Origin of the sequence: Kribbella sp. NPDC048915 (assembly GCF_040649595.1) — a bacterium.
Classification (GTDB): domain Bacteria; phylum Actinomycetota; class Actinomycetes; order Propionibacteriales; family Kribbellaceae; genus Kribbella.
The window spans coordinates 1-46,778 of sequence record NZ_JBEZFT010000055.1 but is presented as its reverse complement, the minus strand read 5'-3'; the positions used below and the strand labels follow the sequence as shown (position 1 = coordinate 46,778).

39 protein-coding genes are annotated in these 46,778 nt (G+C 69.0%); 12 read left to right on the top strand and 27 right to left on the bottom strand.

Translation table 11 applies throughout. The annotated features are described in order from the left end of the window. Positions 1-584: 584 nt before the first annotated feature. The 12 genes from AB0B82_RS24505 to AB0B82_RS24450 all read right to left on the bottom strand — a co-directional run bounded on the left by AB0B82_RS24505 (position 585) and on the right by AB0B82_RS24450 (position 15,326). Positions 585-1,502, bottom strand: a complete 918-nt coding sequence (locus AB0B82_RS24505; RefSeq protein ID WP_360172820.1) for an aminoglycoside phosphotransferase family protein — start codon at positions 1,500-1,502, stop codon at positions 585-587. A gap of 69 nt (positions 1,503-1,571) precedes the next feature. Beyond that, a complete protein-coding gene (locus AB0B82_RS24500) occupies positions 1,572-2,351 on the bottom strand; it encodes an ABC transporter ATP-binding protein (RefSeq protein WP_360172814.1) in 780 nt (259 codons plus the stop codon). Further along, complete coding sequence (locus AB0B82_RS24495) at positions 2,344-3,321, bottom strand: ABC transporter ATP-binding protein (protein ID WP_360172811.1); 978 nt, start codon at positions 3,319-3,321, stop codon at positions 2,344-2,346. Before AB0B82_RS24495 ends, AB0B82_RS24500 begins: the two co-directional genes overlap by 8 nt. Continuing rightward, complete coding sequence (locus AB0B82_RS24490) at positions 3,318-4,271, bottom strand: ABC transporter permease (RefSeq protein ID WP_360172809.1); 954 nt, start codon at positions 4,269-4,271, stop codon at positions 3,318-3,320. Before AB0B82_RS24490 ends, AB0B82_RS24495 begins: the two co-directional genes overlap by 4 nt. Next, the gene (locus tag AB0B82_RS24485; protein WP_360172806.1) at positions 4,258-5,235 is read right to left on the bottom strand and encodes an ABC transporter permease; all 978 of its coding nucleotides are present in this window, start codon (positions 5,233-5,235) and stop codon (positions 4,258-4,260) included. Before AB0B82_RS24485 ends, AB0B82_RS24490 begins: the two co-directional genes overlap by 14 nt. Position 5,236: 1 nt before the next feature. Beyond that, the gene (locus AB0B82_RS24480; protein WP_360172803.1) at positions 5,237-7,036 is read right to left on the bottom strand and encodes a peptide ABC transporter substrate-binding protein; all 1,800 of its coding nucleotides are present in this window, start codon (positions 7,034-7,036) and stop codon (positions 5,237-5,239) included. A 133-nt stretch (positions 7,037-7,169) separates the two neighbouring features. Beyond that, a complete protein-coding gene (gene aceB / locus AB0B82_RS24475) occupies positions 7,170-8,735 on the bottom strand; it encodes a malate synthase A (protein WP_360172800.1) in 1,566 nt (521 codons plus the stop codon). A 10-nt stretch (positions 8,736-8,745) separates the two neighbouring features. Further along, a complete protein-coding gene (locus AB0B82_RS24470) occupies positions 8,746-10,791 on the bottom strand; it encodes an alpha-amylase family protein (protein WP_360172797.1) in 2,046 nt (681 codons plus the stop codon). After that, entirely contained in the window at positions 10,788-12,251 is a 1,464-nt protein-coding gene (locus AB0B82_RS24465; RefSeq protein ID WP_360172794.1) for a hypothetical protein, read from the bottom strand. The genes AB0B82_RS24470 and AB0B82_RS24465 overlap by 4 nt, the downstream gene beginning before the upstream one ends. Then, positions 12,248-13,063 carry a carbohydrate ABC transporter permease gene (locus tag AB0B82_RS24460; protein ID WP_360172791.1) on the bottom strand — a complete coding sequence of 272 codons (816 nt, stop codon included), beginning with the start codon at positions 13,061-13,063 and terminating at the stop codon, positions 12,248-12,250. Before AB0B82_RS24460 ends, AB0B82_RS24465 begins: the two co-directional genes overlap by 4 nt. After that, a complete protein-coding gene (locus AB0B82_RS24455; RefSeq protein WP_360172788.1) occupies positions 13,060-13,992 on the bottom strand; it encodes a sugar ABC transporter permease in 933 nt (310 codons plus the stop codon). The genes AB0B82_RS24460 and AB0B82_RS24455 overlap by 4 nt, the downstream gene beginning before the upstream one ends. Before the next feature lie 5 nt (positions 13,993-13,997). Then, a complete protein-coding gene (locus AB0B82_RS24450) occupies positions 13,998-15,326 on the bottom strand; it encodes a sugar ABC transporter substrate-binding protein (RefSeq protein ID WP_360172785.1) in 1,329 nt (442 codons plus the stop codon). Between the two features lie 140 nt (positions 15,327-15,466). Here AB0B82_RS24450 and AB0B82_RS24445 point away from each other — a divergent pair, with 140 nt between their 5' ends. After that, positions 15,467-16,474 (top strand): LacI family DNA-binding transcriptional regulator, encoded by a 1,008-nt coding sequence (locus AB0B82_RS24445; RefSeq protein WP_360172782.1) that lies wholly within the window; start codon positions 15,467-15,469, stop codon positions 16,472-16,474. A gap of 32 nt (positions 16,475-16,506) precedes the next feature. Here AB0B82_RS24445 and AB0B82_RS24440 read toward each other — a convergent pair whose 3' ends face one another. From AB0B82_RS24440 to AB0B82_RS24430, 3 genes are all read right to left on the bottom strand, one after another. Next, on the bottom strand, positions 16,507-17,367 hold the full coding sequence (locus AB0B82_RS24440) for an LLM class F420-dependent oxidoreductase (protein ID WP_360172779.1): 861 nt from the start codon (positions 17,365-17,367) through the stop codon (positions 16,507-16,509). Further along, entirely contained in the window at positions 17,364-17,921 is a 558-nt protein-coding gene (locus AB0B82_RS24435) for a TetR/AcrR family transcriptional regulator (protein ID WP_360172776.1), read from the bottom strand. Before AB0B82_RS24435 ends, AB0B82_RS24440 begins: the two co-directional genes overlap by 4 nt. Before the next feature lie 88 nt (positions 17,922-18,009). Continuing rightward, on the bottom strand, positions 18,010-20,919 hold the full coding sequence (locus tag AB0B82_RS24430) for a S8 family serine peptidase (protein WP_360172774.1): 2,910 nt from the start codon (positions 20,917-20,919) through the stop codon (positions 18,010-18,012). 149 nt (positions 20,920-21,068) lie between these two features. Between AB0B82_RS24430 and AB0B82_RS24425 the strand changes: the two genes are divergently transcribed. The 6 genes from AB0B82_RS24425 to AB0B82_RS24400 all read left to right on the top strand — a co-directional run bounded on the left by AB0B82_RS24425 (position 21,069) and on the right by AB0B82_RS24400 (position 27,568). Then, positions 21,069-23,639 (top strand): LuxR C-terminal-related transcriptional regulator, encoded by a 2,571-nt coding sequence (locus tag AB0B82_RS24425; protein ID WP_360172771.1) that lies wholly within the window; start codon positions 21,069-21,071, stop codon positions 23,637-23,639. Between the two features lie 111 nt (positions 23,640-23,750). Next, a complete protein-coding gene (locus AB0B82_RS24420; protein ID WP_360172768.1) occupies positions 23,751-24,452 on the top strand; it encodes a hypothetical protein in 702 nt (233 codons plus the stop codon). Positions 24,453-24,519: 67 nt separating this feature from the next. Then, positions 24,520-24,741, top strand: coding sequence for a hypothetical protein (locus AB0B82_RS24415; RefSeq protein WP_360172765.1), 222 nt, complete (start codon positions 24,520-24,522; stop codon positions 24,739-24,741). 10 nt (positions 24,742-24,751) lie between these two features. Beyond that, on the top strand, positions 24,752-25,156 hold the full coding sequence (locus AB0B82_RS24410) for a hypothetical protein (protein ID WP_360172762.1): 405 nt from the start codon (positions 24,752-24,754) through the stop codon (positions 25,154-25,156). Between the two features lie 218 nt (positions 25,157-25,374). Then, entirely contained in the window at positions 25,375-26,427 is a 1,053-nt protein-coding gene (locus AB0B82_RS24405) for a glycosyltransferase family 2 protein (protein ID WP_360172759.1), read from the top strand. Next, positions 26,411-27,568 carry a hypothetical protein gene (locus AB0B82_RS24400; protein WP_360172817.1) on the top strand — a complete coding sequence of 386 codons (1,158 nt, stop codon included), beginning with the start codon at positions 26,411-26,413 and terminating at the stop codon, positions 27,566-27,568. The genes AB0B82_RS24405 and AB0B82_RS24400 overlap by 17 nt, the downstream gene beginning before the upstream one ends. A 40-nt stretch (positions 27,569-27,608) precedes the next feature. Here the strand turns inward: AB0B82_RS24400 and AB0B82_RS24395 are convergent, their stop codons facing one another. Then, positions 27,609-28,178 (bottom strand): TIGR03086 family metal-binding protein, encoded by a 570-nt coding sequence (locus AB0B82_RS24395; protein WP_360172756.1) that lies wholly within the window; start codon positions 28,176-28,178, stop codon positions 27,609-27,611. 83 nt (positions 28,179-28,261) lie between these two features. Between AB0B82_RS24395 and AB0B82_RS24390 the strand changes: the two genes are divergently transcribed. Both AB0B82_RS24390 and AB0B82_RS24385 read left to right on the top strand, forming a co-directional pair. Then, complete coding sequence (locus tag AB0B82_RS24390) at positions 28,262-29,212, top strand: aldo/keto reductase (RefSeq protein WP_360172753.1); 951 nt, start codon at positions 28,262-28,264, stop codon at positions 29,210-29,212. Beyond that, the gene (locus AB0B82_RS24385) at positions 29,209-29,553 is read left to right on the top strand and encodes a YciI family protein (protein WP_360172750.1); all 345 of its coding nucleotides are present in this window, start codon (positions 29,209-29,211) and stop codon (positions 29,551-29,553) included. The genes AB0B82_RS24390 and AB0B82_RS24385 overlap by 4 nt, the downstream gene beginning before the upstream one ends. Positions 29,554-29,565: 12 nt before the next feature. Here the strand turns inward: AB0B82_RS24385 and AB0B82_RS24380 are convergent, their stop codons facing one another. From AB0B82_RS24380 to AB0B82_RS24350, 7 genes are all read right to left on the bottom strand, one after another. Further along, entirely contained in the window at positions 29,566-30,711 is a 1,146-nt protein-coding gene (locus AB0B82_RS24380) for a VWA domain-containing protein (RefSeq protein ID WP_360172747.1), read from the bottom strand. Then, positions 30,708-32,876 (bottom strand): DUF5682 family protein, encoded by a 2,169-nt coding sequence (locus AB0B82_RS24375; RefSeq protein WP_360172744.1) that lies wholly within the window; start codon positions 32,874-32,876, stop codon positions 30,708-30,710. Before AB0B82_RS24375 ends, AB0B82_RS24380 begins: the two co-directional genes overlap by 4 nt. Then, positions 32,873-33,952, bottom strand: a complete 1,080-nt coding sequence (locus tag AB0B82_RS24370) for an AAA family ATPase (protein ID WP_360172741.1) — start codon at positions 33,950-33,952, stop codon at positions 32,873-32,875. The genes AB0B82_RS24375 and AB0B82_RS24370 overlap by 4 nt, the downstream gene beginning before the upstream one ends. Further along, complete coding sequence (locus AB0B82_RS24365) at positions 33,949-35,352, bottom strand: DUF5691 domain-containing protein (protein WP_360172738.1); 1,404 nt, start codon at positions 35,350-35,352, stop codon at positions 33,949-33,951. The genes AB0B82_RS24370 and AB0B82_RS24365 overlap by 4 nt, the downstream gene beginning before the upstream one ends. After that, positions 35,349-36,632, bottom strand: a complete 1,284-nt coding sequence (locus tag AB0B82_RS24360) for an SWIM zinc finger family protein (protein WP_360172735.1) — start codon at positions 36,630-36,632, stop codon at positions 35,349-35,351. Before AB0B82_RS24360 ends, AB0B82_RS24365 begins: the two co-directional genes overlap by 4 nt. 82 nt (positions 36,633-36,714) lie before the next feature. Beyond that, positions 36,715-38,985, bottom strand: coding sequence for an MFS transporter (locus AB0B82_RS24355; protein WP_360172732.1), 2,271 nt, complete (start codon positions 38,983-38,985; stop codon positions 36,715-36,717). A gap of 300 nt (positions 38,986-39,285) precedes the next feature. Then, the gene (locus AB0B82_RS24350) at positions 39,286-40,137 is read right to left on the bottom strand and encodes a LysR family transcriptional regulator (protein WP_360172729.1); all 852 of its coding nucleotides are present in this window, start codon (positions 40,135-40,137) and stop codon (positions 39,286-39,288) included. Between the two features lie 89 nt (positions 40,138-40,226). Here AB0B82_RS24350 and AB0B82_RS24345 point away from each other — a divergent pair, with 89 nt between their 5' ends. After that, entirely contained in the window at positions 40,227-41,153 is a 927-nt protein-coding gene (locus AB0B82_RS24345; RefSeq protein WP_360172726.1) for a TIGR03564 family F420-dependent LLM class oxidoreductase, read from the top strand. 153 nt (positions 41,154-41,306) lie between these two features. Here the strand turns inward: AB0B82_RS24345 and AB0B82_RS24340 are convergent, their stop codons facing one another. The 3 genes from AB0B82_RS24340 to AB0B82_RS24330 form a co-directional block, all read right to left on the bottom strand. Then, entirely contained in the window at positions 41,307-42,212 is a 906-nt protein-coding gene (locus AB0B82_RS24340) for an SDR family oxidoreductase (protein ID WP_360172723.1), read from the bottom strand. Beyond that, entirely contained in the window at positions 42,209-42,955 is a 747-nt protein-coding gene (locus AB0B82_RS24335; RefSeq protein WP_360172720.1) for an SDR family oxidoreductase, read from the bottom strand. Before AB0B82_RS24335 ends, AB0B82_RS24340 begins: the two co-directional genes overlap by 4 nt. A gap of 101 nt (positions 42,956-43,056) precedes the next feature. Continuing rightward, a complete protein-coding gene (locus AB0B82_RS24330; RefSeq protein WP_360172717.1) occupies positions 43,057-43,983 on the bottom strand; it encodes a LysR family transcriptional regulator in 927 nt (308 codons plus the stop codon). On the opposite strand from AB0B82_RS24330, the gene AB0B82_RS24325 reads away from it, so the two are divergent. Then, positions 43,942-45,108 (top strand): serine hydrolase domain-containing protein, encoded by a 1,167-nt coding sequence (locus AB0B82_RS24325; RefSeq protein WP_360172714.1) that lies wholly within the window; start codon positions 43,942-43,944, stop codon positions 45,106-45,108. The genes AB0B82_RS24330 and AB0B82_RS24325 overlap by 42 nt on opposite strands. 29 nt (positions 45,109-45,137) lie before the next feature. Here the strand turns inward: AB0B82_RS24325 and AB0B82_RS24320 are convergent, their stop codons facing one another. Continuing rightward, positions 45,138-45,314 (bottom strand): hypothetical protein, encoded by a 177-nt coding sequence (locus AB0B82_RS24320; RefSeq protein ID WP_360172711.1) that lies wholly within the window; start codon positions 45,312-45,314, stop codon positions 45,138-45,140. A 112-nt stretch (positions 45,315-45,426) separates the two neighbouring features. Here AB0B82_RS24320 and AB0B82_RS24315 point away from each other — a divergent pair, with 112 nt between their 5' ends. Beyond that, complete coding sequence (locus tag AB0B82_RS24315; protein WP_360172708.1) at positions 45,427-45,999, top strand: DNA polymerase ligase N-terminal domain-containing protein; 573 nt, start codon at positions 45,427-45,429, stop codon at positions 45,997-45,999. The last annotated feature ends 779 nt before the right edge of the window (positions 46,000-46,778 follow it).

Genomic DNA, 46,778 nt, shown 5'->3' with positions numbered 1-46,778 from the left:
CGCGGTGGGTTCACCCATCGTGTTGTGGGTTCCTGACCCGTGTGAAGGGTACGGAACCCACAACACCGTGGGTGAACCCACCGTGCGGCGGAGACCCGCAACCCCTACGACCACACCGCATCATCAGGCCACCACGCCACGCCACGCCCCGCCGCACCTCCCCACGCCACGCCACGCCGTACCGTCACCGGTGCCGAACAACGTCGGCAGGATCACCGCCGGCTGATCCGCGGCGCCGCGTACGAGTGGATAACCCCGCGCGTTGGGGGTTATCCACTCGTACGAGGTCGGCTGCGCCGCTCGTCGTCCGAGCCAAAGACGGGGGCTTGAACAGGTTGTGGTGGGTGTCGACTGGCTATTGCTTGTCCAAGGTCCCAGGCGAGTGTCCAAGGTCCCAGGCGGGTGTCCAAGCTCCCAGGCGGGTGTCCAAGCTCCCAGGCGAGTGACCAAGGTCCCAGGCGGGTGACCAAGGTCCCAGGCGGGTGTGCGAGGTCCCCGGTCGGGCTCAGGGGGCCTCGGCTGCGGGGACGCGCGCGGTTGCACAGCGCGGGCGCCGACTCGGTCACTCAGCCCCCACGGATCAGTCACAGTAGCCGGTTAGCTAGCTGGGTGGCGCAGGTGGTGGCTAGTTGGTTCAGGGCGGTTGTTCGGCGGGGGAAGCTGCGGAGGTTGTTGCTGATGGCGTCTTCCAGGGCGGCCGGCATCCAGCGGGCAGGTGCGGTGTTGCCTAGGGAGACGTCGATTTGGTCGGTCAGGACTTGAAGGTGGTTGCGCAGGACGCTGAGGAAGAGGTCGGTGCCCGGCCAGGTGAGGTTGCCGCCTGAGGCTGTGTAGGTGGCGAGGATTCGGGTCACTCGGTCTGGGTTGCCGGCGGCGAAGATGTACGCGGTGCGGGCGGCTTCGAGGGCGGTGCTGTCGGTACGGACGCTGTCCCAGTCCACGAGCACTGGTCCGGAGGGCGACATGATGACGTTGTGAGGCTTGAAGTCGCCATGTGTTGTTACCAGATCCGGCACGGACTCACGGATTGCGCTGATACGTGAGGTCACCGCGAGGATCGTCGGCAGGCATTGCTCGAGCAGCGCAGCCCAACCCCGGTCCCGCCTACCAGCCGCAAGCAGCCAACCTTCCCAAACCTCAGCAGAGCGGACACAACCACGCCACCACGAAGGCAAGGCACCGGGGCGGAGAGGCGGTAGCTGGTGGACCTGGAGCATTGTTTGGGCGAGCCAGGCGGAGACGTCTACAGCCGGTCCAGCGGGGACCCAGTGGTGGGCTCGGAACAGGCGGCCCTCGATTTGTGTCAGCCACCCGAGCAGTGGACGGAGCGGTGTGACAGGCCTAGGCATAGGCACGCCGGCGCGGAGGGCCGAGCGCTCGAATGCCATGGCTCGAGCCAACTGACCCAGATCGCCAGCGGACGGAAGGTAGCCCTTGACGAAGTAGCTGCCCGCCGAGGTGTCCAAACGCCAAGCGTCACTGTCGCCTCGCCGGAGGTGCACCAGCGCGCCCGGCGCCCCAAAGCCGAAGGCAGCGGCTAAGTCCGCCGCTCGGGGCGCGTACACCGCACCTCAGGTCTCGCCGCGGATGGGCAGGACGGCAGAAAGCAGCTGCTGCGTGTAGCCGTCCTGAGGTGCGCGGAACAGGTCTGACGTTGCCCCTTCCTCAACCAGTTCGCCCTTGTTCATCACCGCCACCCGGTCAGCGAGGCGCTCCACAACGGCGAGGTTGTGGGAGATGAACAGCAGCGACAGTCCGAGCCGAGCACGCAGATCCGTGAAGAGTTCCAGGATCTGTGCCTGGATCGAAACGTCCAAAGACGACGTAGGCTCGTCACACACCAGCAGATCAGGCGACAACGCCAATGCGCGCGCAATGGCGATCCGCTGCTGCTGTCCACCGGAGAACTGTCGTGGATACAACTCGGCATGCCGAGTGTTGATCCCCACCAACTCCAGCAACTCCAGCGCCTTGATACGCCGCGAGTCCTTGTCGCCCCGCGAATGCAACCGCAGCGGCTCCATCACGTTGCCGATAGCACTGAAGTGCGGAAGCAACGACCCGTAAGGATTCTGAAACACCATCTGCATCCGAGGCCGCAGCAATCGCAGCTCACCGGCAGGCAGCCGAGCGAGATCCTTGCCGTCGAACTCGACCCGCCCGGACGTCGGAGCCTGCAGGCCCATCATCAACCGAGCCATCGTGGACTTGCCGCTACCGCTCTCACCGACGAGCCCCAGCGTCTCACCACGATGCACGGTCAACGAGACATCGGAAACAGCACGGACCTCACCGGCACGCGTCCGGAAAACCTTGGTCACGGACTCGGCCCGAACCAGTTCGTCAGGCATCGACAGTCACCTTCCAGCACGCGGCGTCCCGGCCAGGACCGATCGTCAGCACGTCTTGTTCGGTAGCGCACCGAGGCAGCTCGGCCTGCGCACACCGCGGATGGAACGGACACCCCTCAGGCCGCCGCGACAAATCTGGCGGACTGCCAGGAATCGGCCGCAACGGCAGGTCACGCCCACCAACCTCGACACCGGACCCCAGCAACCCAACGCTGTACGGATGCCGAGGATCGTCCAGCAGCCGATCCATCGGAGCGCGCTCCACGACGCGCCCGGCGTACATCACCACCGCGTCGTCGCAGAAGTAGCGGGCGACACCGAGATCGTGGGTGATCATGATGACCCCGGTGCCGCGGTTCTTCAGCTCGGCCAGCAGGTCGAGGATCTGCCGCTGGACGGTGACGTCGACCGCGGTGGTCGGTTCGTCGGCGATCAGCAGCGCCGGCTCGGTCACCATCGCCATCGCGATCATCGCGCGCTGCCGCATCCCACCGGACAGCTGGAAGGGATAGGTCCGGATCCGCTTCTCCGGGTCCGGAATACCGACATCGCCCAGCGCCCGGATCGCCCGCTTGCGCGCCTCGGCCTTCGTGCACAGACCGTGCCACAAGAGATGCTCGGTCAGCTGGCGCTCCAGCGTCAGCGTCGGGTTCATCGCTTCCATCGCGCTCTGGAACACCATCGCGATGTCGCGCCCGCGGATCTTGCGCAGTTCCTTGTCGCCGATCGCGAGCAAGTCGCGCCCGCCGAACAGCGCCTGCCCGTCGGTGATCTGCGCGGTCCGCGGCAGGATGCCCATCACGCTGCGCATCGTGACGCTCTTCCCGCTACCACTTTCGCCGACGATCGCCAGCGCCTGCCCGCGCCGTACGTCGAACGAGACGCCGTCGACCGCGGTCAGCGGTTCGGCACCGTCGCGGCGGAACGTCGTCCGCAGGCCGCGGACCGACAGCAGGGCCTCGTCGCTCATCGCTGCTCCCCACTCGGGTCGAAGGCATCCCGTACGCCGTCACCGATCCACGTGAACGCGAGCAGCGTCAGCGCGAACAGCACCGCCGGCGCGATCAGCAGATGCGGCGCCGCGAGCAGGTACCGGCTGCCCTCGCTGATCATCGCGCCCCACGACGGCGTCGGCGGTTGGACGCCGAGTCCGAGCAGCGCGAGCCCTGCCTCAGCGGCGATCGCGGCCGGGATCGCGAAGCTGGTTGTGACCAGGATCGGGCCGATCGCGTTCGGCAGGATGTACCGGATCGCGATCGTGGTGCCCTTCGCGCCCATCGACCTGGCCGCTTCGACGTACTCGCGTTCCTTCAAGGTCATCACCTGCGCACGCACCAAGCGCGCCTGTGTCACCCAGGACGCGATACCGATCGCGACCACCAGCGCAAAGATGCTCCGCCCGAGCACCGTCACCATCACGACCGCGAACAGGTAGCTCGGGAACGCGTACATCACGTCGGTGAAAGCCATCAGCAACTGCTCGACCCGCCCACCGAGGTACCCGGCGAGCAACCCGATCGCCAGCGCCAGCGCGAGCGCCGTCAGCTCCGCACCGAAAGCCACCGTCAGCGCGGTCTGCAGACCGTAGATCAACCGGCTGAGGATGTCCCGCCCCAGCAGGTCGGTGCCGAGCAGATGACCTTCGGCGCCCGGACCGGCCAGCTTGTGCTGGATGTCGGTCTCCTCATAGCCGTACGGCGCGATCAACGGCGCGGCGAGTGCGGTGACGATCAGCAGCGCGCAGAAGATCAGACTGCCGAACGCCAACCGGTGCTTGCGGAACCGCGACCAGGCCCGCGCCCACGGCCCGCGCGCGGTCGTCCCACGCTCGATCGGCCCCGGTTCACCTACCGCGCCGACAACCGCCGCGTCACTCGCAGCCGCACCGCCCGCGGCTTCGACACCCTCAGTGGCCGTCATCGGACCCACCTCCCACAGTCCGGATCCGGGGGTCGAGGAGACCGTAGATCAGGTCCACGACCAGGTTGGTCACCATCAGGATCAGCGCGAAGAACAACGCCGTACCCATCAGCAGCGGCATGTCCCGGCTGGCGGCCGCGTTCGCGAAGTACAGACCGAGTCCGGGGATCCGCAGCAGCGCCTCGACGAACACCGTGCCGGTCATCAGCGCCGCGAGCAGCGGACCGGCGACCGTGACGAGCGGGATCAGCGAGTTGCGCAGCGCGTGCCGGACGATGACCGTACGGCGTGGTCCGCCCTTCGCGAGCGCCGCGGTCACGTACTCCTCGCGCAGCGTCTCGAGCATGCTGGACCGCACGTACCGCGCCAGCACCGCGGCCGGGCCGAGACTGAGCGCGAGCACGGGCAGGATGAGGTCCTCCGGACCGTTCCACCCGCCCGACGGCAACAACTTCAACGTCGCGGAGAACAGCAAGATCATGAACGCCGCCGTCAGGTAACTGGGCAACGCATGTCCCAGCGTGACCGCGAACATCGTCGCGTGGTCGGTCTTCGTGTTCTGCCGCAACGCCGCGAACACCCCGACCGGTACGGCGATCAGCAACGCGAGCAGTACCGCCAGTACCGCCAGCGTGGCCGACACCGGGAATGCCTCGGCGATGATGTCTTGCACGCTCCGGCTGGCGTACTTGTACGACGGCCCGAAGTCCCAGACCACAGCACCCTTCATGAAGATCAGGTACTGCTTCCAGACCGGGACGTCGGCGCCGTACCGGGTCTCGAGCTCGCCGACCATGGACTCGGTGCCGACGCCGCCGAAGTTGGTGGCGCCGCTGTTCACCCGCTGCAGGTCGGCGAAGTTGCCGGGCGCCAACTGCAGCAGGGTGAACGTCAGGATCGACACCGCGACCATGGACAGGACCAGCCGGACCGCCCGCTTGCCGATGTAGACGGCGAGCCCCACGTCAGCTCTCCACGCTCAGCGGCTTGAGGTAAAAGTAGTCCGGATACGCCCGCAACTGCAGGCCCTGCACCTTCGGCTTCACCGCGTGGAACAGGCTCAGCCAGAGCACCGGTATGTAGAGGTACTGGTCCTCACGCAGCTTCGCCGCCTGCTTGTAGAGGTCGGTCCGCTTCGCGTCGTCCGGCTCCGCGGAGGCCTGATCCGCGAGCCTGCCGATCTCCAGCGCGGGCTTCGTCGCGTGCTGGGCGAGAATCCCGTCGAGCTGCTTGGTCTTGTCGGCCGGGGAGAGCTTCTTGTCCTCCTGCACCGCCTGGTACCTCGCCCATTGGTCGCTCGGCAGGCTGATCTCCTGCACGTTCTTCGGCGACCAGAGCGAGCCGACCATCGTCGGCCAGGTCGGCAGACCGGCGAACGTACCGTAGTAGTAGCCGATGTAGTTGCCCTTCTGGACCTGCCAGCGCCGCTCGGTGTACACGCCGGCCTCGACGTGGTCGACGCTGGCCTTGATGCCGAGGTTCTTGGTCCAGTTGTCCACCATCGCGTCGGCGAGCGTGGTGTCCGGTACGCCGATCAGGATCCGCACCGGGGGCAGGCCCTGCCCGTTCGGGTACCCGGCCTCGGCGAGCAACCGCTTCGCCTCGGCGACGTCCTCCTTGATCCCGATGCTCTCGTCCCAGCCCGCGGTCCGGCTGGTCACCAGCGAGACACCCGGCTGCACGCCCGGCTGGATGCTGGCGAGCGTCTTGCGGTCGAGGGCGAGCGACAACGCCTTCCGGACCCGGACGTCCTCCATCCCCGGGTGCTGGCTGCGCAGCTTCGCGAGGTACAGGATGCTGTAGTTCTCGGTCTGCTGCAGTTCCTTCGCGAGGTTCGGGTCCTTCTGGAAGCGGATGACGTCGGGTCCGCTGAGCTGCACCAGATCGGTCTCGCCGTTCTCGTACGCGACGGTCGCGGTGGCGGCCGCGCTCGGCTCCACCAGGTTGACCTGGATCCGCCCGAGCTGCACCTTGTCGCGGTCCCAGTACTTCTCGTTCGGCACCAGGATCAGCCGCGAGTTCGCCACCCACTCGGTCACCGTGTACGGACCGTTGGAGACGAAGTTCGGCGGGTTCTGCCACTCCTTCGGCTTGCTCTCGACCAGGTCCATCGGCAGCGGCAGCATCGCCGGGTGGGTGAGGGCGAGCAGGAAGTCCGGGTTCGGGTTCGCCAGCGTCAGCACCAGCTCGTGCTCGCCGGTCACCTGCACACCGACCTGGGACCAGTCCGTGAGAACGCCGGCGAGAAACTCCTTGGCGCCCTTGATCCCGGTCGATGCCTGGTAGCTGTTCGCACCCAGCGTCGTCCCGCCGGCCGAGGTCGCGGCCGGCGTGAACAGCCGCTTGTAGGTGCGCTCGAAGTCCTGCGCGACAACCGGCTTGCCGTCGGACCAGTGCGCGTCGTCGCGCAACGTGAACGTGTAGGTCAGCTGGTCGTCGGAGGTCTTCCACTCCTTGGCGACGCCCGGCAGGACGCCGTCACCCTTCTCGTTCTGGACCACCAGTCCCTCGGAGATGCCGCGGCTGAGGATCCACATCCCGTTGGTGATCACCTGCGGGTCGAGCACCTCGACCGGCACGAAGTCGATCTTCAGCGTCGCCTTGCCGTCGGCGCCCGCACCGTCCTCGCCGTTGTCACCGAACAGGCCGCAGCCGGTCAGCGACCAGCTGCCGCCGAGGGCGGCCGCGGTGAGGCCGGACAGGCGGAGGAAGTCTCGCCGGGTCCGGCCGACCGGGGGGACCGAGGTAGTCGCACGCATAGCCATGGAGTGCCGCCTTTCTGGCGTCCCGAACTCGACTTATGGCGCGACCGTAGGGCCGTCGAAGTGTCGATGTCAACGCTTTACGGCCATTACCGAAATTGATCTAGATCGGTGCCCCCGGCAGTAACGGCCGCGGTCAGTCGAAGCGCTCGTACGCCGGCAGCGTCAGGAAGTCGACGTACTCGTCGGCCAGCGCCACCTCCAGGAACAGGGATCGCGCCGCGTCGTAGCGCTCCGGAGTCCCCAGTTTCGCGATCTCCTCGTCCGCGATCCGCCGCACCAATTCGGTGCTGACCGTTTCCCCGGTGTCGAGCGTGACCCGGTTCTGCCGCCACTGCCAGATCTGCGAGCGGGAGATCTCCGCGGTGGCCGCGTCCTCCATCAGGTTGAAGATCCCGACGGCGCCGGTGCCCTCGAGCCAGGCGGCCAGGTACTGGACCGCGACGCTGACGTTGTTGCGCAGTCCGGCCTCGGTGACCTCGCCGGGCGTGGACGCCACGTCGAGCAACTGCTCGGCGGTGACCGAGACGTCCTCGCGCAGCTTGTCGAGCTGGTTCGGCCGGTCTCCGAGCACGGCGTCGAACACCCGGCGGCAGGTCTCGACCATCCCTGGGTGCGCGACCCACGAGCCGTCGAAGCCGTCGCCGGCCTCGCGGGTCTTGTCGGCCTCGACCTTCGCGAACGCTTGCTCGTTCACCGCCGGGTCCTTGCTCGGGATGAACGCCGCCATCCCGCCGATCGCGTGCGCGCCGCGCTTGTGGCAGGTCCGGACGAGCAGTTCGGTGTACGCGCGCATGAACGGCACGGTCATCGTGACGCTGTTACGGTCCGGGAGCTGGAAGTCCGTACCGCGGGTGCGGTGGGTCTTGATCACGCTGAACATGTAGTCCCAGCGGCCCGCGTTCAGTCCGGCCGAGTGCTCACGCAACTCGTACAGAATCTCCTCCATCTCGAACGCGGCCGGATAGGTTTCGATCAGCACGGTTGCGCGAATCGTCCCGCGCGGGATGCCGAGCTCCTCCTGCGCGGTCACGAACACGTCGTTCCACAGCCGGGCCTCGAGGTGCGACTCCATCTTCGGCAGGTAGAAGTACGGTCCCTGGCCGCGGTCGAGCTGCAGCTGCCCGGACGCGCTCAAGTAGAGCGCGAAGTCGACCAGCGCGCCGGACGTCCGCTCGCCGTCGACGAGGAGGTGCTTCTCCGGCAGGTGCCAGCCGCGGGGCCGCACGACGATCGTCGCGAGCTCCTCGTCCGGCTTCAGTGCGTAGCTCTTGGTGCCGGTGCTGAAATCGATCCGGCGGGTGATCGCGTCCAGCAGGTTCAGCTGACCACCGACCACGTTCTGCCAGGTCGGGGTGTTCGCGTCCTCCTGGTCGGCCAGCCACACCTTGGCCCCGGAGTTCAGCGCGTTGATCGTCATCTTCCGGTCGGTCGGTCCGGTGATCTCCACCCGCCGGTCGACCAGGCCCGGAGCGGCCGGCGCGACCCGCCACTCCGGGTCGTCCCGGACGGCCTTCGTCTCCGGCAGGAATCCCAGCGCGGCCCCGGCCGCGATCTCCGCGACCCGTTCCCTGCGCCGCTCGAGCAACTCGCGCCGCCGCCCGTCGTACGCCCGGTGCAGCGTCTCGATCAGGCCGAGCGCGCGCTCGGTGAGGATCTCGTCGTACCGTTCGCCCATCGGGCCGGTGACCTCGACTGCCACTGGGGACTCCTTACTCGAGTACTACGACTTCGTGATCGGTGATCCGGTCTACCCCGACCGTAATCCAGCCGTCCTGCTCCCTCACCTCGGCCTCACCTCCCGAGACGAGGAACCGCGCCCGCCGGCCGCTCGCCCGGACACGCACGGTGAACGGGCCCGCCGGCGTGAACTCCTCCAGCCGTCCACGCCACGCACCGCCCTGGTCGAGGTTGACCAGATGCAGGACATGCCGATCGGCTTGCCGGTACAACTGGCAGTCCAGGACCCCGGCGCCCGTCACCTCGAGCGGTACGCCGTCGTGGCGCACCAAGTTCGCCAGGACCTTCCCGTGGTCCGGGTGGTGGTACTTCGCGTACAGCCGGTCGAGGTCCGCCGCGAGGTACGCCGTCCGCTCGCCGAGGACCAGTGCGGGGACGTCGCTACGCGACTCCTCCATCCATGACTTCTCCGGCGGATAGATCGGGAACGGCGGGATCCACGTCAGCGCCGCACTGCCGGCTTCGACCACCTCCAGCTGACCGCCGAACGGCAGCACGTCCGTGTCACCGTCGAAAACCTGCCGGTCTTCGATCCGCAGGTAGCTGTGGCTGGCGTAGTTCTCCCAGTCGGTGACCGTGCCGTCGCCGAGCCGCTTCCCGGTGTGCCGGACCCCGAGCAGCTCACCGAGCGGCCAGCCGTCCCTTCGGTCGCCCCACTCGTCGTAGAGCCCCGCTGCCCCGGTCACCACCAGCTTGCCGCCCGCCTCGACGTACGCCGCGAGTTGCGCGTACTGCTCGTCGGTGAGTACGCCGACATTCGGCACGACGAGTACGTCGAAGCGCTGGTCGACGTTGTGCGTCGGCAGGTACGGGATGCGCGCGCGGACCAGCGCGTCGACCCAACCGCGGTACGGGAGCCGGCTGACCGTCTCCGGCGCATCCTTCCCGTGGAAGTCGACGCTGCGCTGACTCCAGAACAGCCCGACCGTCGCGACCGGCTCCCGATCGACGAGGAACTCCTCGTGCTGCTCGTGCCATTCGAACAGCGGCCGTGCGGTGGCGTACTGCCTGCGGTCGTCGTGCACCGAGCCGATGTGGTGCCACCACGGCTGGATCCCACCGGCCCAGCCCTCGATCGCCCACATCCGCGCCTCGGGCTCGGGTTTGCTCCCGAGGCGGAACGTCGGAACACCGGCGTCGTACATCGCTGTGCTTTCCGGAATCAGAGTTTCCGTGCCGAGCAGCCCGTGCAGCCGTTTTCCGGCATCGGCGTTGGCCTGGAAGCCGGATTCCTCGTGCCGCCACTGCGAGTCCAGCATGAAGATCCCGGCCCGCTCGCAGATCGCGACGTCGTCGCGCAACCGCTTGCTTTGCGCAACGACCTCGCCCCCGTTCATCCCGATCCACAGGCAGTCCTGCCCTCCGGCCCGTCTGGTGACCTCGTTGTTCAGGTCCCAGACCGCGAGCCGCTGGTCGTAGCTCCACCGGATCCATTGCTTGTAGACCGGGTCGTCCCAGTCCGGCGCCGCCGGCAGCTCCTGGCCAAAGCTGTCGCGGCAGTTCGGGCAGTAGCAGATGTGCTCGCGGCCGAGACCGCTCCAGCTGTTGTCGGTGATCCCGTCGGGTGCGCTGCGCTCGATGATCTCCTCGAGGATCCCGGTCAGGAAATCCCGGTAGTACGGGCCGGTGACGCAGGCGACGTACAGCCGGCCGGCGCGATACGGGTTGCCGTCGGCATCGATCGCGAACCAGTCCGGGTGGGCGTCGTACAGCGGCTGATGGGCGCGGTTGGAGTCCATCCGGGCGAGCACCGTCAGCCCCTCGGCGCGGGCGGCCGCGACGATTTCGCCGTACAGGTCGCGGTCGCCGAGGTACTCGGCGCGGTGGTGCAGCTCGAACTTGCTCGGGTAGTAGGCGACGATCCCGCCGGCGTTGACGATCACGCCCTGGACGCGGGTGCGGCGCCAATGGTCGCGCCACCAGTCGGCGTCGTACCTGGCCGGGTCCTTCTCGGTCAGATTGGTCTGTGCCCAGCGCAGCGTTCGTCGGTACCAGGGCTTCGCCGCGGCCGGCGTCACTGCAGACTCCGGATCGCGTCCCCCGCACCGGAAAGATTCTCCAGCAGCATTTCCGAGTACTTCCGGCTCAGCACCACGCCCTCGGCACCACCCGCGAAGGCCGCCAGCGTCGCGTCCCGGACGGACTCGCGGGTGCACCGGGTGAGCTCACCCTCGTTGTCGTCCCAGTTGATCTTGGTACCGAGGTCGCGCGGCGCCTCCAGGCCGCGCTGCCGCGCCACGCCCACCGGAATGTCGATGTCGATGCCCGGGTAGATCTTGCTCTTCCCGCCGACCCCGGCGACGGCCCGCTCGGTCTCCCGGCGCACGTAGTCGGCGGTGAACCCGGTTTGCGGCAGCTTCTCGTAGTCACCCTCGTCGAGCTGCAGCAGCTTCATCATCAGCGGGTAGACGTCCGCGGGCTCGGCGTCGGCGAACAACGCGCCGCAGATGCTCTTGATCCAGGTGAAGAACCGCGGTCCGGCGCAGTTGTTGTAGATGACGACCTTGATGAAGTCCGAGAACTTCGCCATCTCCGTATAGTCCTGGTCCGCCCGGTAGAACGGGCTGAACGAGATGTTGTGGTAGACGTGCCAGCCCACCTGCACATCGGGCCGGATCGCCTTCGCGACACCGAAAATGTCGCGGTACAGCTGCCGCTGGCTCTCGGTCCACAGCGTCTGCCACGACAACACCTCGGGGAAGTTCAGCAGGATCCGCCAGAACGTCACGAACGCGCCGTCCACCGGCCGCTCGCCCGCCCCGACCCGCTGATTCCACTCGATCAGCTCGCGGTATCCGCGGACCGCGCGTTCCACGTCGATCCCCCGCTCCCGGCCGATCCGCCGGCAGTGCGGGCAGAAGCAGCCCAGCTCCGGTACGTCGACAGTGCCCTGCATCAGCATGTTCAGCGGGCCGGGCCGCTCGGAGCACCAGGCCAGCCCGTCGAGCTCGTAGCTCTGCAGGTAGTCCTCGACGAAGCCCAGGTGCCAGTTGCGGTAGTCCGGGTTGTTGAAGCACGGTCGCCTGCCCGGGCGGCCCCATGGGTCGACCTCGAGAACCTTGGCGAAGTTCGGGTAGGTCCGCAGCTGCCGCGCCCCGCCGCTCTCCTCCATCCACGCGAACGACTGCATCCCTCGCTCGCGGGCCTTCGGGATGACATCACCCAGCAGGTCGAGTTCCGGATTTTCCGGCGCTTTTCCGACCGATCCGAGCACGGTGTTTCCGTAGTACTCCGGGTGCGGCGTCGCGTAGTTGCCGCCGACCCAGCCGAGGTCGTACTCCTGACCGCCGTGGTCCGGGATCGGGTGCCCGGGGATCTGCCGCCCGCCGGTCCCCCGGGTCCAGGTCGGAGTGGCCAGGAACAGCGCGTTCACCGCGCCGCGTTCGGCCAGGATGTCGAGTGTCCGATCGACACCTTCGTCGACGAACGAGATGGCTCCGATCTGCATGGCAACGAGCCGGTTCGGCACGGTGCTCACCCCTTCATTCCTGTCATCGTGATGCCTTGGATGAAATAGCGCTGGGCAAAGAGGAAGACAGCGATCACCGGTACGACGGACACCGTCGCACCGCACATCAGCAGACTGATCTGGGTGAAGTACTCGCCCTGGAACTGGGCCAGCGCCACCGGCAGCGTCTGCAGGTTCTCGGAATTGATGTAGATCAGCGGGCCGAACAGGTCGTTCCAGGACTCCAGGAACGTGAACACCCCGATCGCGGCCAGCGCCGGTTTGGTCTGCGGCAGCATGATCCGCCAGTAGATGCCGAACGTCGACGCACCGTCGATCTTGCCCGCGTCCTCGAGTTCCTGCGGGACAGTCAGGAAGGACTGCCGCATCAGGAACGTCGCGAACACCGGCGTGAGCACCTTCGGCACCCACAGCGGGTACTGCGTGTCCACCCACCCGATCTGCCGGAAAACGATGTACTGCGGGATCAGGTACGCGATGCCCGGGATGATCGAGGTGGCGAGCAGCACCATGAACGCCGCGTCCCGGCCCGCGAACTTCAGCCGGGCGAACGCGTAGCCGGCCATCGACGCGACGATCAGGATGCCGATCACGTTCAGCCCGGCCAGCTTGACGCTGTTCCAGAGGAAGATCGGGATCAGCTCGAACACCTGCCGGTAGTTGTCCCAGTGCCCGTCGGTCGGCAGAAACTTCGGCGGCACACTGAGCACCTTCGCCTCCGGGCGCAGCGAGGCGCTGATCATCCACACCAGCGGCGCCAGGAAAACGACCGCGAACAACGCCATGACGACGTACTGCGAGGTCTTGGAGACGAGTCTCATGTGTAGAACACCCACCTCTTCTGCAGCTTCCACTGCAGGTAGGTGACGGCCGCGATCACCGCGAACAGGATCCAGGCCATCGCCGAGGCGTAGCCGACCTTTCCGTAGCTGAACGCGTTCTGGTAGATGTTGAAGATGTAGACGCTGGTGGCGTGGCCGGGCCCGCCCTTGGTCATCACGTAGATCAGGCCGAAGACCTGGAACGACGTGATGAACTGCGTGATCAGCAGGAACAGGAAATGCGGGGTCAGCAGCGGCAGCGTGATGAACCGCAGCCGTTGCCATGCACTCGCACCGTCGATCTTCGCGGACTCGTAGTACTCGGCGGGCAAGCCTTGCAGACCGGCGAGCAGGATGATCATCGGGTAGCCGATGCCCTGCCAGACGCTGACCATGATCACCGCCGGCATCGCCCAGCTCGAGCTCGACAGCCACTGCGGGCCGTGGATCCCGATCTGGTCGAGGAGCCCGTTGATCACGCCGTTGTCCGGCTGGAAGAACCAGAACCAGACGAACCCGATCGCCACCACGTTGGTCACGTACGGAGCGAAGTACGCCGTCCGGAAGAACGCGACACCGCGGATCGGCCGGGCGCACAGCAGCGCCAGCACCAGGCCGATGCCGATCGTGAGCGGGATGCTCGCCAGCGTGAAGTAGACGGTGTTCTTGAAGGTCTGCAGGAACAGCGGGTCGTCGCCGAACAGCTCGACGAAGTTCCGGACGCCGACGAACTTCGGCGCCGAGATGCCGTTCCAGTCGGTCAGCGAGGCACCGATCGAGACCAGGATCGGGAAGAACTGGAACGCCACCACCCCGACCACGATCGGGCTGATGAACAACCAGCCGGTGAGGTTCTGCCGGCGCCGCGCCCGGCGGACCTCGGCCACCCGGACCGCGCCGCGGTCGCGCGCCATCGTGATGGTTGCCATTGGCATCACCCCTTCAAGGCGTTCTCCACCTGCGGCTCGATCTGCCGGAGGACCTCGGCGACCGGCTTCTCGCAGTTGTAGGCCTGGTCGAGCGCGGGCCGGTACAGCTCACGGGCGCCGATCGTGTTCTTGGTCTGGTTCGTCGCCGTCAGGTGCTTCGCGGCCTCGGCGAACAAGGCGATGTGTTCCGGTGCCTTGCCGTTCGGTGCCAGGTCGGCCGCCGCCTTGAGGTTGATCGGCGTGAACGCACCACCCTGGAGCAGGATCTTCCCGCCGTCCTCGCTCGCCAGGTACTTGAGCAGCTCCCAGGCGGCGTCCGGGTTCTTCGCCTTCTTCGGGACGCAGAACACGATCACGCTGGACTCGGTCCGCTGCTCGAGGTCGGCCGGCGGCGGTGCGACATCCCAGGTGAAGTCCTTGACCGTGGTCCGCAGGTAGGGCACCGTGCCGAAGGTCGCGAACATCATCGCGATCTTGCCCTGGGCGAACATCTGGTTCTGCACGTTATCCTGCTGCAACACCGACCACGGCGGCTGCACCTTGTCCTTGCAGGTCAGATCGGTCGCCCACTGCAGCGCCTCGGCCTCCTTCGACCCCGGCAGCGTGAACTGGGTGCCGTCCGCAGAGAAGATCCCGGTCTCGCTCCCGTGGTTGACCGTGAATGTCTGCTCGTAGCCGGTGTCGAGGTACACCAACGCGCCGTACTGCTTCTTGGCCGGATCGGTGAGCTTCTTCGCGGTCTCCGCGAAGTCCGACCACGACCAGCCCTCCGCCGACCAGGTCGTCGGCGGCAGCGGTACGCCGGCTTGCTTGAACAGATCGACGTTGTAGAAGATCAGCCGCGGCTGATACCCGAGGACCCACGCGGTGTGCGAGCCGTCGGGCTGCTTCGGGAACTCGAACGTCTCCTTGGCGAACTGGGCCGTGTCGAGCTTGTCCTTCTCGATGTACGGGCGGAGGTCCAGCAGCGCTCCCTGCTCGGAGAAGCCGCGGACGAAGTCGTCGTTGATCCGCATCACGTCCGGCGGGCTGCCGCCCGCGATCAGCGTGCGCATCTTGGTGTCGTACTCCTGGGTGACCGCGGGCTGAACGGTGACCTTGGTGCCCGATTCCTGCTCGAACGCACCGATCGCCTGCTCCAGCGGGTTGCCCTTCACCTGCTCCCAGTTCAGGAAGGTCAGGCCCTTGCCGCCGTCGCCGGCGGCGCTGCCGTTGCCGCCGCAGCCGGCCAGGAATCCGGCGGCCGCGAGACCGCCCAAGCCGGCCAGAAACCTGCGGCGGTTCAGCTCCGGGCGGTCCAGATCGGGGAGGTGTGCCAGACGGTTGTGCTGCACGGGAGTCTCCCATCCGCGAGGGATGAATACGTATACACTTCACACTCTGAATACGTATACACAGCGCTCGCGGCGTGGTCAACGGCCCGTGGCGACACTCTTCAGTAGGGTTCACATCGCGGACAAAGGGGGCGGAGAGGATGACACGACCACCGACGAGTCGCGACCTGGCACGTCTGGCCGGGGTGTCGCAGGCGACGGTCTCACGCGTGCTGACCAACAACCCGAAGGTCAACCCGGAGACCCGCGCGCGGGTCCTGCAGGTGCTCAAGGACGCGAACTACACACCGAACGCGCTGGCCCGCGCGATGAAGACCGGCCGGACCGACACCATCGGCGTGTTCATGACCCGGGTGACCAGCCCCTTCCACGCCGAACTGCTCGACGAGATCGGCCGGGTGCTGAGCTCGTCGGGTCTGCACATGATCCTGTGGAACATCGAGCACGACCCCGAGGAGACGGTCGCCGAGGTGCTCCAGCAGCGGCTCGTCGACGGGTTCCTGCTCACGTCGGCGACGTACGACTCGCGACTGCACACGATGGCGGTCGCCTCCGGTACCCCGACGGTCCTGCTGCACCGCGGGATCGACGGGCTGGACTGCGATCAGGTGGTCGGCGACAACTGGCAGGGTGCGTACGACGCCGGCCGGTACCTGGTCGACGCCGGGCACACCGACATCGGGCTGGTCACACTCACCCATACCGGGAACACGTCCCGCGACCGCGACCTGGGCTTCCGGGCGGCGCTCGCCGACGCCGGGGTGAAGATCAAGCCCAGCAACGTGGTCTCGGTCGGCGTCCCGCACGCCGACGGTCACGCGGCCGCGAAGAAGTTGCTGTCCCGCAAGAAGCCGCCGACGGCGATCTACACGGTCACCGACCTGCTCGCCTTCGGCATCCTCGACGGGGCTCGCGCGGTCGGCGCGCGGGTTCCGGACGACGTCTGGGTGATCGGCTTCGACAACACCGAACTGGCGGCCTGGGAGGCCTTCGACCTGACGAGCGTCGAGCAGCCGGTGCACTCGATCGTCGAGACCGGCGTCGACCTGCTCCGGCGGCGCATCGAGGATCCGGAGCGGCCGACCGAGATCATCACGTTGCCGTGCCCGCTGGTGATCCGCGGCTCGACCGCCCACCGTCGGGTCTAGCGCATCCCGGCGCGGTGGCCCGGGTTCGGCCGTCAGTCGCGCAGGCGGGGCAGGACGTCGCGGAGGACCTTGGCGTGATCCTCCGGGTGGGACAGGCCGGAGTTCATCGTGTTGACGCACAGGTGCGTCGCGCCGAGGTCCCGCCAGCCGTCGACGAAGGACCGCCAGTCCTGCTCGGGTACCGCGCCCAACGTCAGCCTGGCCTCGATGCCGATCGACTCCGGATCGCGGCCGGCTTCCTCCGCGGCCTGCCGGATCCGCGCGATCTGCTCCCGTGCCTTCTCGTCCGGCGGAGACTGCGGCATCCACCCGTCGCCGATCCGCCCGGTGCGCCGCAGTACGGCGTCCGCGCTGCCGCCGAACCAGATCGGGATGTCCCGCCCCGGCAGCGGATTCAGCCCCGCCTCCACGATCTCGTGGTACTTCCCGTCGTACGAGATCACCGGGTCAGCCCAGAGCTTCCGCAGTACGTCGACCTGCTCCTCGAGCAAGGCGCCGCGCTGCCGGAACGGTACGCCCAACGCCTGGTACTCGACCTGGTTCCAGCCGATCCCGACGCCGAGGCGTAGCCGCCCGCCGCTGAGGACGTCGATCTCGGCCGCCTGCTTCGCCACCAACGCCGTCTGCCGCTGCGGCAGCACGAGAACGCCGGTCACGAGCTCAAGCTCAGTCGTGATCGCGGCCAGGTACCCGAAGAGGACGAAAACCTCGTGGAACAAGGACTTGTCGGTATATCCCTTCCAGCCGGGACGGTTCGCCGGGTCGGCACCGAGCACATGGTCATAGGCGAGAACGTGGGTGTAACCCGCATCCTCGACAGTCACGGCCCAGTCGCGGACGACGCGCGGGTCCGCCCCGATCTCCAGCTGCGGAAACACGGCACCGATCTTCATTTCGCTCCCAACAGGTCGGTCAGTCCTTGGACGGCCAGTTCGAACGGCTCGGGCGATCCGGCCGCGCGGGCGAGCACATACCCACCTTGCAGGACGGCGGCGATCGTCGCGGCCGTCCGTTCCGGATCGAGCGATTCCGGGAACTCGCCGGTCCGCTTGCCGTCAGCAACAACCTCGGCGAGCCGGATCCGCAACCACTCGAACGTTTCCGCGACCGGTGCCCGCAGCAACGGATCGGCCACCACGTCCGGATCCGCGGCCAGGCGGCCGATGCGGCAGCCGCGCAACACCTCACGCTCACGGCCGAGATAGTTGCCGATCCGCTCGGTTGCGGTGCCCTCGGCACCCAATTGCTCCTCGGCGGCGGCGCGCAACTCCGCGCCCGAACGCTCGATCGCCACCCGCGCGAGGTCCGCCTTGCCGGTGAAGTGGTGGTACATGCTCCCCTGGCCGGCCTCCGCGACCCGCTGAATCGCCTTCGGTGAGGTGCCGACGTACCCGCGCTCCCACAACAGTTCCTGCGTGCTGCGGATCAACCGCTCGACCGTCTCCACCTGCTCACTGTACCCGCAGGTACAAACGGCACGACGCCGAAGGGGGAGGATCCGTGCCCGGACCCTCCCCCTGCCTTGCCGCCGGTCGTCAGCTGATCGTGACGATCTTGTTGACGGTGTACGCCGGCGCGTGGTCGGCGTCGCCGGGGAAGAACACGCGGTACGCGATCTGGCCGCGGACCGCCGGCCGGATGCCGAAGGCGTACTTGCCCGACGTGGACAGCTTCAGCGCGGCGATCGACTTCCACACCTTGTTGCCGTACTGCTGCAGGTAGACGGTCTGCCCCGCGTGCGCCGGAGCGACGTACCCGCTGAACGCCGTCGTACTGCCCAACCGGATCGAGGCCGGCGACAGCGTAGCGGAGATCGTCGGCCGCACCTGCACGGTGACGTCCGCGGTCCGGGTGCCCATCAGGTTGGCGTTGCCCGGGAACGTCAGCATGTAGATCGACGACACCAGTGGCTTGTGCGTCAGCGAGAACGTCCCGGTCGACGACGTCTTCATCGTCGCGAGCAGCGTGAACTTCGACGAGGTCTTCGGGCGGACGTACACGTGCACCGGCAGCTGCGCGTAGGCGATGTTGTCGATGCGCAACGTGCTGCCCTTGATCGTGACCGAGCTGCCGTAGTTGAGCAGCGTCGTGGACACGCTGATCCCCGACTTCATCCCGAGCAACTGCTTCACCGCGGGCGCGCTGACCTTGCCGCTGCGGTCCTTCACCCAGGCGGCGTACGTGTACGTCGTGCCCTGCGCGAGTCCGGTGTTCTTCACCGAGGTCCCGGTACCCGCGTACACCAGGGTGCCGGTGCTGATCGTCGGCGCCTTGCTACCGACGTTTCGGCGGACGATCACCTGGTCGAGATCCGGCGTCGACGGGATCTTCCAGGCGAGGCTCGCGGCCAGGTATGCGCCGGCTGTCGAGAGCTGGACCGGCTGAGGCACCAGGTCCGCGGTGGTGAACACGGAACTGAACGGCGCGACGGGGGTGGTGCCGTCGGCTGCCACGAGGCCGCTGCCGGAGATCTGGAGCGAAGTGGCCTCAGGCAACGAAGCTGTCGGCAGGACCGTTGCCTTCCGTGTGGCCGGGTCGTAGGAAACGGTCGCGGCGATCAGGGCACCGGTCTTGGCGTTACGCAGGCGCACACCCGCGGTAACGCTCGCCGGGGCGACGTCCCGGGCGAAAGTGACCGTCGGCTTGGTGGTGACGGCGGCGTTGGCCGAGAAGTTCACCGGCTGGACGTCGCGGACCGGGTACGCCGGGATCGGGGCCGAACCGCCCGCGGTGGAGACATTGGTGACTTTCAGCGTGTACGGACGGGAGTCCCGCGAACCGTTGGCGTTGCGGACGGCGATGTACAACGTCCCGGCAGGTACGACGACGCCCGTCGACGCGGTCAGCGACTGCGGAATCTCGTAGCCGTCCGCGTCGACCGGGGGCTCCGGCGTCTGGGCGTAGGCGAGCGGTTGAAGGTTCTCGTCGTACGCCGCGACGGCCGGGCCGAAGTTCTGCGCGTAGGCGCTGGAATCGAACAGCGGGCCGGACAGATCCACGCGCACCGAGTGTTCGGCATCGCTCGGCAGCTTGTACCAGTCGACGTCACCTTCGACGCCGATCGTCGACGAGACCGCGACACCCGCGATCAACTGCGCCGCGCGGGCGGGCTGGTCGTTCGTGTCCGCGGCACCCTGCGCGAAGTCGGTGGTCCACTTGCCACCGAGGGCGTGGTAGGCGTCCAGGATGCCGGCGCCGTAGTACGGGTCGTTGCCCCGCGGACCGGCGTCCCGAGCCGTGGCCTTGAGCCGCGCCATCACCTGCGCGGGCGTGTACGACGGCCACTTGTTACGGACCAGCGCAGCGACGCCCGCCACGATCGGCGACGAGAACGACGTACCGGCCAGACCGAGCCAGTACGGCTCGTAGCCGGCCGGGGTTCCCGCGCGCGGTGCGGTGCTGGTGATGTCGTAGCCAGGGGCCGCGATGTCGATCGAGTCGCCGTAGGTGCTGAAGCTGGTCAGCACGCCCGACGGGTTGGTGGCTGCTACCGACAGGACCTCGGGGTACGCCGCCGGGTAGTGCGGCTCCGACGTACCGGTGTTGCCGGCCGCGGCGACCAGTACGACGCCCTTGGCGACCGCGTTCTTGATCGCGGTGTGCAGGATCGGGTTGTCGCCCTCGCCGCCGAGCGACATGTTGACGACGCGGACGCCGTTCTTGACCGCCCAGTTGAGGCCGTTGATGACGTTGGCGTCGGTACCCGAGCCCTGGTCGTTCAGGACCTTGACCGGGCGGACCTTGGCGTTCCAGGCGACACCGGCGATCCCGGCGCTGTTGCCGGTGCCGGCCGCGATGATGCCGGTCACCGCCGTACCGTGGCCGTCACCGTCGTTCGGCGGCAGGGCGGTGTTGAAGGTGTTGTACCCGGGCAGCAGGTGGCCGGCCAGGTCTGGGTGGCCGGCATCGACACCGGTGTCCAGGACACCGATGGTCTGTGAGCCGGCCGTCTTGCTGAGGTCCCAGACGCTGTTCACGCGGACGGTGCCCAGGTACTTCTGGTAGTTCGCGTACAGCCAGTCGTTGGGGGTCGCCGACTTGCGCCGGATGTAGTTGAGCGAGGCAGCCTCGACCGACGGATCGGCCTTGAAGCGCTTCAACAGCTCCGGCGCCGGCACCTCACCGGTGACCGTGACGACGTCCTCGCTCACGGTCGAACCGGCCTTGCCCTTGACCTTCGCCAGCGCATTCTTCCGGGCGGTGGCGGTTGCCTTCGGCTTGAACTTCACGATCACGGACTTGGCGTCGTACGCCGGACCGCTCGCTGGGACATTCGCCGGGCCGTTCGCCGGGGCGTTTGCGCGGCCGGGGCGGAACTTGCTGTGGAGAACGTTCGGCTCGGCCGCGGTGGCGGCAGTACCGGACGACCCGGAGACGGTGACCAGACCGGCCGCAACCAACGCCGCAGGCACAGCCAGCCGCAACAACTGCGTGGGACGGGACAACGGGGAACCCCCAGAAGACGAAACGACCGAAACATTCGGCCCCGCCCTAAATCGCCAAATCCCCCCTGAGCGTTACACCGCTTGCTCCCCTCGGCGTTACACCGCCTGCACCCTCGGCGGGACGGCGTCTGCGGACCTATGATCGCGAGGTGGGGACGGTGGTGCTCGCCACGAAGTTGTTCGTGCCGGCTCGACGGGCTGGGCTGGTGGGGCGGCCGTGGCTGTCGGAGCGACTCGACGACGTCCTGGAACCCGGCCGGCGATTGGCGTTGGTATCAGCACCAGCCGGTTTCGGAAAGACGACTCTCGTCGGTGAATGGGCGTCCGCGCATCCGCGGGTCGGGTGGCTGTCGCTCGACGACGGCGACAACGCACTACCGCGGTTTCTGGCACATCTCTGGGCGGCACTGCCCGGCATCGCGGTCGCGCCGCCCGCGCCCGACGTACCCACTCCTGCGGCACTGACCGCGCTGGTGAACGACTTCGCGGGCCGACTGGATGGGCCGACGGTCCTCGTGCTGGACGACTACCACGTGATTGAAGCGCTTGAGGTGCACGAGGCGGTCGCCTTCTTGCTCGATCATCTTCCCGACCACCTGCACCTGGTCGTGTCGACTCGGGCGGATCCGCCGTTCCCAGTGGCTCGGCTGCGCAGCCGCGGGCAGATGATCGAGCTCAGGGTGGACGATCTGCGCTTCGCCGCAGCGGAAGCGGGGGCTTTCCTCAACGACGTCATGGGCCTGCAGTTGGCCGCCGACGACATCCAGGCGCTGGAGGAACGGACCGAGGGATGGGCAGCCGGCCTGCAACTGGCTGCGCTGTCGCTGCGGGGTGTTTCGGATACTGCCGGTTTCATCGATGCGTTCACCGGCAGCCATCGGTTCGTGATCGACTACTTGGCCGACGAGGTACTCGCGCGACAACCCGCTGCCCTGCGCGACTTCCTGCTGCACACCTCCGTCCTCGACGGACTCACCGGACCTTTGTGCGACGCGGTCACCGGCCGGTCTGGGAGCGATCGGGTGCTGGACGAACTCGATCGGAACAACGTGTTCCTGGTTGCCCTGAGCGCCGATCGACGCTGGTACAGGTACCACCACCTGTTCCGCGACGTACTGCGCGCTCGTCTGCTCGCGGAGCACCCGGGCGAACTGCCACGCCTGCATCGGGCGGCCAGCGACTGGTACGCCGGGCAGCGCCTGATGCCCGAAGCGGTACGACACGTATTGGCCGCAGGCGATCACGTACGGGCCGGGCGGCTGATCGAGCTGGCATTGCCCGAGACCCGGCGGACACGGCAGGACACCTTGCTCCTCGAGTGGATCGGGGAGCTGCCGGAAAACGTTGTACGAAACAGCCCGGTGCTGTGTGTCCTCTCCGCCTGGGCGTCGATGATGGGCGGTGAGCTGGACGCGATGGAGCGCCGGCTCGACGCGGCCGAGGCGGCACTCGCGACCGGTGCCCAGGATCCCGAGGCGGCCGCGACGTGGGTGGACACCGAGGATTTGCGGACCGCGCCGGCCATGATCTGGGTGTACCGGGCCGCCCTCGCGCAGGCACGCGGAAATGTCCAGGCGACCCGCGAGTCCGCAGGTCATGCGCTGGAGCGGGCCGGCCCGGAGGACCATTTCGTCCACGGTGCCGCACACGGTTTCCTGGCGCTCTCGGCGTGGGCGGACGGTGCGGTCGACGAGGCGCTCACGACGTACGCCCAGGCGGTCCGCGAGCTGCACGCCGCGGGCAACCTCGTCGACGAGCAGGACAGCGCGATCGTGCTGGGCGACCTGTGGGTCGCCGCGGGCCGACCAGCGCTCGCACGGAAAACGTTTGAGGAAACCCTCGCGGAGTTCATTCGGAACGGCGAACCGTACCCCCGCGTGACCGCCGACCTGCACGTCGGCCTGGCCGAACTCGACCGGGAACTGAACGACCTACCCGCCGCGGAAGCACACCTCGACACCGCACGCCACCTCGCCGAACAAGGCTCGATCACCGAGAACCGGTACCGCTGGTACGTCGCGATGGCACAGCTGCACGGAGCGCGGGGCGAGTTCGCCGAGGCCCTCACCCGCCTCGCCGAGGCCGAGCGGATCTACCGACGTGGCTCGTACCCGGAGCTGCGCCCCATCCCGGCAATCCGGGCCCGAATTCAGCTGGCAGCCGGCGACCTGATCGCAGCCGAGGCCTGGGCCCGCGGCACCGGGTCGAGTGGCGCGGGTGGGACGGCGGCGTACCTGCATGAGTACGAGCAGCTGACCTGGGCTCGGTTGCTGATTCGGCGTGGTGACGATGCGCTTGGATTACTGGATCGGCTGCGCAGGGACGCGGTCGGCCGGCGCGCGGGCAGTCTGCTGGAGATCGACGTACTGCGGGCGGCGGCGTTGCAGGCCCGCGGCGAGCGGTCCGCGGCGCTCGCGGTCCTGCAGGAGGCGCTGGACGCGGCACCGGAGCCGTCGCAGTATCGGCGTCTGCTCCTCGAAGAGGTCCCGAAGCTCATGCCTTCCGAGGTGGGCGCTGTGGGAATGCCGGACCCGTTGACCGGGCGGGAGCTGGAGGTCTTGCGGTTGCTGGACAGTGAGCTCACCGGGCCCGAGATCGCCCGCCGGCTGTACGTCTCCCTGAACACTCTCCGCACGCACACCAAGCGCATCTTCACCAAGCTCGGCGCAACCAACCGCACCGGCGCCGTCCGCCGCGCTCGCGACCGCGGCCTCCTCTGACCTGCCCGCCCAAGATCACCCGATGGGTCACCAGATGTGGTGACGTCGGGTCACTACATGGCGACCTACGTTCCGGGTATCCGCAGAACCAGGCCAGCGAGGAGCCGGACCATGAACACCACCGCATCCACCAGCACCGCACCCACCAGCAGCACCGCGAGCACACTGACCCGGGCGGCCGGCGCTTCCGCTGTCGCTGCCGGGGTGATCTTCGTCGGCGTGCAACTGGGGCATCCGCATCTCGATGTGAACACGATCGTCACCACTGAGGTCGCCGTCCGGAACACCCTCAAGCTCGTCATGGCGTCGCTGGCGCTGGTCGGGATCACCGGCATGTACGTGAGCCAGGCGCGGCGTAACGGGTTGCTCGGCCTGATCGGGTACGTCGTGTTCGCGTTCGGCTACTTGTCGATCCTCTGCACCACGTTCGTGACCGGGTACGTCCTGCCGGCGATCGTGGACACCGACCCGAACTATGTGCGCGACGTCCTCGAGGCGGCGTCCGGCGGTACCGCGGCCGGCGACATCGGCGCACTGGGGACCGTACTGCGGATTCAGGGATTCGCGTACCTGGCCGGCGGACTGCTGTTCGGTATCGCGCTGTTCCGCGCGGGCGTGCTGGCCCGGTGGGCGACGGTGCTGCTGGCCGTCGGTGGGCTCGTGTCAGCCGCGCTGGCTGTGATGCCGGACGCGTTCTACCGTCTGCTCGCGTTCCCGAACGCCATCGCCCTGATCGCCCTCGGTTACTCGCTGTGGCGCAGCACAACGTCGGCGCGGCAGCAGGCGACGGTCGCGACAACGGCGACGTCATGAGCGCGTACGCCGGGACGCTCGTGCGATCGGCTGGCTGGATCCCGCGCTTGAACGCGGCGCTCGCCGAGTGGATCATCCGGCGGTCGCGATGACGACGTACGAACTGCGGGTCGCCGGCCGGCTCGATCCGCGCTGGTCCGACTGGTTCGCCGGCTTCACGCTCACCACCGAGCCCGACGACACCACCACGCTCCGGGGCTCCGTCGCCGACCAGGCCGATCTGCACGGCCTGCTCGCCCGGATCCGGGACCTCGGGCTTCCGCTGATCTCCGTCCAGCCGCTCGACTAGGAGGCGCGCCATGCTGCGTCTGAATCCGTTCCGCCTGAATCTGCTCCGCTTCGGCTACCTCTTTATGGGCCTCGGCCTCGCGACCGTCAAGTGGCCGCTGTTACCGAGAGCGCACACGCTGCCGCTGTACGAGAGCGTCACGCTGTGTCTCCTGACCGCGATGTCGCTGCTGGCGCTCCTCGGTCTGCGCTACCCGATCCAGCTCTTGCCCGTGCTGGTGCTGGAGGTCCTGTGGAAGGTTCTGTGGCTGGGACTGGTCGCGCTTCCGCGCGCCGTGACCGGAACACTCGACCCCGCGACTCAGGACGTCATCGTGAACTGTGCTTTCATCGTTGTCATCATTCCCACAATCCCTTGGTCCGCCCTGCTCCGTCCTTACCGCCGACCGGCGCCTGAACGGACCGGCCGGGTCTGAGGAAATTCCAGGCCGAATGCAACCGCTCGGGGCCTTGAGATCATCATGACTGTGGGAACCACCCACATCGCCTGTTCGAGCCGTGCGCCGGAACCGCCCGGATCCGCTCGATACCGGGCGTGAGAGGAGCGCAGTTCAGTGCGGCGGGGCGTTACAGGGAGGCATTTCACACGCGATCGATGGGCGGGGGTTGGGTGGGACCGATAGTCTCGGGCGCCATGAGCACGAGTGTCGCCATCGCGGTGATCACCTTCCGGCGACCTGCTCTGTTACGGGGCTTGCTGAACAGTCTCCAGGCGCAGGAGCTGCCGCCGAACGGGAACTACGCGGTCCGGATCGTCGTGGTGGACAACGACGCGGAGGGGTCCGCGAAGCAGGTGCTGAACGAGTTCGGCGAGGGGACGCCGTACCCGATCGAGTCCGTGGTGGAACCCGAGCCGGGCATTCCGTTCGCCCGGGAGCGCTCCGTCGAGCTGTGTTGGGACGACGACGCCTTGATTTTCGTGGACGACGACGAGGTCGCGCCGCCGGGCTGGCTGCGGACGCTGCTCGAGGCGTGGGAGTCGACGGGCGCCGACGTGGTCACCGGCCCGGTGAAGGGTGATCTGCCGCCGGGTGCCCCGCCGTGGAACCACTACAGCGACGTCCACGACTCCACCGGCCGGCACACCACCGGCGAGGAGCTCCGCAAGGCGTACACGAACAACACCCTGGTCAGCCGCCGCGTCTACCACGCGGTGACCCCCGGATTCCATCCCGCGTTCCGGTACACCGGGTCCAGTGACCTGCACTTCTTCCTGCGCGTACACCGCGCCGGGTTCCGGATCGTCTGGTGCGAGGAAGCCTGCATCCGCGAGGAGGTGCCGGTCACTCGCACCACGCTGAGCTGGCTGGTCCGCCGGGCGTTCCGCTCCGGCAGCGGTGACACGATCAGCCGGCTGCTGATCCGCCCGGGCGCGGTCAGTTACGTCCTGGTGCTGGCCTATGCTTCCGCCCGGGTGGTCTCGGCGATCGGGTTCGCCCTCGCCGGGCTGCTGCTCGGCCGGAAGACGCACCTGCTGAAGGCAGTCCGCCGGTTCTTCTCGGGCGTCGGCAGTCTGGCGGGCATAGTGGGGATCAACCATGACGAGTACCGGGAACGGCACGGTTCGGCCGACGGTGGCGGAGCTGTGCCGGGCGATCTGGACGGTGGAGAACGACCTCGACCTGCTGACCTGGCAGACCCGGGGGACACACCCCTGGCCGATCATCCGGATGCGCGTCTTCCATGAGCTGACCCGGCGCTCCGGCATCCACGGCGCACCCCATCCGGTCCGGCGGACGCCGTACGACAAGGCCGCCCTGGTCGGGAAACACGTCGCTGGCGTCGTGACGCGCAACCCGTTCCCCCGGCGGTACGACGCCCTCGTCGTCCCGCACCCGCGGAAACCGAACGGTGTCGAGATCTACACCGACGAACTCCGGGCCGCACTCGGGGAGCGGGCGCTGGTACTGGACTCGGGCATCAACGGCACGCCGCTGCCGGGCAGCAAGAACCTCGACTTCTTCACGTCCGCCGCCGGGGCGCTGCATCGGGGTTCTGTCGACGACCGCGGGATCGCGGCGGCGCTCGAGAAACTGACCGGTGTCCGGGTTCCGATCGGCGCGCTGCTGGCGCGGGAGATCCCGAAGCACCGGCGGCTCCGGGCGCTGTACCGCACGCTGCTGCGCAAGCACCGGGTGTCGACGGTGTACCTGGTCGTCGCCTACTTCCATCAGCACATCGTCGGCGCTGCTCGTGACCTCGGGATCCGGGTCGTCGAGCTGCAGCACGGGGCGATCAGTCCGTTCCACCTCGGGTACAGCTATCCGGGGCGGCCGGTGGTCGCGGACCAGCCGGACGAGCTGTGGTGCTTCGGGTCGTACTGGACCGATGTCGCGGAGCTGCCGGCCGGGATGCGGACCGAGGTGATGGGGGCGCCGTACCTGCCCGCGCCGGCGCCGAAGGATCCGCGGCAGGTGGTGTTCCTCTCGCAGGGGACGATCGGCGCCGAGCTGCTGCAGGTCGCGGGGACGGTCGCCGCGGAGTACCCGGAGCTGGAGATCCAGTACCGACCGCACCCGAGCGAGCGGGCCGCTGACTACCGCCTGCCGGCCGGCGTGCAGCTTTCGACCGGCGGCAGCACGCTCGACCTGCTCGCGACCGCGACGTACCAGGTCGGTGTCTCGACCACCGCCCTCTTCGAAGGCATGGCCCTCGGCTGCCGCACGGCCGTCGCGAACCTGCCCGGCCACGAGTACTTGGAGCCGGCGATCGCCAAGGGTCACGCCGTCCTGATGAGCACGCCGGCCCAACTGGCCACGGCGCCGACGTGCCCCGACCCCACCACCTACTACGCGCCCAGCACCCTCGCCCACCTGCTCAACGTCTGACGCGCCCCCCACACACACAGTCGACGGTTGGCCCGGTCGCTCAGGGCCGGCGCCCCAGGTAGCCGAGGAGGCGGTCCTGGAGCGTGGCTTCGGGTGGGACGGGGACCTCGGGGCCGTAGACCTCGATGCCTTCGCCGAAGGCTCCGGGGGTGCGGAACTTCGCCATCAGCTCGGGCGGGACCGCGACCGCGGCGGTCCACAGGCGCTCGACCTCGACCGGGTCGATGGTCTCGTCCTGGCCGGTCGCGCGGGCCAGGTCCCAGCCGTGGATCACCAGGTCGTCGGAGACCACTTGGTCGATGTGCTGCTCGGTGGTCAAGGTGCCGGCCGGGGTGTCGGCCTCGGTGAGCGCGGCGACGGGGTCGTCGAGGACGTCCTCGATCGCGGCCCGCGCCTCCTGGAACGCGGTCAGCGGATCGGCTGCCGGCTCCAGCTTCCGCGCGACCGGCGAGAGCATCGCCGCGTGCATCGTGACGACGTGATCGACCACGTCCCGCGCCGTCCAGCGCTCGCACGGTGACTGGTTCTCCCACTGGTCCGGCTGCACGGCCGCGACCTTCCGTTCGAAGGCGTCGGCCCGCCGCCGGTAGCGCTCCGCAATCTCACCCATCCCCGCATCGTGCCGCCTCCGCACGCCCCACGGAAGGTCGCGGGCGGCGTGGGCTGTCGGTGGGGCCCTCTACGGTCTGAGACATGCGGACGGTGGAGTTGGGGCGGACGGGGTTGCAGGTCAGCGAGCTGGGGCTGGGCCTGGCCTCGATCGGCGGGATGTTCGCGGCCGTTCCGCAGCAGCAGGCGGTGGCGACGATCGACCGCGCGTGGGAGCTGGGCGTGCGCCTGTTCGACACCGCGCCGGTGTACGGGTACGGCCGGTCCGAACAGCGCGCCGGTATCGCGCTCCGCGGCCGGCCACGGGACGAGTTCGTCCTGTGCACCAAGGTCGGCCGCCTGATCGAGCCGGGTGGTCGGGATCTGCAACCGATCTGGGCGGACCCGCCGCGGGGTGTGGGGCCCCGGCTGGATTACTCGTATGCCGCCACGATCCGCTCGTTCGAAGCGAGTCTGGAGCGGATGGGGATCGACCGGATCGACGTGCTGCACATCCACGATCCCGAGCTGGACTTCCCGAACGCATCGACCGAGACCTTCCGGGCGCTGGCCGAGCTCCGCGGGCGCGGAACGATCCGGGCGATCTCGCTCGGGGTGAACCACGCCGACGTCGCCGCGCGATTCCTCCGCGAGACCGACGGCGGCCCGGACGTCGTGCTGCTCGCGGGTCGATACACGCTTCTCGACCGGTCCGGCGCCGACGATCTGCTCCCGTTGTGCGAGAAGCTCGGCGTCGCGGTGATCGCCGCTGGCGTGTTCCAGGGCGGTGTCCTCGCCGACACCGCGGACGGCGCACCGCACGGCTACGAACGCGTTCCGCAGCAGGTCCTCGAGCGCATCGACGTACTGCGCCGGCTCTGCCGCGCGTACGACGTACCGCTGCTCGCGGCCGCCGTACAGCTCCCGCTGACGCATCCCGCCGTACGCGCCGTGCTGGTCGGTGCCCGCAGTCCGCGGGAGATCTCGCAGGTGGCGGCGTGGCACGACTACGAAGTGCCTGCGGCGCTGTGGGCGGAGCTAAGGTCTGCGCTATGAGGTACATGCTGCTGCACAAGACCAACGACAACCTGGAGGCCGGCAACCCGCCGGATCCGGCGATGCTCGAGCGGGCCGACGCCGTGCTCGAGGAGATGCGTCAGGCCGGTGTGCTCGAGCTCGGCGAGGGGCTGATGCCGAGCTCGAGCGGGGCGCGGATCACGTTCCCGGCGCCGGGGCAGCCGCGCGTTGTGGACGGCCCGTTCGCCGAGACGAAGGAGCTGGTCGCGGGCGTGTCGATCATTCGCGTGGACAGCAAGGAAGAAGCCGTCCAGTGGGCCCTCCGGTTCGCCGAGGCCGACCCGCACACCCCCATCGACATCCTGGAAATCGCCGGCTGAAACCGACCGTTCTCAAAGGTTGGTGGCGGCCCAGGTGGCTACGTCGTCGTGGCGGATCGCGGCCGCCATCAGGTCGGGGAACTTGTCCGGGGTGCAGGCGAAGGTCGGTACGCCGAGGTCCGCGAGCGCGGCCGCGTTCTCCGCGTCGTACGACGGGGTGCCTGAGTCGGCCAGTGCGAGCAGGGCGATCACTTGTACGCCGGACTCCACCAGCGACCGCGCCCGCCGCAGCAGCTCCTCCCGCACCCCACCCTCGTAGAGGTCGGAGATCAGGACGAGCACCGTCTCGGCCGGCTTCGTGACGAGCTGTTCGCAGTGCGCCAGCGCACGGTTGATGTCCGTTCCGCCGCCCAGCTGCGTCCCGAACAGTACGTCGACCGGATCGTCCAGCTGGTCGGTCAGGTCCACCACCGCGGTGTCGAAGACCACCAGCGAGGTCCGCAGCGTCCGGATCGACCCGAGGACGGCGCCGAACAGCGACGCGTACACCACGGACTCCGCCATCGATCCCGACTGGTCGATCGCCAGCACGATGTCGCGCTGGACGCTGTGGTTGCGCCGCGCGTACCCGACCAGCCGGTCCGGGACGATCGTCCCGAGCGTGGGCGAGAAATGCTTGAGGTTGGCCCGGATCGTCCGGTCCCAGTCGATGTCCGAGTGCCGCGGCCGCGCCGTCCGGCCCGCGCGGTCGAGCGCGCCCGTCACCGCCGCCCGCGTCCGCTCGGCCAGCCGTGCCTCGAGCTCGGCCACCACCCGCGCAACGACCTCGCGCGCGGTCTGCTTGGTCTCCTCGGGCATCACCTCGTTGAGCGCGAGCAGCGTCGACACGAGATGAACATCCGGCTCGACCGCACCGAGCAGCTCGGGCTCCATCAGCATCCGCGTGATCCCGAGCCGCTCGACCGCGTCCCGCTGCATCACCTGAACCACGGTGCTCGGGAAGTACTGCCGGATGTCGCCCAACCAGCGCGCGACCCGAGGCGCCGACGAACCCAACCCGGCCGATCGTTGTGTGCCCGCCTCACCTTCACCGGCGTCGTACAGCGCAGCCAGCGCCGCGTCCACCGAACGATCCGCGCCGGCCAGCGTCGTACCGGTCTCCTCCTCGGCCTCCGCGCCCAGCACCAGGCGCCACCGGCGCAGTCGTTCGTCGTTCATGAGCCCCCCAGCAGTTGCGCGACCACCGGCAGCGCGGTCGCCGCCAGCTCCGCGTCGAGATCGTCGTCGTCGGCAACGACCGCCGCCGTGGGATCGCTGAGCACCCGGGCTCGCGCGCCGATCGAGCGTCGCTCCGGCGCCGCGAACGTGCCGAAGGTACGCCGCAGCAACGGCAAGACCTCCACGAACGCGTCGTCCGGGATCCCCGCCAGCCAGCTGTCCACCATCGCGAGCAACCGCTCGTCGTGCACCAGCAACAACCCGCCGCCCGCCAGGAATCCCTCGACGTACCCGGCGGCGTCCGCGGTCGGTGTGCCCGGCGACAGCGCCCGCCCCAAGCGCAGCGCCACCTCGTGATCCGGCAACCGTGACGTGTCCAGCATCAAACGCGTCAACCGCCCGCGAATCAGCGGCGGCACCGCGACCCGATCGCTCAATCCCTGAAGCGTGTTCAGCCACTCCGAGCGCACGTCCTCGGCCAGCAGCACGGTCGCGTCCTGCACGCCGTCGATCAGCTCCTGGACGGCGGCCGCCGCTTCCGGGTCGAGGCCGTGCACGGTCCGCGCGAGACCTGCACACACGCGCGACACCATCCGCCCCGCGACCGCTGCCAACCCGGCCGTATCGGTTCCTCGGACGTCGCCGTACCGCGAGGCGCGCGCCAACGCGGGCAACGCAGCCATCAGATGCCCCACATCGGCGTCGGCCGCCGCTCGGGTGTCGATCCCCTGCAGCAGCGGTTGAAGCGCTTCAGGGAGATCGGCGAGAAGTGATTTCTCCAGCGCCGCCGTGACATCGGCGAGAGTCGGCGAGTCCGCGTCCTTCAGCATCACCGACGTCGCGGCGCCGAGCACCGTCGTACCGTGCGCGCCCGCGGCCACGAGCTCCACTTCCAGGCCGGGATCCCACGCCAGTCGCCACATCTCCCGGAAGGTTCCTTGCGCACGCCGCTCGTCCGCGGCCGGCACCCCCCAGTCCACACCGAGGATCCGCAACCGGTGCAGGAGTCTGGACTTCTCCAGGTCGTTCGGCTTGCGGAGGTCGAGCTCGATCACGCGCTCGGCGGCGTCCCGCCGCAGCCGCAACCGACGGGCCTGTGCGGCCAGATCCGCCGCCACCGGTGCCTGCGGCGTCTCGCCGGGCACCGACCCGAGCAGCTCACCGACGACGGCTTCCCGCGTGACCAGATCAAGCAGTACGTCGTTCCCGCCGCAGAGTACTGCCCGCGTAGCCTCGGTGACCTCGCTCAGCCCGGCCAGCGGACGCTCACGCAGCGCGGCCAACGTGTCCGCGAGCCGAACCGCTTCAATGACATGCGCGCTGGACACCGGCAGGTCCTCGTTGCGCAGCACCTGAGCGACCTTCGACAGCCAGCGGGTCGTGATCTGGTCAGGTGCGGTGAAGAGGTGGTGATACCACCCGGGCGACGTGATGCCGGCGCCGTACCCACTCGTCGCCGCGAGCCGGCCGTGCGTCCACGGCACCCAGGTACAGGCGATCTTGCGCTTCGGCAAGCCCTTCAGGATCCGCTGGTCATGTGTTGCCGGAGGCAACGGTAGCTCGAGCGCCGGTACATGCCACGCACCGCAGACCACAGCGATCCGCTCGAACCCGTCGCGGATCGTCTTGCGCAGCACAGTGCGCATGTAGGCCTCGCGCTGCGCCTCCCGACCGGTCGTCTGCTCGCCGCGGCGCAGCTCCCGCATCGCGTCGGCGATCACCGTGAACGGCTCGGCACCTCCGCGCCGCGATTCGATCACGTCGTCCCACCAGCGCTCCGGGTCGTCGTACCCGCCCGCCTCGGCGAGTGTCGCCAGCGGATCCATCGCGATCGACCGTCCGCCCGACGAGGCGAACTGCTGCGCGGCCGGCAGATCGCAGAACCGCACCGGCACCCCGGCCGCCAGGCCGTAACGAATCGCCTGCCACTCCGGGCTGAACACCGCGAACGGCCAGAACGCTGCCCGTGTGGAGTCGTCCACCGCGTAGGCGAGCAGCGCGACCGGCGGGTCCATCTCCTCCGAGGCCGCGAGGTGGACGATCTTGTCGGCCTCGGGCGGGCCCTCGATCACAACGACATCGGGCTGCAGTTCGGCCAGCGCGGTCGCCAGCGCACGCGCCGAACCCGGCCCGTGGTGCCGGATGCCGAACAGGTGAACGGTCATCCGGAGATCTCTCGGCAGGCGCGGTAGAACGGTGCCCAGTCGTCGCGCTCCCGGACCACCGTCTCGAGGTACTCCGACCACACCACGCGATCCGCGGACGGGTCCTTGACGACCGCACCGAGGATGCCGCCGGCCACGTCCGTCGGCCGCAGGACACCGTCCCCGAAGTGTGCGGCGAGAGCGAGGCCGCCGGTGACGACACTGATCGCCTCCGCGGTGGACAGTGTGCCGGAGGGCGACTTCACCGCGGTCCGGCCGTCCTCGGTCCGGCCCGAGCGCAGCTCGCGAAAGACCGTCACCACGCGGCGGATCTCGTCCAGCGCCGCGTCCGGCTGCGGCAACTCGAGCGCCGATCCGAGCTGCGCGACCCGGCGTGCCACGATCTCCACCTCGTCCTCGGCGGATTCGGGCAGCGGCAGCACGACGGTGTTGAACCGTCGCCGGAGCGCGCTGGACAGTTCGTTCACGCCCTTGTCGCGATCGTTGGCCGTGGCAATGACGTTGAATCCCTTACGGGCCTGGACTTCGGTGGCCAGCTCGGCGATCGGCAGCGCCTTCTCGGACAGGATCGTGATCAGCGCGTCCTGCACGTCGGACGGCATCCGGGTGAGCTCCTCGACCCGGGCGATCTTGGCCTCGGTCATCGCCCGCTGCACCGGACTCGGTACCAGCGCCGCCTCACTGGGGCCCTGGGCAATCAATTGCGCGTAGTTCCAGCCGTAGCGAATCGCTTCCTCCGCGGTGCCCGCCGTCCCCTGGACGAGCAGCGTCGAGTCACCGCTGATGGCCGCGGCGAGGTGCTCACTGACCCAGGTCTTCGCCGTTCCCGGTACGCCGAGCAGCAGCAGCGCGCGGTCCGTCGCGAGGGTGGCGACTGCGACCTCGACCAGCCGGCGCGGACCGACGTACTTGGGCGAGATCTCCGTCGATCCGGCCTGGCCGCCGAGCAGGTACGTCACGACGGCAGCCGGTGACAGCTGCCACGCAGGCGGTCGCGGCCGGTCGTCGGTCGATCGCAGCGCCTCGAGTTCGTCGGCGTACTCGACTTCCGCGTGCGGGCGCAGTACCTCGGTCATGTCAGCTCCTCGTACATTTCACGGCGGAAGGTCAGGGTCTCGACGAGGCGGCGGCGCCAGGTGTCTTCCTCGCCGATGGGTTCGCGGGTGATCGGATGGTCGAGTACGTCGGGCGGCACGGCGCGGGCCGCAATACTGGCGAGCCGGGCCCAGGCGCGGTTGGCGCCGACCTTCGCCAGCTGGTCCAGGATCATCCGACCGAGCGGCGCCGGCCACGGAACCGGCAAGCCGCCGACGAGCTCGGTCACGTCGACGGACCTCCGCAAGATGTCGACTGCGGCCGTCCACTCGTCCGGCGGCAACAGGCGCAGCAGCTCGGCCGGGCCGCGGCTGCCGGTGTCTGCGTTGGCCAGCAGGAGCTCGCGGGCCCACTCGCCGTCGCCTTCGCGGATCGCGGCCTCGGCCCAGCCTGCCTGCAACACCTCCGGCCCGCAGCCTTCGACGGCCAGGTGGATCCAGGCGAGCTCCATCGCGTCCAGAGGCGTGTTGGCAACGATCTGCTGGAACCACCAGGCGCGCTTGCCGATGCCTTCCGGATTCTGCGGATCGAGTCCGTCGCGTTCCATCGCCTGTGTCAGGCGGCGCGGGAGATCGACCGCGAGCACTCCCTGCGTGGGCATCAGGTGCGCCTGCAGTCGCTCGGTCATGCGGACGCCGTACTGCGATCCCGGCAGTCGCGCGAGCAGCCGCGCGGCGGTACGCCGTACCTCGCGGGAGCGATCGTCGAGCGCGGACTCCAGGAACTCCTCGTCGGCGAGTTCGAGATTGTCCGCGAAGAGACCGAGGAGGTCGGCGCGGTTCGTGGCAGATTCGGTCGGCCAGACGTCTTGAAGCGCTTCACGTGCGGCTGCGGGGTCGTGCGAGCGGAGCGCGCGCAACCAGGTCCGGCGTTGGATCGCGTTGCCGTGCGTCCACAGCTGCGGGTCGTTGCTCTCAGCAACCGCTGCGTGCAGGTACCGCCATTCGGAGTTGAGGTCCGCGAGCCAGCGGGCGCGGCGTCCGGCGGCGGCGATCACCAGCGGTCGGTACTCGGCACGATGACGCGCGAAGTCGGCCAGCGCCGGCAGGTGCTCGGGCGGTACGCCCCAGCCGTGCGCGTCCGCCGTCCGCAACCATTCGCCGAGCGCGGCGGTCTGGAATCCGCCGAGCATCGCGGCCAGGCGCCGGACGGCACCCGGACGCGGCAACGGCCGGTCTGCACCGGGCGCCTGCGACAGTGGTTCGAGATTGCGGAGCGGGGTGCGGCCGGCACGCTTGTACACGGTCGCCAGCGCGGCCGCGTCGAGCAGACCGCCGCCGCCGAGCCGCTCCCGGATGTGCTCCGGCAACTCCTCGAAGTGCGGCGGACGACGATCGGTCCCCAGCAGCGCCGAGCTGACCAGCCCGTCCCAGCCCTTCACAGGATCACCGCCCGGTCGTGGTGCCAACAGGTCATCGGACGCAGTCCGGCGCGGTTCCACTCGCCGGCCACCGTGATCGGGTCGCCTGCCGAGACCGCGAGCAGCTTCAGCGGATCCCAGCCCGGCACCAACTCCAGCCCGTCGCCCGCTTCGTCCACCAGCGCCCATCCTTCGCCGTGTCGTGCTGGGCGCACATCCTGCAGCACGAGGGGCCAGCGCTCGTTCCACGGGTCCGCGGCGAGCGATTCGACGTACGACGCGAGCGCCTGGCGGACCGTGTGACCTGTGGGGCGTGGTGCCGGTGTGCGCGGATCGGATTGGGTGAGCAGTGCGCGCAGCGGTAGTGCGCCGGGGTAGTACGAGAGTGCGCCGGGGACGTACTCACCTGGACGGGCAGGCAGCGGATCGAGCGGTCGGCCGGCTGCCGCGAACGTCAGGATCAGGCCGATCCGGCCAGTCGTTGCCCCACGCAACCACACGCGGCGGACCGTGAGGCGTTCGTCCGGCTCGACCACGCGGCCGAGCATCAGCCAGTCGTCCTCGACCTGCTCGCCTTCGGCCAGCACCCGAGCGGTCTCGGTCGACCAGCCGATCCGCGACAGCACGGTGTCGGCCAGCGACGGCGGCAGCTCGTCGAGCCGACCGTGGGCGGCGACGATCAGGTGGATCAGTGCGAGCTCTTCGAGCAGTTCACCCGGCCAGCCGTGACCACGTCCGACGACGGCCGCTGCTCGTCGTACCGCTCCGGCGACGCCCGGTGCCTGCGCGTCGACCATGCGTGCGGCGAGCCGGCTCAGCTCGGCGTACGCCCGCTGATCGAATCCGCCGAGGCCTTGGCGGACCTGGTCGTCCAGCCAGCCCGCCAGTTCCGCGAGCCCCGCCGAGACGCGGTCGGCGCGGCGAGCGGCGCGCTGCTGGGCGGCGATCGGGTCGGCCACCTCCCCCGGCTTCCGCTCAGGGCGCTCAGATCGCTCCGCGCGCTGGTCGACCCAAGTCCGCACCCAGTCCGGCTCGTCCGCGTGCTGTATCTCGCCGTTCGCCCACAGGAGCATCAGGCCGAGCGCGTGCTTGCACGGGAACTTGCGGGACGGGCAGGAGCATTTGTACGCCGGACCGCCCAGATCGACGCCGGTTTGGTACGGCTGCTTGCCGCTGCCCTGGCAGGACCCCCACACGGCCCGCTCGCTGGAACCGGCGTCCGCCCATTTCTCGTTGCGGGCCAGACCCTGGCCCGCCTTGACGGACGCAGCATCAGGCGCCAGCCCCACCACCTGGTCCACGTCCCACAACCCCACACCACTCCCTCGAACGCCGTACCCCGAAGCATGCCACCCGCCACCGACACGCCGGGACCCGGCGGGATCAACCGTTGCCGGACGCCATCGGGCCGTCGTGCGGGGTGGGCGTGTGCGTGGCGCGGGGGTCGGCGAGGGTGGTACGGATGGCGCCGAGCAGGCGTTGTTCCACGGCTTCGAGTTCGGCGATGCGGGTCCGGACCTCGGACTCCTCGGCGCGGGCGGCCGCCAGCAGGTGGTCTGCTTCGGCGCGGGCATTCTCCCGAAGCTGGTCGGCGTCCGCGCGGGCCGTTTCGCGGAGGTGGTCGGCGGTGCGTTGGCTGGCGCTGAGGACGCTGAGTTCGTAGCGGCGGAGTTCGTCGACGAGTTCGGCAGGTCGTTCGGCGTCGAGGATCGCCGCGGCCGGTTCGGGGAGGCCGGCGTCAGGCAGGGTGCTTTCGAGAGCCGCGATCTGCTGGTCGACGCGGGTGAACAGGTCCGCGACATCGGTGCGCATCTGGCGGATGGTGTTCGCGGCCGCCTGGACGCGCTCGCCGGCCTCGCGTTCGCGTTCCCGCGCCGTACGCTCCGCCGACGTGATCACATCGAGCGCCACCACCGCAGCCCGCCCGGCCGGATCGTCGGGAACCACAGCCGCCGACCCCTCCGCGGCAGCTGCGCCCTCCACACCAGCATCCGACGAGCCCGTCATGCCGACCGTCTGCCGCAGCGGCACCTCCCGAATGAACAGCACCGCGATCAGACTCACCGCAGCGGCCGCCGCGCCGATCACGAAGATCAGCCCGGTGGCGTCGCCGTACGCATGCCGCACGATCTCCTGCACCGGCGCGGGCAGCGAGTTCACGTCGAGCAGACTCCCGGAGCTGCCGACCGCGGCGCCCGCGCCGAGGTCACGCAGGTGCTCGGTGATGAGGCTGGTCACTCGAGTCGCCAGAATCGCACCGAGGACGGACACCCCGACAGCACCACCGAGGCTGCGGAAGAACGTCACCGACGCGCTCGCCGCACCGACCTCACGGACGTCGACGGTGTTCTGCACCGCGAGCACCAGGTTCTGCATCGTCATCCCCATACCGATGCCCATGGCAAGCATTCCGAGGCCGACGTACCAGTACGGCGACGTGTGGTCGATCGTCCCGAGCAGCCCGAGGCCCGCGGTGAGGAAGATCGCCCCGATCACCAGGTACCGCTTCCACTTGCCGAACCGGGTGATCAGCTGCCCCGACCCCACCGACCCGAGGAAGGACCCGAACATCATCGGGATCGTCAGCAGCCCGGCCTCGGTCGCGCTGTACCCGCGGGCGACCTGGAAGTACTGCCCGAGGAACACCGCGCTCCCGAACATGCCCATCCCGACCGCCACACTCGCGACGATCGCCAGCGCTGTCGTCCGCTCGCGGACCACCCGGATCGGAACGAGCGGCTCGCTGGTACGGACCTCGACGACAACGGCCAAGATCGCGAGCACCGCCGTACCGCCCAGGTACGCCGCGGTCTGCCACGACCACCACGGGAAGTGCTCGCCCGCGAACGACACCCAGATCAGCGGCAGGCTCGCCGCGCCCGCGATCAGGATCGCGCCGAGGTAGTCGATCTGCACCTGCCGCTTCAGTACCGGCAGCCGCAGGTACCGCTGCAGCACGAACAGCGAGATGACGGCGAGCGGCACGCACACGTAGAAGCACCAGCGCCAGCCCAGCCACGAGGTGTCGACGATGACCCCGCCGACCAACGGACCGCTGACGGTGGCGAGCGCCATCACCGCGCCCATGTACCCGGAGTACCGGCCGCGCGACCGGGGTGGGATCGCCGCGCCGATGATCGCCTGCGCGAGTGCCATCAGCCCGCCCATCGCGAGCCCCTGCACGACCCGCGCCCCGATCAGGAACGGCACGTTGTGCGCGGCGCCGGCCAGCATCGAGCCGGCCACGAACAGGACGATCGCGAGCTGGACGAGCAGCTTCTTGCTCATCAGGTCGGACAGCTTGCCCCACACCGGCGTGGTCACGGTCATCGCGAGCAGGCTGGCGGTGACGACCCAGGTGTACTGCGTCTGGGTGCCTTCGAGGTCCGCGATGATGGTCGGCAGCGCGTTGCTGACGATCGTCGAGCTGAGCACCGCGGTGAACAGCGCCGCGAGCAGCCCGGCGAGGATCTCCAGGATCTCGCGGTGCGACAGCTCCGGGTCACCGGCAGGTGCAGCCGGGCCCGATGGCGGCGACGCGGACGACGACGCGGTGCCCGGGGATCGCGGGTCGCCGTCGGCGTACCGGGAGCGGTAGCGCTGCGGGGTGGGGCCGGCCGCGGGTGCGGCCGGCGAGGTCTGGGTGGCAGACATCGGGTTCCGTTTCGTACGGCGGGGTCACGAAGGACCGGGGCAGTGACGGGCACTGTCCCGGGGCGGAAACGGCTGACATCTGGGCCTCACCCAGCCTGCTATTTGGTTGCAACTACCAACTTTAATCCCGCGCTGTCAGCCACCTATCACCGGGAGCCGTCGAAAGTTCGAGTGAGAATTCTCGCGACCAATTATGAGACGAGCCCTCCTCGGAACTCGCTTTCCGTCGTACGATCCGATGCTTGTTGAGGAATCAACAGCCGGCCTCCGGCGGAGCTGTCAGGGCCCGCCGGAGGCCGTCTATGCGAAGGCCTGCGCCAGAGCGTCGACGCAGTGCGTGTCCGCGCCCGGGCCGACCACCAGGTGACCCGGCGCAGTGAGCGGCGGCGCGAACCGGCCCACCCACACCGCGCCGTCGCCGGTTCCGCAGCCGGCCCCGTAGATAACGGTCCAGGCCGGCGTGCCGGTCGAGATTTCCACCACCGTGGCCTCCAGGTCGTCCATCGGCCGGCCCAAGATCGGCTCGAACCCGGCGTCCCGGCAGGCCGCGATCACGACCTCCCGCAGCCACGGATTCGGCGGCAGCCGCAGCGGCAGGTCCGCGAGGTCGATCAGCTTGACGCCGTCGTCGCTGCGGTACGCCGAAGGCACCACGACGGACAGCGGATCGCGCCAGAGTTCGATCACCCGCAGATCGGCGGCCGCGACTTCGCCGCGCACGAACGCGACGTCGAGCTCCCCCGAGCGCAAGGCGGTCAGGTACTCCGTCGTCGTCCGGGAACTGAGCTGGACGTCCAGGTTCGGCGCGTCGGCCCGCAACGTGGTCAGGCCGCGCTCCAGGCGGTCCCGAAGGCCCGGCGCCGTACCGATCCGCAGTACGCCGCACCGCCCCGACGAGAGCTCCGCGGCGACCTGCTCGGCGTGGTCCGCCGCGGACAGGACGGCCCGCGCCTCCCGCAGCATCCGCTCGCCGTCGCCGGTCAGCCGGACGTGCCGCGACGACCGATCGAGGAGCTGCAGACCGAGCTCACGTTCCAGCCGGGCGACTTGCTGGCTGACGGCCGGCTGCACGATGTTCAGCCGCGCGGCAGCCTTTCCGAAATGCAGTTCCTCGGCGACGGTGACGAAGTACCGCAGCTGCCGTAGCTCCATCGGACACCCTCCGGCGATCACGATTCGTTATCGCTGCACAGCGTAACTGCGTCTTGGTCGGCACCCTCCGGGCTCGTTGACTGGTGGACATGAAGATCGGACTGTGGATCGAGGACGACGGCCGGACCGTCGAGGACATCGGCGCCGAGGCGAAGGCCGCCGAAGCCGCCGGGATCGACCGGCTCTGGTTCAGCCAACGCAACGGTTGGGACGCACTGACCCTGATCACCGGCATCGCGGGATATACCTCGACAATCGCGCACGCCGTCGGCGTCGTGCCTGTCTACCCGCGGCACCCGCTCGCACTCGCGGCCCAGGCGCTCAGCGTGCAGGCTGTCACCGGCAATCGGTTGACGCTCGGCCTCGGCGCAAGCCATCCGCACGTCGTGGAAGGCGCCATGGGCCAGTCCATGGAGCGGCCGGCTGCGTACATGCGCGAGTACGTCGAGGCGCTGGCGCCGCTGCTGACCGGCGAGGCCTCCGACTACACGGGCGAACGGTTGACCGCCCGCGGGCAGATCCAGGTCCCCGGCGCCACGGCCCCGGACCTCGTCCTGGCCGCGCTCGGTCCGCGGATGCTGAAGATCGCCGGCGAACTGACGTCCGGTACCGCGGCCAACTGGATGGGACCGGAACTGATCGAGGACTTCGTCCGCCCCACCATCGACCGCGCGGCGGCCGCAGCGGGCCGGCCGGAGCCCGAGGTGGTCGCGGGTGTCTGTGTCGCGCTGACCGACGACCCGGACGCAACCCGGCAATGGATCAGCGACACGTTCGGCGTCGCCGCTCAGATGCCGGCCTATCGGGCCGTCCTCGACCGGGGCGGCAAGGCCGGCGTCGAGGAGACCGCGGTACTCGGCGACGAGGAGGCGGTGATCCAGGACTTGAAGCGCTTCAAGGATGCCGGGACGACCGAATTCCTCGTCATCCCGGTCGGCACCGCCGAGGAGCGGGCGCGGACGATCCGCTTCGCCTACGACTACGCAGCCGATATGAGGCGGTCGGTGCAGCAGTAACCACTGCCGTCCGCCGAGGTCAGCCTCGGCATCGCGGCACCGGAGAAACTCGCGATGCGCCGGGCCAGCGGGGTGCCCCGTCCGGCCGGAGATGGCCTGCTCGCTCGGCAGCAGTCACGTACGCCGGGAGCAGGAAATGCGCGTGCAGATCGATCACGGCACCGGGTGCAGCAGGTCGTCGAGCCCGACCCGTCGGAGGAACTCCGCGCGGACCCGATCGGCCACCGCGTTCACCACCACGGCTCCGTCGTCGGACGGGTCGTAGCTGACCCGGAACGGCCGTCGGCCCTTCTCAGTCCCGACCACCTCGGTGATCAGCCGCGCGACCTCGCCGACATCCGCCGACTCCGGCTCGAGCCCGGCGAGCCGCTGACTCACCTGGTCCATCAGCCCGGCGTACTTCGTCTCGTACGCCGCGACCACGTCGGTGTCGGCCGGCGTACCGCTGTGCACGGAGTGGTTGGTGCCGTGGGTGAACGCGCCCGGCACGATAATCGTCGTCTCGATCCCGAACCGCGCCAGCTCGAGCGCGTAGCTCTGCGCCAGCGCGTCCATCCCGGCCTTCGCGGCGAAGTACGGCGCGAGGTACGGCGGCGTACCGCCGCGGGTACTCGAACTACCGACCCAGACCACCAGCCCGTCCTGCTGTTCGCGCAGCACGGGCAGCGCGGCGCGGTTCAGTCGTTGGGCGCCGACGACGTTGGTGTCGTACAGCGAGAGCAGCTGCTCCGGCGTGAACGCCTCTGCCGGCCCGGTGACCATGTGGCCGGCGTTGTGAACCACGACGTCGAGCCGTCCCTGCTCGCCGACGATCGTCCGGACCGCCTGCAGCGCCGACTCGTCCGAGCTGACGTCCAGGTCGACCGGTAGCAGGCTGACGTTGTGTGCCGCGGCGTACTGCTTGGCGTCCGCGGCGGCGGTCGCGTTGCGGCCCGCGAGGTCGCGTATCCCGGCGTACACGGTGTGGCCGGCGTCGGTCAGCGCCCGGGCTGTGAGCGCCCCGAACCCGCTGGACGCGCCGCTGATCAGGACTGTCTTGTTCACGCTTGTCTTGTTCATGCTGCCGAACCTCCGTTGGCGTAGATGACCTGGCCGTTGATCCAGCGAGCCGGCCCGGCCAGGAAGGCGATGACTTCCGCGATGTCGCCGGGCGCACCCAGGCGCTCGAGTGGTGACTCGGCGGCAATCCGGTCGATGAGTTCCTGCGGCTTTCCGTTCAGGAACAGCGGCGTGGCGGTCGGGCCGGGGGCGACTGCGTTGACGGTCACGTTCCGGCCGCGCAGCTCGCGGGCCAAGATCAGCGTCATCGCCTCGACGCCGCCCTTGGTCGCGGCGTACGCCGAGTACGCCGGCCGCGCGAGCAGCGTCAGCGAACTGGAGATGTTCACGATTGCTCCGCCGTCGCGGACCCGGCGGACGGCCTGCTGGTCGACCACGAAGGTGCCCCGCAGGTTGGTGCGCACGACCTGGTCGAAGACCTCGAGGTCGAGGTCGGCCAGCGGCGCGAGCGGCATGATGCCGGCCGCGTTCACGACCACGTCCACACCGCCGAACTCGGCCTCGGCGCGGTCGAACAGCGCGGCGACGGCGGCCTCGTCGGCGACGTCCGCCTGGACGGCGATCGCGCGGCCGCCCGCTTGCTCGACCGCTTTGACGGCTTCCTCGGCGCCGGCCTGGCTGCCGGCGTATCCGATCACAACGGCGTAGCCGTCGCGGCCGAGGCGGGCGGCGGTCTCCCGGCCGATCCCGCTCGAGGCGCCGGTCACGACGGCGACCCGCTCGATGGTGGTGTTCTCGGTCATCGTCCTGCTCCTGATCTCGATGTCGGTTCCTGCTGACATCTCGATCCTGCGCCCGGACGATGGATCAAATCCAACGAATCAAAACGATGGGAGGATCAATTCTATTGATCCAAGTCACTGCCGAGTTCGGTTCCCGGCGGTTGGCGGACATGGCTGCCGACCAGGCCGAGGAGCGCCCGCAGCGCGGCGGTCGGCTTCCGGCGCTTCAGCGTCGCCATGTACAGCGACCACTGGAAGGTCTCGTCCTCGATCGGGACCACGCGGATCGTGTCGATCCCGGCCACCGCGTACTTCGGGAAAATGCCGAGACCGACGCCGTGCGACAGGAACTGCACACCGTTCTCGATGCCGAGCGCCTCGACGACGACCCGGCGCTCGATGCCGGCCGCCTCGAAGGTCTGGTCGATCAGCGTCCGCGTCCCGAAGCCGGGCGGGAAGTCCACGAACGCCTCGTCGGCGAGGTCGCTGACCCGCACCGATCGCCGTCGCGCCAGCCGGTGGCCGACCGGAACGGCGAGCACCTGCGACACTCGGAGCAGTTCCCACGCGGTCAGGTCGCGCGGCACGCTGCCCTCCGCCACGCCCAGGAACCCGACATCGATGTCACCGTTCTGGAGCCCGACGACCACCCCGGCCGATCCTTCCGGCTCGACCCGCAGTTCCAGCTCGACATTCGGATGCCGCCGGCGGAACTCGCCGGCCGCGGCCGGCAGATCGATCAGTCCGAGCCCGGGCAACAGCCCGACGCGCACGCGTCCGCGCATCCCGGCACCCAGCTCGTCGACGACGTCCCGAGCACCCTGGACGGCGTCGAGCACCGCGAGCGCTTCCGGGAGCAACGCCGTACCGGCCTCGGTCAGCACCACCCGCTGCGCGTTGCGCTCGAACAACGTGACCTTGAGGTCCTTCTCCAGCGCGGAAATCGCTGCACTCACCGCGCTCTGGACGACATGCAGCCGCCGGGCGGCCAGCGTGAAGCTCCGCTCGTGCGCCACCGCCACGAAATACTCCAGCTGCCGCAGTTCCACCAGCGCAGTGTGTCAAAAGCCCGCCCCGGATTCCGACGTACCCGCGAGGGAAAGGACAACCTGATGGATCTTCAGGACCAGGTGCAGCGGCGGATCGACGAACTGGCCGAGAGCGAGCTCGGGCTGCAGGTCGCGGTGTACCGGCGCGGCGAGCTCGTGGTGGACGCCGTGGCCGGTGCCGGAATCACGCCGGAAACTTTGTTCTTCGCGGCATCCACCGGCAAGGGGGCGTCCGCGACCGTCGCCAACGTGCTGGTCGATCGCGGCGTGCTCGACTACGACCTGCCGATCGTCGAGCTCTGGCCCGAATTCGGTGCGCACGGCAAGGAGCGCGCAACGCTCCGGCACGTGCTCACCCACACCGTCGGCCTGCCCGCGCTACCACCCGGAACAACCCGGAAAACGCTACCCGAGCAGGCCTCCCGGCTCGCCGCGGCGGAACCCTGGTGGGAGCCCGGGACCAAGATGACCTATCACGCCGAGACCTTCGGACTGCTGGTCGCGGAGATCGTTCGGCGCGCGACCGGTCGGACGATCTCTGCTGCCCTGCGCGACATCGTGACCCCGTTGGGGATCGCGGAAAACGTGTTCTTCGCGCTGCCGGCCGAGCATCACGCGCGCTTGGCGCGCCTGGTGGAACCCGCAGGTGCCGAAGAAACGTTCGCGTCGCTGGCACAACTGTTCGAGAAAGTGATGCCGCCGGCAATGCTGCCGCGGGCCGACCTCCTCAACCGGCCCGAGGAGCTCGCGATCGAGGACGCGTCGAGCGGCATCCTGACCGCGCGCGGCATCGCGAAGTTGTACGCCGGACTCATTGGCGAGGTCGACGGTGTCCGACTGGTCCGGCCCGAGGCGGTCCCGGTCATCACCGGACCGGCGCTGACCGCACCGGATGAACTGCTCGGCAACCCGGCTACGTTGGCACTCGGCTATGCGATCGGCCGGTTGGGGTCTACCGCGGCGGAGAGCCCGGCAACGATCGGCTGGCCGGGGATGGGCGGCAGCGCGGCCTGGGCGGACACGCGCTCAGGCGTCACGTTCGCGCTGACGAGGACGCTGTTCGACCCGTCGGGGTCGGCGTCCGCGCTCGAGATCGGGAACCTGGTTGCGAAAACACTTTGCTGAAAGCCCTTAGGTGTAAGGGATTTCAGCTTTCAGGACGCGCGCACCTGGTGCTGGTCGACCCAGACGAGATGGCCGTGGTGACTGACGAGGATCTCGTCGGTCCCGGCTGTCCCGGTCCGGCGGCCCAGCTCCTGGCCCGCGATCCAGCGTCCGCCGATGAGGATCTGGACGGCGATCGGCCGCGCCGGTGAAGGGGCTACGGGCATGGCACCTGCTTCGGGACAGGGGCGGATGATGGAGAGTGGTATGTGGGGCTGGTTGCTCAGCCATTCGCAAGACTACAACCGCAACCGGACCGACCGTTAGCCGTAATTCGAATTGACCCCGATTGCCTCCGATCGCTCCCGGCGAACCGGCCGGCGACCGCACCACCACCCCTCGACGAGTGAAGGAGCCGCGGTGTCCAAGCCGATCTTCGTCGTGCAGCTGCACGACGCCCGGCGGCTGCACTACGACGTCCGGCTCGAGGTGGACGGGGTGCTGAAATCCTGGGCGGTACCGCGTGGCCCGTCGCTCGATCCGGTGGTGAAGCGGCTCGCGGTGTTCACCAGCGACCACGACCTGGAGTACGCGTCGTACGAAGGGGTGCACCGCGACGCGCAGTACGGCAGCGGGGCGGTGATCGTCTGGGACGCCGGTGTCTACACGAACCTGACCCGCGACGACCGGCAGCAACTGGTCGACCCGGCGGAGGCCATCGAGCGCGGGCACTTGAAGGTGCAACTGCACGGCGTCAAGCTGAACGGCGCCTGGGCGTTCACCCGCACCGGCGCCGACTGGCTGCTGGTCAAGGTCAAGGACGGCGCCGCCGACCCGGACCTCGACCTGACCGTCACCGAGCCCCGCTCGGTGCTCAGCGGCCTCACGATCGAGGAGATGGCCGCCTCCTAGCCGCCGCGGTATCTGCGGTGGAGCCTGGCATGCGGGGTTGATTGCGGGACGGGGAGCCCCTGCGTAAGTCGTCGGCCCGGCCGGGTGCACAGGCGCGCTCGCACCACTCAACTCGCACCACTCAACTCGCACCACTCAACTCGCACCACTCAACTCGCACCACTCAACTCGCACCACTCAACTCGCGGCACTCAACTCGCACCAGCCAGCTCGCACCGATGGACTTCACCGGCGTCCGCGTCGCACCGCTGTACCCACACCGCGGCGTCCGCGTCGCACCGCTCTACTCACACCGCGGCGTCCGCGTCGCACCGCAGTACCCACACCGCGGCGTCTGTACACACATCGCGGCGTCCACGTCGCACCGCAGTACCCACACCGCGGCGTCCACGTCGCACCGCAGTACCCACACCGCGGCGTCCACGTCGCACCGCAGTACCCACACCGCGGCGTCCACGTCGCACCGCTCTACCCACACCGCGGCGTCCGCGTCGCACCGCTCTACCCACACCGCGGCGTCTGTACACACATCGCGGCGTCTGTACACACATCGCGGCGTCCGCGTCGCACCGCTCTACTCACACCGCGGCGTCCGCGTCGCACCGCTCTACCCACACCGCGGCGTCCACGTCGCACCGCAGCACCCAGAGCAGCCTGACGCGCTGATGCGCTGGACGATGAGCGCACCGAACTCGCTCCCTCTCCGAACCGCAACTGCGCCTCACCCAGGCGGACGACGCCTTGTTCTCCACCCTGGCCGGCCAGCCCTCCACCGCGCC

Bases quoted from the DNA above. Each gene is read 5' to 3' on its own strand.
- AB0B82_RS24385 (WP_360172750.1), top strand. From the start codon at position 29,209: ATGAGGTACATGCTGCTGCACAAGACCAACGACAACCTGGAGGCCGGC.
- AB0B82_RS24445 (WP_360172782.1), top strand. From the start codon at position 15,467: ATGACACGACCACCGACGAGTCGCGACCTGGCACGTCTGGCCGGGGTG.
- AB0B82_RS24495 (WP_360172811.1), bottom strand. From the start codon at position 3,321: ATGAGCGACGAGGCCCTGCTGTCGGTCCGCGGCCTGCGGACGACGTTC.
- AB0B82_RS24410 (WP_360172762.1), top strand. From the start codon at position 24,752: ATGCTGCGTCTGAATCCGTTCCGCCTGAATCTGCTCCGCTTCGGCTAC.
- AB0B82_RS24400 (WP_360172817.1), top strand. From the start codon at position 26,411: ATGCGCGTCTTCCATGAGCTGACCCGGCGCTCCGGCATCCACGGCGCA.
- AB0B82_RS24345 (WP_360172726.1), top strand. From the start codon at position 40,227: ATGAAGATCGGACTGTGGATCGAGGACGACGGCCGGACCGTCGAGGAC.
- AB0B82_RS24455 (WP_360172788.1), bottom strand. From the start codon at position 13,992: ATGGCAACCATCACGATGGCGCGCGACCGCGGCGCGGTCCGGGTGGCC.
- AB0B82_RS24335 (WP_360172720.1), bottom strand. From the start codon at position 42,955: ATGACCGAGAACACCACCATCGAGCGGGTCGCCGTCGTGACCGGCGCC.
- AB0B82_RS24395 (WP_360172756.1), bottom strand. From the start codon at position 28,178: ATGGGTGAGATTGCGGAGCGCTACCGGCGGCGGGCCGACGCCTTCGAA.
- AB0B82_RS24350 (WP_360172729.1), bottom strand. From the start codon at position 40,137: ATGGAGCTACGGCAGCTGCGGTACTTCGTCACCGTCGCCGAGGAACTG.
- AB0B82_RS24405 (WP_360172759.1), top strand. From the start codon at position 25,375: ATGAGCACGAGTGTCGCCATCGCGGTGATCACCTTCCGGCGACCTGCT.
- AB0B82_RS24440 (WP_360172779.1), bottom strand. From the start codon at position 17,367: ATGAAGATCGGTGCCGTGTTTCCGCAGCTGGAGATCGGGGCGGACCCG.
- AB0B82_RS24500 (WP_360172814.1), bottom strand. From the start codon at position 2,351: ATGCCTGACGAACTGGTTCGGGCCGAGTCCGTGACCAAGGTTTTCCGG.
- AB0B82_RS24370 (WP_360172741.1), bottom strand. From the start codon at position 33,952: ATGACCGAGGTACTGCGCCCGCACGCGGAAGTCGAGTACGCCGACGAA.
- AB0B82_RS24460 (WP_360172791.1), bottom strand. From the start codon at position 13,063: ATGAGACTCGTCTCCAAGACCTCGCAGTACGTCGTCATGGCGTTGTTC.
- AB0B82_RS24340 (WP_360172723.1), bottom strand. From the start codon at position 42,212: ATGAACAAGACAAGCGTGAACAAGACAGTCCTGATCAGCGGCGCGTCC.
- AB0B82_RS24390 (WP_360172753.1), top strand. From the start codon at position 28,262: ATGCGGACGGTGGAGTTGGGGCGGACGGGGTTGCAGGTCAGCGAGCTG.
- AB0B82_RS24490 (WP_360172809.1), bottom strand. From the start codon at position 4,271: ATGACGGCCACTGAGGGTGTCGAAGCCGCGGGCGGTGCGGCTGCGAGT.
- AB0B82_RS24375 (WP_360172744.1), bottom strand. From the start codon at position 32,876: ATGACCGTTCACCTGTTCGGCATCCGGCACCACGGGCCGGGTTCGGCG.
- AB0B82_RS24420 (WP_360172768.1), top strand. From the start codon at position 23,751: ATGAACACCACCGCATCCACCAGCACCGCACCCACCAGCAGCACCGCG.
- AB0B82_RS24355 (WP_360172732.1), bottom strand. From the start codon at position 38,985: ATGTCTGCCACCCAGACCTCGCCGGCCGCACCCGCGGCCGGCCCCACC.
- AB0B82_RS24320 (WP_360172711.1), bottom strand. From the start codon at position 45,314: ATGCCCGTAGCCCCTTCACCGGCGCGGCCGATCGCCGTCCAGATCCTC.
- AB0B82_RS24480 (WP_360172803.1), bottom strand. From the start codon at position 7,036: ATGGCTATGCGTGCGACTACCTCGGTCCCCCCGGTCGGCCGGACCCGG.
- AB0B82_RS24380 (WP_360172747.1), bottom strand. From the start codon at position 30,711: ATGAACGACGAACGACTGCGCCGGTGGCGCCTGGTGCTGGGCGCGGAG.